Consider the following 55,042-nt stretch of genomic DNA (forward strand, 5'->3'; position numbering starts at 1 on the left):
TTCAGGTACAGCGCGAGGTCGAGCTGCTGCTCGAAGCTCAGCGAATCGACGTAGTACGTGGACCCGACGAGCCCGAACTCCTCCGCGCTCCAGAAGCCGAAGCGCACAGCGTTGTTCACCTTCGGCTTCGCGCCCAGCTGCAGCGCGGTCTCGAGCAGGGCCGCGGAGCCCGTGCCGTTGTCGTTGATGCCGGGGCCCGCCGGGACGCTGTCGAGGTGCGAGCCGAGCATCACGACGTTGTCCTTGCGGCCGGTTTTCGTCTCGGCGATCACGTTGTAGCTGGTGCGCGCTTCCTGGAAGGTGCGCAGCTCCAGCTGCACGGTGGCGCCGTCCTTCGCGGCGAGCGCCTGGCCGTCGGCCTGCGACAGGCCGCCGGTGGGGATACGCGCGTCGGCGGGGGTGCCGAGTGTCCCGTTGAGCGGGCCGGGTTCGTTGTTGGAGATGAGCGCGCCGATCGCCCCCGCGTCGGCCGCGGCCTGCTGCTTCTGCGCGAACGGGCACGCGCCGCGCGGCACGAGCACGATCTTGCCGGTCACGCCGGTGTAGTCGCTCGCTTCGCAGCCCGGGGTGGCGTCGGCGGGAACGACAGCCAGGGGCGCGGTGATGCCGCCGACCGGCGTCGACGGCGTGTACTCCATCGCGATCACGGGCACGCCGGCGCCGTCGACGGTGAGCGTCTCGGCGAGGGTTTCGTTGTAGGTGAAGGGAAACTCCTGCCGCGTGACGCTGAAGCCCGCGGCTTCGAGCTTGCCCGCGATGTACTCGGCGGATTTCTTGTGCCCGTCGGTGCTCGCGGCTCGGGTGCCGCCGTTGGCGTCGGCGATGCGCTGCAGCGCGATCAGGTGGCGGTTGACGCCGTCGAGGGTCACCTTCTTCGTCAGCTGCTTGGCGAGATCGTCGCTCTTCGCGGCCACGGCCGGGGTGGTGCCCAGTGCCAGAGTCGCGCAGGCCGCCAGGATCACCGGCGGGATGAGTCTTTTACGAGTTAATGACATGGTTGCTCACCTTTGTGCCCGGTGTCCGGAACGTCAATGCGGCATTCGGCGGAGACTGCGACGTGGGCGATACAGTCGGGCGCATGTACGCGATCACGATCCGCGAACCCGGCGGTCCCGAAGTTCTCGAGTGGACCGAAGTCCCCGACCCCAGCCCCGGCCCCGGTGAAGTGCTGCTCGACGTGGCCGCCGGCGCGGTCAACCGGGCGGACCTGCTGCAGCGCCAGGGCAACTACCCGCCACCGCCCGGGTCGAGCGAGACCATCGGCCTCGAGTGCTCCGGCACGATCGCGGAGCTGGGCGAGGGCGTCGAAGGCTGGCAGGTCGGCGACGAGGTGTGCGCGCTGCTCGCGGGCGGTGGCTACGCCGAGCGCGTGGTCGTGCCCGCCGGCCAGCTCCTGCCCGTGCCCGGTGAGGTCGAGCTGCTCGCGGCGGCCGGGCTGCCGGAAGTCGCGTGCACGGTGTGGGCCAACGTCGTGATGCACGCGAAGCTCGCCGAAGGCCAGACGCTGCTGGTCCACGGCGGCGCGGGCGGCATCGGCACCCACGCGATCCAGGTCGGCAAGGCGCTGGGCGCGACCGTCGCCGTCACCGCCGGTTCGCCCGAGCGACTGGAACGCTGCCGCCAGCTCGGCGCCGACATCACGATCAACTACAAGGAGCAGGACTTCGTCGAGGTCCTGCGGGCCGAGGCCAAGGGCGCCGACGTCATCCTCGACAACATGGGCGCGAAGTACCTGCAGCGCAACGTCGACGCACTGCGCACCGACGGCCGGCTCGTGATCATCGGCATGCAGGGCGGGATCAAGGGCGAGCTGAACATCGGCAGCCTGCTGGGCAAGCGCGCGAGCGTGTTCGCCGCCGGGTTGCGGTTCCGCCCGCTGGACCAGAAGGCCGCGATCGTCGCCGACGTGCGTGAACGCCTGTGGCCGCTGGTGGAGAACGGGTCCGTGAAGCCGATCATCGGCCAGGTCGTGCCGATGGCCGAGGCCGCTTCCGCGCACCGGATGCTGGAAGACGGCGACGTGTTCGGGAAGATCCTGCTGACCGCGAAGTCCTGAGCCGGGGAGCTGCGCTGGTCGTCAGCGCAGCTCTTCCAGGACGCGCACGAGCTGGTTGATCTCGAAGACGTTGGAGTAGTGCGCGAGCCCGATGCGCACCGCGCCACCCACCTCGCCGACGCCGAGCGACGCGAACACGCCGGCCGATCCGTCGTCGGCGAAGGCGCATAGGCCTTGCGACGCCAGGTACTCCGCGACTTCCGGCGATTTCTTGCCCTGCACGGCGAACGCGAGCGCGGGGATGCGGCGCATCGCGTCGCCGATCACCATCACGTGCCGCAGCGAGCGGAGCTCCGTGGACAGCTGCGCGAGCAGGCCAGCGTGGTACGACTTGGCGGAGCCGAGGGACGTCACGAGTCTTTCGCGGCGCGAGCCGGACGCGGCGTCGTCGAGGCCGGCGAGGTAGTCGATCGAGGCGACGAGTCCGGCCAGCAGCGGGTACGCGTGGGGGCCGAGCTCGAGGCGCGCGGCGCCGCGGGCGGCCGGGTCGAGCGAGGCGGACGGGATGCGTTCGAGCATCTCGGGATCGCGGAACACGAGCGCGCCCACCGACGGGCCGCCCCACGCCTGTGCGGAGACGACCATGACGTCGGCGCCCAGCTCGGCGAGGTCGAGGGGCACGAAGGGGGCCGCGTACGTCGCGTCCACCACCACGAGCGCGCCGACGCGCTTGGCGAACTCGATCACCGTCGGAACGTCGGGTCGCGTGCCGACCGAGCCGGACGCGAGCGTGACCGTGACGGCTTTGGTGCGGGCGGACACGAGGTTCTCGTACTGCCACGCGGGCAGCTCGCACGTCTCGATGTCGATCTCACCCCAGCGCACGACCGCGCCCACACGCTTCGCGGCGCGCTGCCACGGCGCGAGGTTCGCCTCTTCGTCGAGCCGGGACACGACGACCTCGTCGCCGATCGTCCAGCGCTCCGCCAGCGCGTCGACGAGGCGCCTCAGCATCACCGGCGCACTCGGCCCGAGCACGACGGCAGCCGGGTCCGCCCCGACCAGATCTGCCACTGCTCGCCTGGCCGCGGTGACAATGCTCTCCGCACGCTGTGAGGCCGGAAACGCTCCCCCCGGCCCGGACACCGGGGCACGCATGGCCGTCGAAACGGCCGAAGCGACCTGTTCCGGGACCAGCATTCCGGCGGCGCCGTCGAAGTGAATCCAGCCGTCACCCAGCGCGGGGAACAACCCACGGATACGAGCGACGTCGAACGCCATGGTGACACCGTACGGACGTGCGGTTTAGCGGTTACCGCGGGGTTGGGTCCGGGGCCGCGGATGGCGCTAGGCTCGGACACGACCGCCAGCGATTCTGATTGGGATGGAGCCCATGAGCGAGCCGAACTTCCGGCAGACTTCCGACGCCGAGTCGACCCCCCACGTGGTGGTCGTCGGCCCCGACGGGGTCCCGGTCGGCTCCACCGTGCCTGACGGCGATGCCGACGAGGCCGTCGGTGAGCTGATCGAAGAGCCCGCCAAGGTGATGCGCATCGGGACGATGATCAAGCAGCTACTGGAGGAAGTCCGCGCGGCCCCGCTGGACGACGCCAGCCGAAACCGGGTGCGCGAGATCCACCAGAACTCGGTGCGCGAGCTGCAGGAGGCCCTGGCGCCCGAGCTGCGCGAGGAACTGGAGCGCCTGGTGCACCCCTTCGCGGACGACTCGACTCCGTCGGACGCCGAGCTGCGGATCGCGCAGGCCCAGCTGGTGGGGTGGCTGGAGGGGCTGTTCCACGGCATCCAGACGGCCCTGTTCGCCCAGCAGATGGCGGCGCGGGTGCAGCTGGAGCAGATGCGCCGGGGGTTACCGGCGGGGTCGTCGGGTGCGGTGATGCCGGGTGGTCCTGGTGCTGAGGGGCAGAGGCCTGGGATCAGTGGGACTGGGCAGTATTTGTGAGGTTTTGAGGGTCTTGAGGTCTTGCTCGACGCGCTGAGGCGTTGGTGATGAGGGGATCGTTCGTGCGCTGGGTGGCGTGTGAACGGTCCCTTCTTGCTGTTTTGGGGTGAGTGGGCTTTTCGCGGTTGGTCGGGTTGGCTGGGTTGGTTGGTCGGGTTGGTTGTGGTCGCGAGCGATCCCTTCGTGCCCTCGCTCGCGCGCGACCGGTCCTCTCGCACCACTGCCGGAGCGCGACCGGTCCCCTCATGCCGCGCGGGCGGCCGCGACCGGTCCCCTCGCGCCGCCAACTCGGTGCGAACGCTCCCTTCGCACCGCCGATTGAGTGCGAACGGTCCGGTCGCGCCGTCGACTGAGTGCGAACGGTCCGGTCGCGCCGTCGACCAAGCGCGAAGGGGCCGGTCATACCGGTGGGCGCGAACGGTCCCAGCGCGCCGCCGCATAGCCGCGAACGGTCCCCCCGCTCCGCTGCCGGAGCACGAACGGTCCTCTCATCCCGTGGGCGGCCGCGAACGGTCCGCCCGAACCGGCGCCGCAGCGCGAACGGTCCTTTCGTGCCGGGACCGAGCGCGAACGGTCCTTCCACGCCCAGCCGCCCGCACGAACGGTCTCCTCGCCGCCGCGCCACCCGGACATGAACCGTCCCCTCGCGCCGCCAGGTGGGCGCGAACGGTCCAGTCGCGCTGGCAATCGAGCACGAGGGGACCGTTCCCGCCGGCGAGCGCGAGTGGTCCCCTCGTGCCGCCACCTGACCGCGAAAGGTCCAGTCGTGCCGCCACCTGACCGCGAAAGGTCCAGTCGTGCCGCGGCGTGACCGCCAACGGTCCCCTCACGCCGCGGCACCGGTGCGAACCGTCCCTTCGCGCCGCCGAGTAGGTGCGAACGGTCCAGTCGCGCTGGCGACCGAGCACGAAGGGACCGTTCACGCCGGCGAGCACGAACGGTCCCGTCGCGCCGCCTCGTGAACGCGAAAGGTCCCCTCGCGCCGCGGCACGGACGCGAACGGTCCCCTCGCGTCGTCGACTGAGCGCGAAGGGACCGTTCACACCCCCAAGTTCACAAGCTCCCGAAGAACTTCCGGATGTCACCGCTCAGCGCGTCCGGTTGTTCGAGGGCCGGGAAGTGGCCGCCGGCCGGGAACTCGGACCAGTGGGCGATGTTGTCGGTGCGTTCGGCGAGGGGGCGGAGGGGCAGGCCGATGTCGTCGGGAAACACCGCGACGCCGGTGGGGACCGTGGAAACGGGGAGGGGCGCGCCCCACGGACCCTCCAACGCGGCGTAGATGCGGGCGGACGAGTTGGCCGTGGCGGTGAACCAGTAGACGGCGACGTCGGTGAGGAGGTCGTCGCGGTCGATGAGGTCGTGGGTGGTGTTGGAGAAGGAGCGGAACTTTTCCGCGATCCACGCGAGTTGGCCGGCGGGTGAGTCGGTGAGGCCGTACGCAAGCGTTTGCGGCTTGGTCGACTGGATGATCGCGTAGCCGGTTCCGGTGTGTTGGAAGGCGCGGGACTTCTCCAACGACCGTTCGGCCAGCGAGAGTTCGGCGCCGGTCAAGCCCTCCAAGTCCGACTCCGAGCGGGCGACGGCGGTGGGCAGCATGGTGACGTGCACCCCGAGCACCCGCGAAGGGAACTGCACGCCGAGCTCGCGGGAGATCAACGCGCCCCAGTCGCCGCCGTGGGTGCCGAAGCGGTCGTAGCCGAGGGTGGTCATCAGCGAAGCCCAGGCGCGCGCCCCGCGGGCCGGGCCCCAGGCGCGGTCGCGCGTCGGTCCGGAGAAGCCGAAGCCGGGGATCGACGGGACGACCACGTGGAACGCGTCGCGGGGGTCCCCGCCGTACGCGCGCGGGTCGGCGAGCGGTCCGATCACGTCGAGGAACTCCACGATCGACCCGGGCCAGCCGTGCGTCAGCAGCAGCGGCGTGGCCCCCTCCTCGGGCGAGCGGACGTGGAGGAAGTGCACGTTCTCGCCGTCGATGGTGGTGGTGAACTGCGGGAACGCGTTGATCCGCTCCTCGGCCGCCCGCCAGTCGAACCGCAGGCGCCAGTGCTCGGCCAGGTCCTTCACCTCGTCCACCGGAATCCCCAGCTCCCACCCGACGCCCTCGGGCTGGTCCGGCCAGCGCGTCCGGGCGAGCCGTTCGTGCAGGTCGTCGAGGTCGGCTTGCGGGACGTTGACGCGGAACGGGGTGAGAGTCATGCCGAAAACGCTAAAACCCCTTGAGGACAGGTTCGGTCCTCAATCACCCACGCGCTCGACGGAAAACCCGGGCAGCAGGACGTCTTCCCGGCCCAGCGGCGCAGTGGTGATCCGCCCGCCGGCCCATTCGATCCACAGCGCGCCGAAGCCGCGCGGGAACTCCCACCACTCGCCATTGTCGAAGATGAGCACGGTCCACTCCTCGGGCGAGCCGGCGGTCCGCCAGAAGTAGTCGTCGTACCCCCAGGGCAGCAGGCCGCCCGGTTCGGGGAACAGTGGGTACGGCACGGCGTCGGGAACCTGGCTGCGCCCGTAGGCGAACGGCTCGAGCACCGGCTTCGCGCCCTCGACGAGTTTCGCCCACTCGCTCACGGCCAGCGGGTGCCGGATGGTGATCAGCTTGTCCAGGTACAGGGCCGGATAGGTGTCGGCGTAGGCGCGGTAGTCGGCGGGCAGCGCGGTACCCAAGGCGGCTTCCACCGCCGCCCAGTCGATGTCCTGCGGCGAGGCGTGCTCAGTGCCGAAAACGCCTGAGAAATCCGTCGAATCCCCCTCAGCTCGAAGCGATGACATCCAGGACCCGGTCCGCGCCGAGTCCATCCACAGTGGACGCGGCGGCCGAGGACAAAGAGGACCGCAAGCCGGCGTCCGACAGCAGCGAACCCAGTGCGGAAACCACGGCAGGCAGCCGATCCGCCAGAGAACCGGCGTCGCCCAGGCCCACTGCCAGGCCGAGGTCCACGGCGGCCCGGTAGCCGGGCGCCTGGTTGTCCACGAGCTGCACCGCCGCCGTCGGGATGCCGAGGCAGCAGAGTTCCAGGAAGGTGACGCCGGTGGCGCTGATGGCGACGTCGGTGGTGGCAAGGAGGTCGATCAGGCCCGGGTGCGGGGCCGCGACTCGGATGGACTGGCCATCCGACAGAACCGGCAAAGTCGGCTCGCCGCGGACGAGAGCGTCGGCGGAGAAGGGCAGCCCAGTGGCGGCGAGGGCGCGGAGCAGCAGGCTGACCGTCCCCGACCATTCGGCGCCGCCGCCCAAGACGACCGTGACATGGGGCGAGGGGGAAGCAACAGCGGAGCGGCGGGCCCGAGCAGCCAAGACCCCCGAGCGCAACGCCGTGTATTCGACGCCCCGCAGCAGCACGCCCGAACCATCCGAAGGGCGGGGCGAAGGCGTGAACCCGGCGTCCACCACAACATCCGCGGGCCGGCGACCGAAGGTGTCGTCCTCAAGGGACACGAGCAGCGCGTCCGCGGCGTTGACCTCGGCGCGCACGTCGCCCAGCGCGTAGTGGTCCACGAGGACCGCGTCGAAGCCGGCGGCCAAGGAAGCCCAGTCAGAAACCGGCAAAACCGGCACCGAAAGCGCGTCGAAACGGGAGGCGAGCCACTCAGCGTTGTCGGTCGTGCCCGCGAAAGAGACGTCCCAGCCGCGAGCGACGGCGCGCTCGGCGTACGCCACGACGCGCGCGATGTGGCCCGCGCCGATCACCGCGGACGCGTCGGCGCGGAGCAGGAGCTTCACTGGCCGAGCTTCTTCTGCTCGACGTGCGCGTTCAAAGCCACCAGATCCGGCCGGGAGCGCAGCAGCGAAACCACCGAACGCCAGGACGCGGGCTGATCACCCAGAACCGAAACAACGGCCGAGAGAAGCTCCCAGTCCTCCGGGGTGTCGAGGGTGACGCGCAGGTCGTCGGCGGCCGGGCTCACCACAATGCCCGTGCACGAGTACCGCGAGGGCTGCCGGTAGATCGCCGACGTCACGTGCTCGCGGTCCGGGCCCTCGGCAATCTCGACCTGCTCGGCGAGCACCGAGGCCCGCACCAACTCCGCGTCGAAGCCCCGCGGCAGCGTCCGCACGAGCGTCGTGCTCACGTAGTCCAGCGACGGTTCCGCGCGCCAAACCGCCGCCAGCCGGCCGATCAAAGCGGGGTCGAGCAGCGGGCAGTCGGCGGTGAGCCGGACCACGGCGTCGGCCGGGTAGGCGGCCAGGGACACGCCGAAGCGCGCCACGACGTCATCCAGCGGCCCGCGCGCGACCAGAGCCCCGCAGCGCACGGCCTCCTCGGCGACCGCGTCGTCGTCGGCCGCGTCCGAGGTGGCGACGACGACCTGGTCCACACCGGGAGCGGCCGCCGCCGCGCGGACGACCCAGCCGAGGACACTGCGCCCGGCCAGGGGCCGCAGCACCTTGCCCGGCAGGCGCGTCGAGGAGGACCGGGCCTGGATCACGGCGTTGACGCCGAGGCCTTCACGCATGGGTGACATGATGGCCTGCGGCAACGCGCCAGAACCAAGAACCCCAACCGCGGAGGTCGTCGATGTCCGAGCTGGATGGCTCCAGCATCCTGCTCACCGGCGGGACCGGCTCATTTGGCAAGGCGTTCATCACCTACGCCCTGGCGGAGTTGAACCCCAGCCGCCTGGTCGTGCTCTCCCGCGATGAGCTGAAGCAGTACGAAGCGCGACAACTGTTCAACGACGACCCGCGGCTGCGCTGGTTCATCGGTGACGTCCGCGACCGCCGCCGCCTCGAGCGCGCCATGCACGGCGTCGACTACGTCGTGCACGCCGCGGCGCTCAAGCAGGTGGACACGGGTGAGTACAACCCGTTCGAGTTCGTCCAGACCAACGTGATGGGCTCGCAGAACGTCATCGAGGCCGCGATCGACACCGGCGTGAAGAAGGTCGTCGCGCTGTCGACCGACAAGGCGTCGAGCCCGATCAACCTCTACGGCGCCACCAAGCTGTGCGCCGACCGCATGTTCATCAGCGGCAACCACTACGCGGCCGCGCACGTCACGCGGTTCTCCGTGGTGCGCTACGGCAACGTGATGGGCTCGCGCGGCAGCGTGATCCCGTTCTTCCGCAAGCTCGCCGAGCAGGGCGAGTCGCTGCCGATCACGCACAAGGACATGACGCGGTTCTGGATCACGCTGCCGCAGGCCGTGCAGTTCGTGGTGGACTCGTTCGACCAGATGCACGGCGGTGAGCTGTACGTGCCGCGGATCCCGAGCATGCGGCTCGTCGACCTCGCGCAGGCCATCGCGCCGGGTTCGCCGATGCACGAGGTGGGCGTGCGCCCGGGCGAGAAGCTGCACGAGGAGATGATCGCGCCCGACGACGCGCGCCGGACCGTTCAGCTGCCGGACCGGTACGTCGTGCAGCCGCACCTGGCGGGCTGGGGCTACGAGGCGCCCGCCGACGGCAAGCCGATGCCCGAAGGGTTCGCGTACCGCTCGGACACCAACGACCTGTGGCTCGAAGCGGACGAACTTCGCAAGCTGGTCGAGCAGTATGGCTGAGTCCGACGCCGCCTCCGCGGGAAAGAGCACGTCGGCGGAGTTTCTCCCGTACGGCCGCCAGTCCGTGACCGACGAGGACATCGCCGCCGTCACCGAGGTCCTGCGCGGCGACTGGCTCACGACCGGTCCCGCCGTCGCGCGGTTCGAGGCCGACCTCGCTCTGCACACCGGCGGGACCCCGGCCGTTGTCGTCACTTCGGGCACGGCGGCGCTGCACGTCGCGTACGCGGCCGCCGCGATCAAGCCTGGTGACGAGGTCGTGGCGTCGCCGATGACGTTCGTCGCCACCGCCGCCACCGCCGCGCTGCACGGCGCGAAGGTGGTCTTCGCCGACGTCGAGCCGGACACCGGCAACCTAGCCGTCGAGGCCGCGGCGGCTCTCGTGACCGACCGCACGAAGGTCGTGGCCGCCGTCGACTACGCCGGCCACCCCGCCGAGCTCGACGCGCTGGCCGAGGTCGCGCACAACGCGGGCGCACTGCTGCTGGAAGACGCGGCGCACTCCGTGGGCGGCAGCTGGCAGGGCCGCCCGGTCGGCTCGCTCGCCGACCTGACCACGTTCTCGTTCTTCCCGACCAAGAACCTCACGACGGCCGAAGGTGGCGCCGTCGTGACCGCGTCGCCGGAGCTGCTCGGCCGCGCCCAGGCCTTCCGCAACCACGGCCTCGTGCGCGACAAGGCCCTGCAGCGCTACCCGGACGAGGGTGGCTGGCACCAGGAGGTGCACGAGTTCGGCCTGAACTACCGCCTGCCCGACGTCCTGTGCGCCCTGGGCAGCAGCCAGCTCACCCGCTTGGCCGAGTTCAAGAAGCGCCGCGCCGAGATCCACGCGCGCTACAACGGGGCTCTGGCCGACGTCGGCGGAGTCCTCACCCCGCCCTCGCGGCCCGGCGCCGACCCCGTCTGGCACCTCTACCCGCTGCGCGTCCTCGACGGCCGCCGCCGCGCGCTGTTCGACCACCTGCGCGGGCTGGGCATCGGCGTGCAGGTCAACTACATCCCCGCCTACTGGCACCCGGTCTTCGAGGACCTCGGCTACCGCCGCGGCCTGTGCCCGAACGCCGAGGCGTACTACGAGCAGGAGCTGTCGCTGCCGCTCTTCCCGTCCCTGACGGACGCGGATGTGGGCCGGGTTGTGGACGGGGTGCGGAGCTTCTTCGGGGTCTGACCCTCACCGCGCACCACCACCGCGTGCCACACCAGCACCAACGGCACCACCACCAGCTCCAGCACGATCGCCGCGCGGAACACCGGGTGGGGCGCGCCCACCCGCCGAGCCGAGATCAGCCGCGGGACCCCGCCAACGGCCGCGGTGCCGAGGACAACGCGGGTGGTCGCCGCGCGTTTTTCCGGGTGACGGAGCGACCACCAGAGCGCGAGGCCCGCCGCGGTCCAGAACGTGTTGACGAAGCGGTATTCGCTGTCGACGCTGGGCGCGGCGGGGGCGCCGCCCGGGGCGCGTTCGGGGCCGCCCAAAATCCCGATCAGGCCGCTGGCGACGGGGATCGCCCCGAGGACGCCGAGGACGGTCAGCAACGCCTTGCGCGACTTCGCTCGTGCCATGCGGCCGAGACTAGATCAGGTCCCAGGTCAAAGCCGTGCCTTTTGCGGCGTCGACGCGGAAGGTGCGGCCCAGCACCGTCGTGATCTCGGCCGGCGCCAGGCCCCCGGCCGGGCGGATGGACCGGACGTTCGACGAGGTCACCTCGTCGCCCGCGCGAACGTCTGCCACGACGTACAACGAGCGGCGCAGGCGAAGGCCTTCCTGCTCACTCTCGCGCGGGCCGATCACCGGGCGGCCGAGGGCCTCCCACGCGCGGTGGCTCTCGGTCACCAGCGCGGCCAGCTCGGCGGGCTCCAGCGAGAACTCCGAGTCCACACCACCGTCGGCGCGAGCGAGCGTCACGTGCTTCTCGATCGCCACCGCGCCCAGCGCGACGGCGGCCAGCGGCGCGCCGATGCCCGGCGTGTGGTCGGACAGGCCGACGAGCGTGCCCGTGACGCCGGCGAGCACCGGCAGGCCGCGCAGGTTGCTTTCGGACGGCGAGGCCGGGTAGCTGGCGGTGCAGCCGAGAACGATGAGCTGGTCGTTGCCGGCGTCGCGGGCGGTGCGGACGGCGGCGTCGATCTCCGCGATGCTCGCCATGCCCGTCGAGATGACGAGCGGCTTGCCGGTGCGGGCGCACAAGTCAACCAGCGGCAGGTCGACGATCTCGGAAGACGCGATCTTGTACGCGGGCACCTCGAGCGATTCCAGCAGCTCCACGGCCGTCGGGTCGAACGGGCTGGAGAACGCCTCCAGGCCGCGCGCGCGGGCGCGCTCGAAAATGGGTTCGTGCCATTCCCACGGGGTGTGGGCCTTTTCGTACAGCTTGTACAGGTTTTCCCCGCCCCACAAGGAATGCCCGTCGCCGATGCGGAAGGCGGGGCCGTCGACGTCGATCGTGATCGTGTCGGGGCGGTAGGTCTGGAGCTTCACCGCCTGCGCGCCGGCATCGGCGATGGTATCGACGATCGCGAGAGCGCGGTCGAGGTCGCCGTTGTGGTTGCCGGACATCTCGGCGATGACGAACGGCGGCCGGTCCGGGCCGAGCGTGTGGGCGCCGATGCGGACTTCGGACATGGGTGGCGTCCTCCCGGTGGTGCGCGTGCGGGTCACCCCCGAGTCTTGCGCAGCCACCGGAAGCCGTTCTCGGCGGGCGCCGACTCGACGTACCCGGCGCGCTCGAACAACGCCGCCGAAGCCGCGTTGTCCTGGTGCACGGCGGCGAGGATCGCACTCACCGCCTCACGCTCGATGAGCACGCGTTCGCCGAGCGTGAGCACAGCGAGGGAAAGTCCCCGCCCACGGCTCGCCGGAGCAAGCGTGATGCTGACTTCCCACTCCCCCGGTCGTTCCCGGTCGAACCGCACGGTGCCCACGGGCCCGTCGTCGTCGGAAACGACCAGCAGGAGCCGATCCGGCGAAGCCAGCACGCCGCGCAGCCACCGCAAGTGGTCAGCTAGCTCGATCACACCACTTGACCGCGACGCCTCCCGCGTGCGCAGGTCGTTTCGCCAGGCCAGCAGCAGCTCGGCGTCGGCCTCGGTGGCCTCGCGAGCCGCGAGCGGGCTCACTGGGCCGACGGCGCCAGGCGGTTGTCCTCGAGGCGGCGCAGCCGGTCCTCGTACCGCGCGATGCCGGCGAGCCGGACGCGGATCTGCGCGTGCTGGCGCTGGATCTCCTCGATCAGCGACCGCGACTCGGCGATCTCGGCGCTGTCGGCGCGCGGCACGAGTGCCATCGACTCCCGCAGCGTCTCGAGCTGCGCCTCCTGCGCGGCGATGTGGGGGATGATCCGGTCGAGCTCGGCGCGGGTCCAGAGCAGGTCGCCGCGGGCGTGCTCGAGGCCCGACTCCGCGGCGTCGAGCCGGCGCCGGTGGTCGGCGGTCGCGTGCTCGAGGTCGTTGACGCGGTGGTTCAGGTCGCGAACGGTCTCGCGCATCCGCTCTTCGATGCGGAAGTCGATGAGCCGGGCGATCCGGTTGAACAGGCCGGAGCGGAGTTTCTGGACTGCCATGGGGACGGTTCCTTCGGGATTCGGAAAACTGGGTCAGCGCAGCAGAACGGTGTCGCCGGTCCGGGTCCACGTGTCCAGCAGCCTGCCCTCGGCGGCGATCTGATGCTCGGGACCCACGATGCAGGAATCGCCGGCAGCGTGCTCCCACGAAGTCTGGTTCGGGTTGTCGATGAAGGAGAACCCGGTGAGGACCAGCTGCGCGTCGGGGAACGACGTGCGCGCGATCCACGCCGCGAGCGTGCCCGTGGTCGACCAGGTCGACTCGGTGCGCGTCGGCAGGCCGAGCGCGTCGGACAACGGCAACACGACCTCACGGTTGGGCACCGGCACGAACCCCAGGTCAGCGGGCCACCAGCCCGGCAGCGCCTCCGGTTCCCAGTGCAGCCGGCCCGGCTCCACCAGCAGGTACAGCCTGCTGCGGTAGTCCCGGAAAACGTGGCGAGTGGCCCGCACGGCGCGGTTGAAGACCACGGCGTGGACCTTGCGCCCGGTCACCTCCGGGCCTTCCGGCTCGTCGACGACGAAACCGTTGACGCGGATCACGAGATCGCAGTCGTCCACGGCCTTGGCCCGAGCCGAGTCCGGGTCCAGGGGCTGGTTGCCGACGACCGCGACCGACTTGGGGTCGGGACGATCGGCGTACGCCGCGAGGAGATCGACCATCAGGCTCGCCGCACCGAGAGCAGCAGTCATGGAGTAAGAAACTACCAGGACACACCGCGTGTCCGGTGCGGCATCGACAGGTCCGGCGCACGCCTGGGCCGGGGCGTCCCGAGGACGAGACCTCCGATCGGTACCCTCGTCCACGTGCATGCCACCAGCACGGTTCACGTAGCCGAACCCGAGGTCTCGATGCCGTTACCACCTGCGTCGGACCGCAAGACGTTCTCCAGGGCGATCGCCGACATCAAGGAGGGTCTCGCAGCTCGCCAGCTGTGGACCCACCTGGGCTGGCAGGACATCAAACAGCGCTACCGCCGGTCGGTGATCGGCCCCTTCTGGATCACGATCAGCCAGGCGGTCATCGCGCTGGGGCTGGGCCTGCTGTACTCACAGCTGTTCAACCTGCCCATCCAGGTGTTCCTGCCCTACATCTCCACCGGGTTCATCATCTGGGGCTTCATCCAGGGCTGCCTGTCCGAGGGCATGGAGACGTTCATCGCGAACGAGGGGATGATCAAGCAGCTCCCCGCGCCGCTGAGCGTCTACGTGCTGCGCACCGTGTGGCGCCAGACGCTGCTGCTGGCGCACAACATGATCGTGTACTTCGTGCTGCTGATCATCTTCTTCGGCGCGCTCGACGACAAGTACTCGCTCGGCACCAAGACCGGCGCGTGCGTCCCGGACAAGTTCTGCCACCCGGGCCTGAGCTGGAACATCTTCCTCGCCATTCCAGGCTTCCTGCTGCTGGGACTCACCGCGTGCTGGGCCGCGCTGCTGCTCGGGATCATCTCGACGCGCTTCCGCGACATCCCGCAGGTGATCAACTCCCTGATCCAGCTGCTGTTCTACGCAACGCCGATCGTCTGGCCGGTCGACCAGCTCGAGGCCGGTGGCGCGCGCGACAGCGTGTCCTGGGCGTTGCCGTTCATCAAGGCGAACCCGCTGTACCACTACATGCAGGTGACCCGGGCCCCACTACTCGGGGAAGCCGTGAGCTGGACCAGCTGGGCCGTCGTCGGCGGGCTCACGATCGTCGGCTGGGCGCTCGCGCTCGTCGCCATGCGCAATTACCGCTCTCGCGTCTCGTATTGGGTGTGACACATGGTCAGCATTGACGTTCACAACGCGTACGTCGACTTCCCGATCTTCGACGCCAAGACGCGGTCGATGAAGAAGCGCGTGCTGGGCAAGGTCGGCGGCAAGATCGGCACGGACCAGAAGGTGCCGATCATCGAGGCGCTGCACGACGTGACCCTGAAGCTGCGCGACGGCGACCGCGTGGGCCTGGTCGGCCACAACGGCGCCGGCAAGTCCACGCTGCTGCGCCTGCTCGCCGGCATCTACGAGCCCACCCGCGGTGCGGCCCGGATCACCGGCAAGATCGCCCCGGTCTTCGACCTCGGCATCGGCATGGACCCGGAGATCTCCGGCGTCGAGAACATCATCATCCGCGGCCTCTTCCTCGGCATGACCGCCAAGGAGATGGAGAAGCGGGTCGACGACATCGCGGAGTTCACCGAGCTCGGCGACTACCTGCAGATGCCGCTGCGCACGTACTCCACAGGCATGCGCGTGCGCCTGGCGCTGGGTGTCGTCACCTCGATCGACCCCGAGATCCTGATCCTCGACGAGGGCATCGGCGCGGTCGACGCGGCGTTCCTCAACAAGGCCCGCGACCGCCTCAAGGACCTGGTGAAGCGCTCCGGCATCCTGGTCTTCGCGAGCCACTCCGATGAGTTCCTCTTCGAGCTCTGCGACTCCGCGATCTGGATGGACGAGGGCAAGGTCAAGCAGCAGGGTTCGCTGCGCGAGGTCCTCACCGGCTACAAGGGCCGCGACCCGTTCGAGAACATGAGCCAGGAAGGCCTGGAGCGGCTCGGCATCGAGCCCGTGGGCACGAAGAACGGCGGGGAATGATGACCAGCGAGACCCAGCAGCTGCCCGAGGGCGCCGTCGTCGGCGTGGTGGTGACGCGCCACCGTCGTGAGCTGCTCGCGGACTCGCTGAAGATCATCGCCGCGCAGACGCGGCCGGTCGACCACCTCGTGGTGGTCGACAACGGTCCGGACCAGTCGGCGCGGGACGTCGTCGAGGCGTACCCGCTGCCCTACACGTACCTGCCTTCGCACCGGAACCTCGGCGGCGCGGGCGGGTTCGCGCTCGGCATGCTCCACGCACTCGCCCTCGGCGCCGAGTGGGTCTGGCTCGCCGACGACGACGGCCGTCCCGCCGACGAGCACGTGCTGCAGATCCTGTTGGAGGAAGCGGAAAAGCGCGGCCTCGCGGAGATCTCGCCGGTGGTGGCGAACATCAACGCGCCGGCCAAGCTCGCGTTCCCGTTGCGGCGCGGGCTCACGTGGAAGCGCTCGTCGGCGGAGCTGGGCACGGACTTCCTGCCGGGCATCGCGTCGCTCATGAACGGCGCGTTGTTCCGCGCGTCCACTTTGGACGTCACGGGTGTGCCGGACCTGCGCCTGTTCTTCCGCGGCGACGAGGTGGAGCTGCACCGCCGGCTCGTGCGCTCGGGCCTGCCGTTCGGCACGTCGCTGCGCACGACCTACCTGCACCCCGACGGCTCGGACGAGTTCAAACCCATGCTGGGCGGGAGGTTCCACGCGCAGGACCCCGAGAACGAGGTCAAGCGCTACTACACCTACCGCAACCGCGGCTACCTGCTCTCGCAGCCGGGCATGCGCAAGATCGGCGCGTTGGAAGTGATCCGCTTCGGCCTGTACTTCGTGGGCGTGAAGCGCGATCCGAAGGCGTTCCTGCAGTGGCTGAAGCTGGTGCGGCAAGGCCGGGCGGAGAAGTTCTACCGCTACTGAGACTCAGTACGAAAAGGGCCCCTCGAACGCGAGGGGCCCTTTTCGTACAGCCAGAGCTACTCCCCGATCACCGGCGGAGCGGCACGCAGGTCGGCGCCGTACTCGTCGTCTTCGTCCACATGGGAGAAGAAGCGCGCGCCGTCCGCTTCGTCCTCTTCGTAGCGAGCGGCACCGCCACCCATCCCCATGCCCATGCCGGCCCGCGCGGGCGCGCCGCTGAGGCCACCCGCACCGCCCGGCGCGGCGCCTTCGCCCGGGCCGAAGCCGCCGCCGCGGCTGAACTTGGACTGGTACTCCTCGTCGGCGCCGAAGCCGCCGCCACCACCAGCGCCCATGCCGCCGCCCATCGGCATCGCGCCCATGGGCATCCCGCCGGCGCCCGAAGCACCCGCGGCACCGGCCTGCTGCTGGCCCGCCGCGGGCTCGAAGCTCGACGCCGTGGTGGCGGCGTTCGGGGCGGGCGGCACGTGGCCGGAGCCCGTGATCTGGCTCGGCGCGGCCGAAACCTGGCCGCCGGAGTCGGAACCACCGCCGCCGTGGTGGTCGGTGGAGGTCGCGGCCGCGGGGAGGACGGCCGAGGCCGTGGTCACGCTGCCCGTGCCGAACTTCGGCGGGTCCGCGAACACCGGTTGCTTCGACGCGGCCGAGTACAGCGAGTGGTCGTAGTCCGACATCGTTTGCGCGGCCTGCTCGTGAGCCGACTGGCTGGCCTGCTGCTTCTTCAGCGACTGGTCGACGGTGTCGCCGAGGTCGAACGGGCCGGCCGACGTCCAGTGCGCCATCTCGTCGGTCCAGTCGAACGGGATCGGCTCGGTCATCGCATTGCGCGCGTTCTGCGCGGCCGTGCCCTGGTCGTCGACGGTCTGCGCGGCGAGCTTCGCGTTCTGCGCCGTGGCGTCGGCCCACGAGCCAAGCGTGGCGAAGTAGGCCTGCGCGCTGTCGGCCGCGCTGCCCTCCCACGAGCCCTTGGACTTGTTGACGGCCTCGGTCAGCTGCGTCGCGAAGTCGTCGAAGGCCTTGGTGACCTCGGTGTAGGCCGCGGAGACGTCGGCGACCTGCTTCACGTCGAGGTTCGTGGTCACGAACTGCTGGAGCTGCTCGTGGGTGTGGCCGAGGTAGTCGGCGTCGGACGGCTCGAGCCCCGGCTGCGGCGCGGTCATGCGAGGTCCCCCGTCTTGTGGGCGGCGTGCGCGTCGACGGCGCTGTCCTCACCGGTGCGGTAGACGCCGCCGGCGCGGGCCAGCGCCTCGTCGGCCTGCGTCAGCACGTCGCGGAACTGCCCCAGCGCCGACCGGACGGACCCGACGTCCTGCGACGCGGCCTTGAGGTCGTGGGCCGCCACCGCGTGCCCGTACGGGTGGCTCCCGAGCTGCGGGGCCTGGTCCAGCGCGGCCGTGGAACCGGTCAGCCGGTCCACGCGCGTCAGCATGTCGGACAGCGCCTGGCGCAGGCCCTCGAGCGCTTCACCGGAGATGGTGAAGCTGCCCGACTTCGCGGCGTTCACGAGTTTCGTCGTCTCGGCCGCCGCGGCAGCGACGGCCTTCGGGTCCAGGCCGGCGACCTGTCCCGGCTCCACCAAGGTCATGACCCGAAGTCTACTGACGACGACGGCCGCGGTCAGGCGTTTGCGGAATACGCCTCCAGCTGCGTGAACAGCTGCTGGGCGAGGCGGTTGTTGTCGGCCGGCGCGTAGGTGAGCCAGCGTTGCCCGTCGTCGGCGACGCGGGTGCTGAGCAGGTAGCGGCCGAACTCCGTGTCGAACCAGACGAGCGGCGGCTGCGCGCCGATCGTGAACTGCCCGACCCGCAGCCGCGGCTTTTCGAAGATCCGCTCGACGGACCTGAGCTGCGGGTTTCGCGGGGCGTTCGACGCGGCGAACGGGTCGTACCCGTCCCGGCGGGGCTGCTTCGCCGGGCGCGTGATCGTCACGGACTGGCCGGGCGCAGCGGCCCCGGGCGGCAGCAGGTCGACCAGCGCCGGCACGAGACCGGTCGGGCGGATCTGCTCGAAGACCAACATGCCGTCGTCCTGCCTCACCAGCACGGCCTGGTCGCCGGTGGACGCGACGCGCGCGAACAGCTGCCCGTCGTCCAGCTGCGCTGTCGCGGTGACGACGAGGCGGCTTCGGGCGAACGTGGTGAGCGCCAGCTCCAGATCGTCGTCGAGGTAACCGCGGTGCACCAGGCCCCGGTTGTCGAGGTCGCGCAGCACGGCGTCGCGCACGCCCGCGCGTTCCTGGCCGGTGATGCCGATGTGCGCCACCGAAAACGGCGCCGGCGTGCGGCCGAGACCCTGCCGCTCCAGCAGCAGGTCCACCGCCGCGGGTGACAACGTGAACGAGTACGGCATCGTCCGTCCCTAGGTCGGGTTTCCGCGACGAAACGCTAGCCGACGCCTCGCAGGCGCCTTACTCGGACCGGTGAAGTGCTCTGCTGTGCGCGAACCCGCTTGCCGCCGGTGATCGGGCGCTGGTGGCATGGGGCCATGGCTGATCCGAAACTCGCGCTCGTCCTGCACCTGACCTCCGGCGGCGAACCGCTGATCTTCCCCATCACGAACGACGAATCCGCCGGCGTGGAGGAGAAGATCCCTGACCTGCTCAAGCACGGCGGGGTCCACTCCGTGCGGACGCGCGACGGCAACACCGTGTCGGTGAACTTCGCCCACGTCGCCGCCGCGTACGTCGACGATCTGAGCCGGAAGGGGAAGTTCGGGCTGTCGGCCTAGCCGCCGCTCTGGGGGAAGTGCCACATCCAGGTCAGGGTCAAAACGGCCCTGACCTGCGCTTATTTCGCCCGTGAGCCAGCAGGGTGCCACGCGGTGCCACCTCGGCACACATCTGAGCCACTTTGGCATTGCGATGGTGCCATTCGTGTGCCATAGTTGTGCCATGGACTTGACCACGTACGTCAGCAACCTCGGGCGAGAGTTCGCCACACTGGCCGAAGCCGGTGGCGAGGAGTCGCGTGAGCTGGTCGAGCGGCTGACCGGGTCGCTCGAGTCGGCGATCCGGATGACGCTGCTGGACGCGCTGTCGGCCGCCGCCGACGAGATCACCCGCGACCTGGCTCCGGGCTCCGTGGAGCTGCGCCTGCGTGGCCGCGATCCGCAGTTCGTCGTGACCACGCCGCCGGCCGAGCCGCTCGAGCTCGCGGCCGAAGACACGACCACGGCCGCCGCTCCGGAGAGCGAGCTGCTCATCTCCGAAGACGGTCCCGCCGCACGCATCAATGTGCGCCTGCCCGAACAGCTCAAGGCCGCCGTCGAGGAGGCCGCGGGCAAGGAGGGGCGCTCCGTCAACGCCTGGCTCGTCCGGGCGGCCGCCACGGCCTTGCAGCGCACCGACCGCGACCAGCGCGTCGAGCCGCCGAGCAGCGGCAAGCGAACGAAGCAGAGCTTCACCGGCTGGGTCCGCTAGCACCTTTTCGCACCACTTCACCTCACGTCCCTGACCTGCGGGGACGGTTCACCGACACAAGTTGTGGAGACAGCCATGCCTGAATTCGAAACCCCCGACCCGATCTCCGTCACCGTCGACCTGAGCGTCGGCGACGTGCAGATCACCGCGAGCGAGCGTCAGACCACCGTCGTCGACGTCCGCCCGAGCGACGAGAACGACGAGTCCGATGTGAAGGCCGCGCAGCAGGTCCGAGTCGACTACACCAACGGCACGCTCACGGTCACCGGCCCGAAGCGCACGTTCGACTTCTCCCGCAAGACCCGCGCGGTCGACGTGACCATCGAGCTGCCCGCCGGGTCCGCGGTCAACGCCGAGCTACAGGCGGGCGACTTCCGCACCGCCGGCGTCCTCGGCCAGAGCCGGTTCAAGACTTCGGCCGGCAACGCGCGGGTCGACCGCACCGGGCCGCTGCACCTGTCCACTTCGGCCGGTCACGTGACCGTCGACGGCGTCGCGGGCAACGCCGAGATCTCCACCGGCACCGGCAAGATCCGGATCGGCGAGATCGAGGGCACCGCGGTGGTCAAGAACTCCAACGGCGAGACCACGATCGCCTCCGTCGGCGGCGACGCGCGGGTGCGGTCGGCCAACGGCGACATCACCGTCGAGCACGCGGGCGCCGGGGTCGACGCGAAGACGTCGGCCGGTCTCATCCGCCTCGGCGAGATCGTGCGCGGCGCGGTGACGCTCGAAACCTCCATGGGGGACCTGGAAATCGGCGTCGCCGAGGGCACCGCGGCCTGGCTTTCCGTGACGACCGGGTTCGGCCACGTGCGCAACCTGATGGAGAACGCCACCCGTCCCGAGGAAGCCGACGAGACCGTCGAGGTGCGCGGCCGCACCTCGTACGGCGACGTGATCATCCGCCGCGCCTGACTTTTTCTTTCCAGCGAAGGGGAAACCATGACCAGCAACCACTCCCGGCCGGCGATCGCCGCAACCGGACTGCGCAAGTCCTACGGCGACCACGTCGTGCTCGACGGGCTCGACCTCACCGTTGAAGAGGGCACGGTGTTCTCGCTCCTCGGCGCGAACGGCGCCGGCAAGACCACCGCCGTGAAGATCCTGTCCACGCTGATCAACGCCGACGCCGGCGACGTGCGGGTGGCCGGGTACGACCTCGTCCGCGAACCCGACGCGGTGCGTGCCGCGATCGGCGTCACCGGCCAGTTCTCCGCCGTGGACAACCTGCTCACCGGTGAGGAGAACCTGCTGCTGATGGCGGATCTCAACCACCTCGGCCGGGCCGACCGGCGCCGCCGCACCGCGCAGCTGCTGGAGCAGTTCGACCTCACCGAGGCGGGCAAGAAGCCGGCGTCGACGTACTCCGGCGGTATGCGGCGTCGGCTCGACCTGGCGATGACGCTCGTCGGCAGCCCGCGGCTGATCTTCCTCGACGAGCCGACCACCGGTCTCGACCCGCGCAGCCGCCGCAACATGTGGCAGATCGTCCGCGGCCTGGTGGCCGACGGCGTCACGATCTTCCTGACCACGCAGTACCTCGACGAGGCCGACGAGCTGGCCGACCGCATCGCGGTGCTCGACCACGGCCGGATCGTCGCCGAGGGCACCTCCGACGAGCTCAAGCGCCGCATCCCCGGTGGCCACGTGCGCCTGCGCTTCGCCGACCCGCGCGGCCTCGACACGGCCATGATCACGCTCGACGACGCGGCGCGCGACAACGACTCGCTCACCTTGCGCGTGCCCAGCGACGGCAGCCTGCGCTCGCTCAAGGCCCTCATCGGGCGGCTCGACGACCAGGCCATCGAGGTCGACGAGCTGTCCGTGCACACCCCCGACCTCGACGACGTCTTCCTCGCCCTCACCGGCAACCCCGCGACCGAGAACACCACCCACGAGAAGGTGACGACCCGATGAGCACTCTCACCGCGCCGGCCCCCGCCGGCCTCAAGTTCCAGCCGCTGCGCGACTCGGCGACGATGCTGCGCCGCAACCTCAAGCACATGCTGCGCTACCCGTCGATGACGCTGATGCTCGTCGGGATGCCCGTGGTCTTCCTGCTGCTGTTCGTCTACGTCTTCGGCGGCACGATGGGCGCCGGGCTCGGCGGAGGTGGCGGCCGCGAGGCGTACGTGAACTACGTGGCGCCGGCGATCATCCTGATGACCGTGACGGCCACCGTCCAGGGCACGGCGATCTCGGTCGCCATGGACATGACCGAAGGCGTGATCGCGCGGTTCCGGACCATGCACATCGCCCGAGTCTCGGTGCTGACCGGGCACGTGCTGGGCAGCGTGATCCAGGCGGCGTGCACCCTGGCGATCGTGATCGGCGTGGCTCTGCTGGTCGGTTTCCGGCCCTCGGCCGGGCTCGGCGGGTGGCTGGCCACGGCCGGGTTCCTGCTGGTGGTGACGTTTGCGCTCGTGTGGCTGTCGGTCGCGCTCGGCCAGGTGAGCAAGAGCGTCGAGACGGCGAGCAACCTGCCGATGCCGCTGATCCTGCTGCCCTTCCTCGGCAGCGGCTTCGTGCCCACCGACTCCATGCCGGCCGGGCTGCGCTGGTTCGCCGAGTACCAGCCGTTCACGCCGATCATCGAGACCCTGCGCGGCCTGCTGATGGACAAGCCGCTCGGCAGCAACGTGTGGTTCGCCCTCGGCTGGTGCGCCGTGATGGCGCTGGGTGGCTACCTGTGGTCGAAGCGCCTGTTCAACCGCGAATACACCCACTGACCGGCAGTCGAGAGAGAGGCCCGAGATGACGCACCTGCCCGAACTTCCGGTCGACCGTCCCGCCGGCTGCCCCTTCGACCCGCCCGCGCAGCTGGGCCCGATCCGCGAGCGGCACCCGGTGGTCCGCCTGACCTACCCCGACGGCCACGAGGGCTGGCTCGTCACCGGCTACGCGCAGGTCCGCGCGGTGCTGGCCGACCAGCGCTTCAGCTCCCGCTACGAGCTCGCGCACTACCCGATGCCCGGTCTGGAAGGCATCGAGGTGCCGGCCGCGGCGCCCGGCGACCTGACCGGCGTCGACGACCCGGAGCACTCCCGCTACCGCAAGCTCCTGACCGGCCGGTTCACCGTCCGGCGGATGCGGCAGCTGACCGAACGCGTCGAGCAGGTCACCGCCGAGCACCTGGACGCGATGGCCCGGCAGGGTCCCGTGGTGGACCTGGTCCAGGCCTTCGCGCACCCCGTGCCCGCCGTGATGATCTGCGAGCTGCTGGGGGTGCCCTACGCCGACCGCGAGTCCTTCCAGGGCCACGCCGCCGCGGTGTCCGATGTGGACGCCGCCCCCGAGGAACGCTTCGCCGCGTACGGCAAGCTGCAGGAGTACGTCGGCCGGCTGGTCCCGGCGAAACGCGCCGAGCCGACCGACGACATCCTCAGCGAGCTGACCACCAGCGACCTCACCGACGAGGAGCTGGCCGGCCTCGCCACCTTCCTGCTGGGGGCCGGTCTCGACACGACCGCGAACATGCTGGCGCTGGGCACTTTCGCCCTGCTTCAACACCCCGAGCAGCTCGACGCGTTGCGCGCCGACCCGGACCTCGCCGACAAGGCGGTCGAGGAGCTGCTGCGGTACCTGAGCATCACGCACACCGGGGTGCGGGCGGCACTGGAGGACGTCGAGCTCGACGGGCAGCTGATCAAGGCGGGCGAGTCGGTCACTTTCTCCGTGCAGGCCGGCAATCGCGATCCGGAGCGGTTCGCCGATCCCGACACGCTAGACCTCAGCCGGGGCGTGCCCGGGCACCTGACGTTCGGGCACGGCATCCACCAGTGCCTCGGCCAGCAGCTGGCCCGGGTCGAGATGCGCGTCGCGCTGCCGGCGCTGGTCCGCCGGTTCCCGACGCTGCGGCTGGCCGTCGCGCCCGAGGACGTGGCGCTGCGGCCCGGGCACCAGAACATCTACGGCGTGCAGCGGCTCCCGGTGACCTGGGACCAGGGCTAGCGACGCGCCAGGGCCAGCAGGCCGTCGCGGATTTCCGGACGGCTGGCGGCCACCAGCAGGAACGTCGCTTCCCGCACCAGCCGACCTGCGTGCTCGCCGGCGAGCACGGAGCGGCTGCCGGTAGCGGCCACGAGGGCCCCGGCGCTGCGGTAGGCCAGCTCAGCGCCCGCCGCGCGGGCGGCGGGCAGCGATGCGGGGTCGGTGAGGCCCGAGTCGAGGCGGATGCGGATCTGTTCCTGTTCGGCCCGCAGGGCAGTGGCCGTTCCGTTCTGGCCCAGGTCGTCGAGCAGGCGGGCACAGCGTTCGGCCAGGCCGAGGGGGGCGCAGCCGTTGAGCCGCGACGCGAAGGTGTTCCCCGCGATGAAGTCGGCGTGTGAGACCTCGGCGAGCACGCGTTCGGCGGGCACCAAGTAGTCGTCCAGTCCGATGCGGACGGTCGAGGTGCCTTGCGCGGCAATCAAGTGCAGCGGACTGACGTCGAGTCCGTGTCCGGCCACCGGAGCGACCACGGTGGTGACGACGGTGTCCTCCGGCGTTCGACCCGAGAGCATCAGCAAGTCGATCCCACCCCAGCCGCTCACGAACGGTGCCTCGCCGTCGAAGCGGAAACCGTCGCTGACCCGCCTGGCCCGGGTGCGCGGCGGTGTCGGGATCACGCCCGCGTAGGCAACTCCGGCCCGGACGGTGCCTTTGACCAGGTCAGCGAGGTATTCGGAGCGCAACGCCTCGTTGGCCGAACCGGACAGGCCGGCGACGAGACCGTGGTGCTGGATCCAGGTGAACGTGGTACTCAGGCACCCGCCGGCCAGCGTCTCGATCACCTCGACGAGCTCGGCCAGACCCGCGCCGGGACCACCGGCGTCGGGGGGCGCGGCAAGGCCGTAGAGGCCGGACTCGGCCAGCGCGTCGAAGTGCGACCGCGGCACCTCGCCACGCAGGTCGACCTGCGCAGCGGCGGGGAACAGCACGTCATCGGCGAGTGCCCGCGCTCGGGCGACGAGGTTCGACACAAGAGTTAGGCTACCCTAATTCGACGGAAAACAAGCCGCCGAATGCACCGAAAGCCACCACGGAGGCGACCGTGGTGGCTTTCGGTGTTCAGACCATCAGAGCTCGTACAGACGCTTCCAGTTCTCCCGCGAGGTGAGCTCCGGCATCGCGCGCTTGTACTGCTCCTGCACGCCCGCGCCTTCCTTGCGGAGCCGCTGGATCGTCTTCGCACCGCGCCGGGCGAGGTCGAACATCTTCACCTTGTCGTACGTGCGCACGCGCACGCCTTCCTGCGAAGCGTCCGTGACCACGGCCGTGTCGAACAGCGCGATGTGCCACCAGTGCGCCTCGTCGATCGGCACCGCGCCGAGGCCGAAGCGGCTGCGGCCGAGCACGCGGTCGATCACGCGCTTGATCAGCACCAGGCGCTGCATGCTGGGCCGCGGCGCGCTGTTGATGATGCCGATGTCGTTGGACGCGATGCCCGGGACGTCGGTGGCCTTGTGCCGCTTGGTCTCCGGGTACTCCCCGCGGATCCGGCGGATCTCCTTCATCGCGGCGACACCGCCGTCACGCAGGACCTCCGGGCCCTCGAGGAAGTCCTCGACGGCCTTGATCAGCGTGGCCGACAGGCCGTACTGCATACCCAGCAGGTAGCGCACGAGCTGCGCCAGCAGCACGCGCGACAGCAGGTTCAGGTTGAACGGCGAGTGCAGCGCGGCGGTGATGATCGAGTTGCGCAGGTTGAAGTACCGGTGCCACTCGTCCCAGTCCTTCCAGTGGAAGTCCGCGTGCCACACGCCGGCGCCCGGCAGCGTCACCGTCGGGAAGCCGTACTCACGGGCACGGTAGGAGTACTCCGCGTCGTCCCACTGGAAGAAGAACGGCATCGGGTAACCGATGGCCTTCACGACCTCGTAGGGGATCAGGCACGACCACCAGCCGTTGTACCCGGCGTCGAGGCGGCGCTCCTGGCGGTTGGGCTTGAGGGTCTCCTCGTCGACGCCCAGCAGGTCGGCCGTGGACAGCGAGTGCGTGACCGGCTGGCCCGGCTCCAGCGTGTTCAGGCGCGCGTACTCGGCGCCGACGTGCAGCTGGTTCGGGTGCAGCAGGTTGAGCATCTGGCCGCCGACGATGATCGGGTTGGCCGCGCGGTTGGAGAACGCCGTCATGCGCACGACGAGGTCCGGCTCCAGGAGCACGTCGTCGTCCATGAACAGCACGTTGGCGTGCTCGGTGGCGGTGTGGCCGGCCACCTCGTACAGGCCGCGGGTGAAGCCGCCGGCGCCGCCGAGGTTCGGCTGCTTGATGTAGTGCAGCTTGTCGCCGAGGTCCTTCGCGACCTGCTCGAAGCCATCGCGCGACTCGACGAGGTCGGTGCCCTGGTCGGCGACGTAGATGGCGTCGAGCGTGTGCAGCGACGACACGTCGGCGGCGAGCGCCTGCAGGTTCTTGAGGCAGTCGTCCGCGCGGTTCATCGTGCAGATCGTGACCGCGGTCGGGCGGATCTTCTCCGGCGCGTCGACCGTCCAGCGGACCTGCTCGACGCGCAGCGTCTGGCCGCCCTCGGTCTCGAGGTCGAGCCACAGCGCGCCGCCGTCGTAGAACTTGTCGAGGCTCGCGGTCATCGTGACCTTGCGGGCCTTGGCGCCGGAGACCTGCTCGGCGTTGACCACGCGGGCGTCGCCCTGGAGGTCGGACGCGCCGACCGAGAGCAGGCCGTCGCCGCTGACCACGGCTTCCACGGTGACCGAGGTGACCGTGGTCCAGCGCTGCCAGTAGCTGGCCGGGAAGCGGCCGAAGTAGGTGTTGCCGGTGACCTTCGACGACGGTTCGACAGTGAGCGCGTCGCGGTCACGCACCGCGGAGCCCCATTCGAGCTCGGCGTAGAGGTCCTTGCTGACGATCGGCGCCGGGCCGGCGTACAGCCCGCGCTGGGCCGTCAGCCTCCCTTCGGGCGCGTGCTCCGCGAACCGGGTCTCGCCTTCGGGGGCCGCCTCCGCGACCGGGGCTGCTTTACCGGGCATCGAACTCAGTTCTCCTTTACCGGCCGCTCACGAAACACGACCCACTTGAGCATGACGAAATTGATCACGGTCGCCGTCGCCTGTGACACGACCCAGCCGAACGTGGCCTTCCACGTCGACTCCGGGAGCAGGTGCAGCATCCACTGGTTCACACCGACCGCCACGAGGAAGGTCACGGCGTAGAGCAGGATGAAGCTGCCGACCTGCGTGCCGCCATCGCGACGGCCGCCGGCGAACGTGAACCGGCGATTCAGGAAGAACGCCGTGGTCGTACCCACGACGAAGCTGATCGCGCGAGCGATGTCGACCCACGGCACCGCGTCCATGCCGATAGCCCTGAGCAGCGAGTATGTACCCAGATCGAGCAGCGCGCAGAACCCGCCGATCAGCCCGAAGCGGATGAGCTGACCGAGCAGACCGGGGCCCACCGGTGTTGTCACCGTCGTCTCACTCTGCGGTTCCGTAGCCACCACTGGAATACCTTCTCGGCTCGATGCGTCGTCGTCTCGGGAAGCCCTGTCCGTGTCGACTTTGACGCGCGGACGCTTGTGCCTTGATGCGCAAAGTGTAGAAGCGAGCGCTTCAGGGTCACGTTCCGGGCGTCGTTCGGCGTGGCTACTCCTACCCGTGCCCCCACCACCACCCTCAACGGAGGCGCTCCGCACCAGTGTGTTTACTGGATGGGTGACCCAGACACCCGACACACAGCGACGCACGCTCACCGGCTGGGGACGCACCGCCGGGACCGTCGCCGACGTCCTGAGCACGCCTGATGTCGAGACCATCGCGGCCGCCGTCGCGTCGGCCGGCCCTCGCGGGGTCATCGCGCGCGGCCTCGGCCGCTCCTACGGCGACCCGGCGCAGAACGCCGGCGGCCTGGTGGTCGACATGACCGCGCTCGACCGCATCCACTCGATCGACCCCGACTCCGGCCTGGTCGACCTCGACGCCGGCGTGAGCCTCGACAAGCTCATGCGCGAGGCGCTCCCCCACGGCCTCTGGGTGCCGGTGCTGCCGGGCACGCGCCAGGTCACGATCGGCGGCGCGATCGCCAACGACATCCACGGCAAGAACCACCACTCGGCCGGCAGCTTCGGCAACCACGTGGTGTCGATGGACCTGCTCACGGCCGACGGTCGCGTCCGCGCCCTCACGCCGGACGGCGACGAGGCGGAACTGTTCTGGGCGACAGTGGCCGGCATCGGCCTCACCGGCATCATCACGCGCGCCACCGTGCGGATGAAAAAGACGGAGTCGGCATATTTCTACGTGGACGCCGACCGCACGTCGAGCCTCGACGAGACCCTCGCGCTGTTCACCGACGGTTCGGACCTCAACTACGACTACTCGATGTCGGTCCCGGACCTGATCTCGTCGGACTCGCGGCTCGGCCGGGCCACGTTCTCGCGCGGCTCGCTCGCCACGCTGGACCAGCTGCCCGCGAAGCTGCGCAGCGAACCGCTGAAGTTCGACGCGCCGAAGCTCGCGACGCTGCCCGACGTGTTCCCCAACGGCCTGGGCAACAAGCTCACCTTCGGCCTGATCAACGAGCTGTGGCAGAAGACCGTGCCCAAGAAGGGCGTGCGCGGCAAGGTCCAGAACCTGACGCAGTTCTACCACCCGCTGGACATGATCTCGGAGTGGAACCGCGCGTACGGCTCCAAGGGCTTCCTGCAGTACCAGTTCTCGGTGCCGTTCGGCGCGGAAGACCAGCTCAAGGCCATCTGCCGGCGGATCGCGACGTCGGGGCACTACTCGTTCCTCAACGTGTTCAAGCGCATGGGCGACGCCAACCCGGCGCCGATGTCGTGGCCCTCGCCCGGCTGGATGCTGAGCGTGGACTTCCCGATCAAGACCGGCCTGAGCCGGTTCTGCCTCGAGCTCGACGACGAGGTGCTCGCCGCGGGCGGCCGCCTGTACACCGCGAAGGACTCGCGGACCGGCGCCGAGACGTTCGCGAAGATGTACCCGCGGCTCGAGGAGTGGCGCAAGGTCCGCGCCGCCGTTGACCCCGAAGGCGTTTTCGCCTCTGACATGAGCCGGAGGCTCGCACTGTGATCGACGCCGTTGGCAACCCCCAGTCCCTGCTGCTGCTCGGCGGCACGTCCGACATCGCGCTGGCCATCGCGGAGAAGTACCTCGCGGAGAAGCCGCTGCGGGTCGTGCTGGCCGCGCGTCCGTCGCCCCGGCTCGACGCCGCGGCACAGCGCCTGAAGGATCGCGGCGCCGAGGTGTCCACTGTGGACTTCGACGCCAAGGACACGGCTTCGCACCCCGCCGTGCTCGACCGCGCGTTCGCCGGCGGCGACATCGACGTGGCCGTGGTCGCGTTCGGCCTGCTGGGCGACCCCGAGGAGGTCTGGCAGGACCACGCCAAGGCCGTGGAGCTGGCGACGGTGAACTACGCGGCCGCCGTGTCGGTGGGCGTGGCGCTGTCGGAGAAGCTCAAGGGCCAGGGCCACGGCACGATCATCGCGCTGTCCTCGGTGGCCGGTGAGCGCGTGCGGCGCTCGAACTTCGTGTACGGCTCCACCAAGGCCGGCTTCGACGGCTTCTACCTGGGCCTCGGCGAGGCGCTCGCCGACCACGGCGTGAAGGTCACCGTCGTCCGCCCGGGTCACGTCAAGACCAAGATGACGGCCGGGCTGAAGGACGCTCCCCTGGCCCAGACCGCCGAGCAGGTGGCCGACATCGCCGTGGCCGCGGCGCGCACTGGCAAGGACTTGGTGTGGGCGCCGGCGCAGTTCCGGCTGGTGATGTCGGTGCTGCGGCACGTGCCGCGTCCGATTTTCCGGAAACTGCCGATCTGACCGGGAACGCCCGAGGCGGGACCTTCGTCGCATATGGTGCACGAAGGTCTTTCACCTTTCTGGGGTTCCACCATGCCGGGCCAGGCAGCGCGGCTCGACGCCGTGCTCCAGCGGTTCCAGGAGCAGGCGGCCCGCGCCGCCGAACTCAAGGACCAGATCGCGAACCTGCGCGGGCACGCCCGCAACGCCGACGGGTCGGTGACGGTCACCGTCGCCCCGTCGGGTGCCGTGCTCGGGCTGCAGCTGAGCCCGCAGGCGATGCGGCGCTCGCACACCGCGTTGCAGCAGGAGATCCTCGGCGCCATCCGCTCGGCGACGCAGCAGGCCGCGGCGGCGCTGAACCAGACCGTGGAGCCCGTGCTGGGTGAGCGGGCGGAGCAGTTCCGCGAGGCGTTCAACGCGCACGTCGAGCCGCTCGGGCCGAGTGCGCCGCCGCCCGCCAGCTCGCTGGCCGCGCCTGGGCAACCCGGGCAGCCTGGCCAGCCGCCACAAATGCCACAACCGCCGCAGAACGCTCGGAACGAGACGAACCCGCGAGCCGTCGAAGACGACGACTTCGGGGGTCCCGTTCTTCGGCGGGAGTGATCGTGACCAGTGGGTTCAAGATCGAGCCGGCGGCGCTCAACGCGCACGCGAGCGGCTCGAAGGAAGCGGCCGGGCACTTCGGCAGCCTCGCGCAGCTGCTGCAGCAGGCACGCGTGAGCGACGACTGCTTCGGCCCGCTCGGCGAGCTGATGGCGTACAAGTACTTCGACTCGTTGCAGGAGTGCCAGGACCTCGCCGACCAGGCGAAAACGTTCCTGGAGGCGATCGCGGACAAGACCACGCTGGCCGCGCAGGCGTACCAGGGCCACGAGGACGCGACCACCGACGCCGTGACCGGGCTCGGCAAGGAGCTCGCCGACGGCGGCAGCGGCGCGGGGTCGCTGTCGGACGTGAACCACGCGGGCGACGCGGGCCGCAAGAGCTACCTGGAGCAGAACGGCGGCTACGGCAGCTCGTGGCTGTCGACGTCGACCGAGGTTTCTTCTGCGAGCAGCCCACCGGACGTGGCGATCGCGGCCGTGCACACGCGCATGGAGCAGATCCAGCTGGTGACGAGCCCCGGGAAGTCGCTGATCGACAACGGGCTCGGGTTCCTCATCGGCATCGTGATCAGCCCGCTCGTGGAGTTCGTGCTGGAGCCGGCGATCGGCGACCCCGAGCAGATGCGCAGCACCGCGCAGGGCTGGGCGCAGGTGGCGCAGTGGCTCGACGGCGCCGGCGAGCACGAGCGCAAGCGCGCGGACCTCACGAAGGAGCCGTGGGAAGGCTCCGGCGGCGACGCGTTCCGCACGCAGATGGGCGAGTTCTCCGAGGGCGCGGCGGCGTTCGCGGACGAGGTGCGCGGCCTGCAGCAGATCCTGGAGCTGGCGGCGGACCTGTTCGACGCGTTCGTGGAGATCGTGATCGACATCCTGCAAGAGCTGGTGATGGGCCTGATCATCGAGTGGCTCGCGGCCCTGGCGGCTTCGTGGATCACGGCCGGCGCGTCGGTGGGGGCCGCGGGTGCCGCGACCACGGGCGAGGTCGCGGTGACCGGCGGGCGGCTCGGGATGAAGGTCAAGCAGCTGCTGGGCAAGCTTCGGCCGCTCATCGAGGAACTCGAGAAGATCCTGCAGAAGCTGCGCACGGGGCCGTTGAAGAAGGTCGTGGAGCGCGTGGAAGGCCTGCGCAACGGCAACTTCCTCGAGAAACGCGTGGCGGACCTGATCGACAAGAACCCGCTCGCGAAGATCCTCACGAAGGCCGACTCCGCAACGGGCATGTCGCGAACGACCAACCACTTCGCGAACGTCCGGCGGATGCTCGACGACGACGGCAACGTGATCGGCGATGCTCTGACCGAAGGCAGCGACGCGCTGACCCACAACCTGACCGAGACCGGCTTGCGGCTGGCCGGCATGAGCGGCACATCGAGTGTCGGCAAGGCGGCGTGGCGCGGGGCCAAGGGCAACATCCTCGAGCAGGGCATCGAGCAGGGTGTGAAGTACGGGTACATCCAGTCGCAGACCGACAGTGCCGAAGAGCGCCGCGAGGCGACCGACCGAGGGTTCTCACTCGAAGAATGAATCTCGCCGATCCCCTGGGTGCCGCCACGCAGGCGCGGCCACACCTGCATTCCCATGAACGTTTGTTGTGGGCTGCCTTCGGTGGTGTCATCGGGTACGACGTCCGTGGTCTCGACGAGTTCGGCAATCCCGCGAAGAGTCTCATGCGCAAAGTCGGCTCGGGGCTGGCGGATTTCGCCGGCGGGGTGGTGGACGCGGCGTTGTCCGGTGACGAGGACAGCGGCAGCGGCGGGACCGGCCCCAAGCCGAAACCCGCCGTGATCGTTTTCGGTGACCGGTCCGGGCTTCTCGCCGAGCAGCTGGTGAGAGGTGCGCGGCCCGCGTTGTGGGTGCTGACCAACTCGCGATTGCTGCTGTTGCGGGTCGTGGTGGCGCCGGAGCCCGTCGAGGAGCCGGAGAAGTCGTTGCTGGGCAAGGCGATGGGCTTCGGACGGGGGATGGCGAAGTTCGGCAAGGACGTGGCGGAGATCGTCACGGACCGGCGCAAGACGTACGGCGCCAACCGCGAGGGTGAGCCGGTGGCGGTGCGGGAGTTCGAGGTGGCGGCGTCGCTGCCGCGTGAGCAGATCGCGGGGTTCGCCGTGGCTTCGCGCGGCCGTGAACCGGGCCTGCGGATGTCGCTTGTGGACGGTTCCGGGCTCGACCTGCGGTTCGGCGTGGCCGAGCCCGAGGCGTTCGACTGGCTGCTGGCCCGCACGAACGGAGCCGCGTGATGCGCGCGCAGGAGCTGAAGCAGGCGGGCGAGGTCGACGAGATCATCGAGCGCGACTACGCGAAGGTGTGGCTGCGCAAGAAGGAACGGCTGCTGCTGGGCTGTCCGCCGGCGCACGGCCACGTCGTCGCGTGGGTCGGCGGCGCGCTGCACCTGCCGTACACGCCGGCGCGCGAGCCGGTGAAGGTCACGACGGCGCCGGGCCGCTGGCCGACGCCCGCCGGGCTGCCCGACGAGGACTGGACCGACGACCCGTCGCTGGCCTACCGCGTGGAAGCCGCGGCGCGTACGGCCGTGGCCGTGCGGATCGCCGACCACCTGGCGTTCTCCGCCGGCGCCGCGCGCCTGACCTGGACGGATCGGCGGCTCGCGCTCGTGTACCCGACGAAGTTCGTGGCCGAGCCGGACACGAAGGACTTCTTCGTGACGGCCGAGGAGTTCCCGGCCGACGTCGTGGCGCGGCTCGACGCCGTGACCCCCGGCCGCAGCTTCCCACCCGAGCCGGGGATCCGGTTCACCTTCGCCGACGGCTCCACGCTGACCCAGCGTGACCTGCTGGCGCCGATGAAGGTGCGAAGAGCCCTCTCGCGCCGCTACGGTGCCGATCGCTACTAAATCCGACCACAGTCACGGCCGAATGGCTTCGTGGCAACGGTTACGTGCCGCGTGGGGGTCGGCCTACTTTTGGCCGGACCAGTAACGGGCATCAACCGATCGGTGGATGCCGGGTGACCGGACCGACGATGGTTCCGGCCCGCGTTCCCCCGAAGACTCGGACGTATGGGTAAAGACTTCCGTTCGTCCGCGTTCGCCCTGCTCATCGACATCGGCGCACCCGTCGGGGGCTACTACCTGCTGAGGGCGTTCGGCGTGGTGCCCGTGTGGGCGCTGCTGCTGAGCGGCCTGCCTCCGGCGTTGCGCGTGCTCTACACGGCCGTCACGCGGCGGCGAGTGGACGGGATGGGCTTGTTCGTGCTGGCGATCGTCGCCGTGAGCGTGGTGACGACGCTGCTCACCGGCGACGCGCGGCTGCTGCTGGTGCGCAACGCGTGGTTCAGTTCGCTCGCCGGCGTCTGGCTGCTGGCGAGCCTGGTCATCGGCCGCCGGCCGGTCACCTACGAGGCCGCCCGCACGCTGCTGCCGGGCAAGGGCGCGCAGCTCGACGACGCGTGGGAGCAGCGGCCGTCGTTCCGGCGTCTGTGGCGGGTGCTCGCCGTGGTCTGGGGCGTCGGCGGACTGGTGCACAGCGGCGTGAGCATCGCCATGGCGTACACGCTGCCCATCGACGACGTGCCCGCGTTGGACACGGTGGTGTCGATCGCGTTCTTCGTGCTCCTGCAGGTGGTGACGCAGGTGCTGCTCGTGCGCGAGGGTTCGATGCGCACGGTGTGGCAGCGGCCGGCGACCGTGCGCTGACCGGTCACTGCCCGCGCGCCGGCGCCAGGTAGAGGTGCTGCGTGCCGGCGCGGGGTGAGTCGATGGTCCAGGCCGCCAGCGCCGTCGGCGGAGGCGCGCGCGGCGTCGTTTCGAGCACCAGTTCCGGGGTCGTGGGCGCGACGCCGTGGTCGAAGTGGTGGAAGTTGGCTTCGATCAGGGCCCGGCCGAGCTCGTTGCTGCGCAGCTTCGTCTCGGTGATCGCGGGGTCGACGGCACCGCGGTCGGAGAACTCGCCGACGAGGTGACAATCGCATGCGTACGCGAGCGCACCCGTTTCGCCGGGGCTCTCCACGGCGCGCCCCTTCGCCAGCGTGGCCAGCTGCGTGCCGATCTCGCGGTACTCATCCGTCGCGGCGAGGTTGCCCGTGATCGGCGCGAACCGTCGCGGCAGACCGGGCGCCACATACACGCCGACCGCGGCGGCGAGCACCAGCCCCGCCGCGGCCGCCACCGGGACGCGGTGCGGCGTCACGCAGATCCACGCCGCGAGAAACACCGTCGCACCAACGATCGCGGGCGCGTACGACCACGGATCAGGCGACGCGACGACCACCGAGTGCACGATCCCGGCCCCCGCGAGTACGGCGAACGGCCGAGTGGCTTCGTCCCGGCGGACCAGCGCCACGATGGCCGCGAGCGGCACCGGCAGAAACGAAATCAGCGTGGCGGCCGGGAAGTCGAGCCACGGCACCGTCGGCTGCTGAAAGACGACGGTGTCCGGCACCGCCGACCCGAGCACGAACCAGCTGAACGCAAACCACGGCACCGCAACGACAAGGGCCGCGAACGTCGTCCGCCAGACGCCCTCCCAGAACCTCGGCCGCGCCACGAACACCACCAGCGCGACCACCAGCAGATCGACCCGCACGAGCAGCAAGGCCCCGGCGGCAAACCCGAGCGCGGCGGGCCGCCGTTCCGTCGCGAACACCAGCATCCACACCGCACCGGCCGCCGCAGGCAACACCTCCAGCCCGACCGCTGACACGAGCAGCGGGTTGAGCAGCAAGGCGGCGAAGGCGAGCAGCACGAACTGGCGCGGGAGGCCGGTTTTTTCGGCGAGCCTGTTGAGTCCTGTCGCGAGCAGCACCTGCGCGGCCACGAACACCACGCCGGCCCCCACCACCGCGTCGCGCACAACGACCGTCACGGCGGCCACAGCGGCTACGTGCAGCGGCGAGGTGGCCGTGTTGGCCGTGCCTTGCTCGACGAGGCCCCAGTGGCCGTGCAGGGCGAGATTGCGGGCGTAGGACAGCGTGACGTATGCGTCGTCGACCAAATGTCGGCTGGCCAGCAGGAACACGGCGGCTGACACGGCCGCGACACCGAGCGGCAGCCACCTGTCGATGGCCGGCCGGACGACGGTGTCGCTTCGCATCACGCGACACCGTACACAACCGCCGTGATCTTTCTGTGACCTACTCTGGTCCCTTCAGGCCGCGCACGAGCCAGCGCGGGACCGAGCGATCAGATCCCGTCACCAGTCCCTGTTCCGGTTCCTGTTCCGTTGCTGGTTCCAGTTCCACCGGGGCCACCAGGCCCACCCTGGCCGAACCCAGGCCCACCACGGAAATCTCGGTACCCGCCACCACCACCGCCATCGCGGAAGTGCGACATCCCCGGCCGCCCGTCGTGCTGAGTCGCGGCCATGACGCCGCCGACGATCCCGCCGCCGACGAGCAGCCCCAGGACGCCGACACCGACCAGCTGGGTCACCCGGTTGCCCACGAACCGGCGGAACCCGCCGGGCCGGCGAGCCGGCTGCGGTGCGCCCCACGCACCAGGCGGAGGCTGCTGACCGTACGGCTGCTGCGGCATTCCAGGCTGCTGCATGCCGGGCTGCTGCGCGCCGGGCTGCTGCACACCCGGCTGCTGCATTCCAGGCTGCTGCATTCCAGGCTGTGGAGCTTCTGCCTGCTGCTGTCCCGGCGGGACCTGCTGCGGCCCCGGCGCCTGCTGCCCGCCGGCGCCAACCCCCTGCTGCTGGTTCTCCGCCGTCACGTGCGTGTCATCCCCAGAACCACCAGCAGCAGCCGCACCACCGACACCGGGCTGCGAACTCTCCGCCGTCGCATCCTGCGGCAAACCACCATCACCGGACTGCTCCGGCGGGACCTGGTCACTCATCTTCGGCTCCTCCGGCTGAAGTGGGAACGAGCGGCCTGCTCGCCCCCACGTCCGAGGATGACCGGTATTTCTGTGCGCAGCCTGAAGCTCAGCTGTCTAAATTCCAGCGCAATTCACAGGTAAACGACTCACAGGTAGAACGACAGGAACAACGTCACAACCCACGTCAACCCGAGCACCTGCAACACCCGGTCCCGCAAGGCGATCTCATCCGGCGCCCCGGCGTTGCCACCATCGACGTCCACCGCGTACCGCAGCACAGCGATCACGAACGGCACCATAGACACGACAGCCCACAGCGAATCGTGCTCCGCCTGCCGGATCTCGAACGCCCACAGGCAGTAGGACATGATCAGAATGGCCGCCGACGTCGCCCACACGAACCGCAGGTAACTCGCCGAGTACTTCTTCAGCGACGACCGGATCTTCGCGCCCGTGCGTTCGAACAGCATGATCTCCGCGTAGCGCTTGCCCGCCACCATGAACAGCGAGCCGAACGCCGTGACCAGCAGGAACCACTGCGACATGGCGATCCCGCCGGCGACACCACCGGCGATCGAGCGCATCAGGAAGCCCGAGCCGACGATCGCGAGGTCCACCACCGGCTGGTGCTTGAGCCCGAAGCAGTACCCGAGCTGCACGGCTTCGTACACGCCGAGCACCACGGCCAGCTCCCAGCTCGCGGTGAAGGACACCGCGAGACCGGCCAGGAAGAACACCACCGCGGCGGCGTAAGCCACCGGCACCGGCACGATCCCGGCCGCGATGGGCCGGTTGCGCTTCGTCGGGTGGGCGCGGTCGGCGTCGACGTCGACGGCGTCGTTGATGAGGTAGACCGACGAGGCCGTCAGCGAGAAGGCCACGAACGCGATCAGCGCGTCGATGACCAGCTCGGTGCGGTTGGTCGCCTTCGAGAACGCGAAGAACGGTGCGGCGAACACCAGCACGTTCTTCACCCACTGCTTCGGGCGCGCAGTCTTGATCACGCCCAGCACCAGCGCCACGGGGTTCGTGCCGGCCGAAGCGGCAGCCGGGGTCGCCGGCTCCGAAACGGCGGTCGAGGAGGCGGCCGCGTCAGCGGCAGCTTCCTCCGTCTCGACCTTCACGGCTTCGTCCGCCTTCGCGGATTCAGCCGGGTCGGTCGAGTTCTCGGCACGCTCGTCGGTCGTTTCGCTCATCGTCTCTTCAGCTTCCGTCGGATCAGACCACCGACGAGGCCTCCCAGGGCCGCACCGGCCAGTACGTCGGTCGGATAGTGGACGCCGAGCAGCAGCCGCGAGGCCAGCATCGGCGGTACGAGGGCGGGGACCAGGTTACGCCCGGTGAGTCCGGAGTAGAGCACTGCCGCGGCCGTCGTGGACGTCGCGTGCGAAGACGGGAAGCTCAGCTTGCTCGGCGTGCCGACCAGGACCTCGACGCTCGGGTGGTCCGGACGACGCCGCCTGACCACGCGTTTCACGGCGATCGAGGCGGCGTGCGCGCCGACGACGCCGGCGGACGCGACGAGCCAGTCCTTGCGCCGTGGCTTGTCCACCGCGGCGCCGATCAGGCCGAGCGCGAACCAGCCCGCGCTGTGCTCGCCGAACAGCGACATCCCGCGCGCGACCTGCACCGTGCCCGGCTTCTTCAGGAAGCGCTGGGCCTGGGACAACACGGCGACCTCACCACTCGGTTCGGCCGCCGGCGTCACGACGGGAGTCCCGGCCTCGGCCGGAACAGCACGCTGCTCAAGCATCGATCGACCCGTCGAGGGGCTTGCCCTCGGTGAGGTGCGGCGCGATCTTGTTGTCGAACATCGACAGCGCCGAGCCGATCGCCATGTGCATATCGAGGTACTTGTACGTGCCAAGGCGGCCGCCGAACAGCACGTTCTTCTCGCGGGCCTCGGCCTTGGCCAGTTCGCGGTAGCTCTCGAGCTTCTCGCGGTTCTCCGGCGTGTTGATCGGGTAGTACGGCTCGTCGTCTTCCGTCGCGAAGCGCGAGAACTCGCGGAAGATGACCGTCTTGTCCTTCGGGTAGTCCCGCTCCGGGTGGAAGTGGCGGAACTCGATGATGCGGGTGTAGGGCACTTCCTGGTCGTTGTAGTTCACGACCGGGGCGCCCTGGAAGTCACCGGTCTCCGCTACCTCGGACTCGAAGTCGACGGTGCGCCAGGTGAACCGGCCCGCCGAGTAGTCGAAGTAGCGGTCCAGCGGCCCGGTGTAGACGGTCGGCGTGCCCGCGGGGATCTGGTCGCGCACGTCGAAGTAGTCGACGTTCAGCCGGATCTCGATGTTCTCGTGCTCGGCCATCTTCTCGAGCCACGCGGTGTACCCGTCGACGGGCAGGCCCTCGTAGGTGTCGTTGAAATACCGGTTGTCGAACGTGTACCGGACCGGCAGGCGCGTGATGATGTTCGCGCCCAGGTTCTTGGGGTCGTTCTCCCACTGCTTCGCGGTGTACCCGCGGATGAAGGCCTCGTACAGCGGACGGCCGACCAGCGAGATGGCCTTTTCCTCGAGGTTCTCGGCGGCGTCGGTCTGGAACTCGGACGCCTGCTTGGCGATGAGCTCACGGGCCTCGTCCGGGGTGTGGGACTTGCCGAAGAACTGGTTGATCAGGGCCAGGTTCATCGGGAACGAGTAGACCTGGTCCTTGACCTTGGCGAACACCCGGTGCTGGTAGCCGGTGAACTCGGTGAAGCGGTTGACGTACTCCCACACGCGCTTGTTCGAAGTGTGGAACAGGTGCGCACCGTACTTGTGCACCTCGATACCGGTCTCGGGCTCGGCCTCGGAGTAGGCGTTGCCGCCGAGGTGGCTCCGGCGCTCGAGCACCAGAACCTTCTTGCCGAGCTCGGCCGCGGCCCGCTCGGCGACGGTCAGCCCGAAGAAACCGGACCCGACGACGACGAGGTCGTAGCCGGCGAACTCGTGTTCAGTAATCTTGGCGGGGTTCGTGTGCTCGCTCACGGGCGCCCAGGGTACGCAGTCCTGACACCGTGGCCCGAACCGACCTCGGCATACCGCCGGCCGTAACGCACCGACACACGTGAGAAGCATGCCTGCACCGGACACCTTGGGAAGCTACTTGGTAGCGGTCGTCACCTACCTGACCGTGCTGGCGATACCCGGCGGCCTGGTGGGCTGGGCGGCCGGAGTGCGCGGCTGGGCGCTGGCCGGCCTCGCGCCGCTGGTCAGCTACGCCATAGCGGGTCTGGCCGGACCATGGCTCGCCGACGCCGGGCTCCCGTACAACGTCGGATCCGCCGCCCTGTGCACCGTGGGTCTGGCGGCCCTCATGTACGGCGTCCGGCGGCTGCTGATGGCCCGCGGCTGGCTGCGGCCGGGGGCGGAGGAGCCGCCGATCGAGTGGAGCAAACGGGCGCACTGGGCCGTGGCCGGGTGCCTGGTCGTGGCCGTGGGCCTGTCGATCGCCGTGGTGCTCTCGGCGCGCGGCGGCACGACGGCCGTCTTCCAGCGCTGGGACACCGTGTTCCACGCGAACGGCATCCGCTACATCGCCGACACCGGCGACGGCTCGCTCACCGGTATGGGCACCATCAACTGGTACCCCGACGGCTCGTTCTACCCGAACGCGTACCACCTGGTCGGCGCGCTGGTCTACCAGATCTCGGGCACGAGCGTCCCGGTCACGCTCAACGCCATCACCATGCCGGTCGCAGGCCTGTTCGCGCTGTCGATGGTGGCGCTGATCCGCCAGCTCGGCGGGCGCGCGGTGTACGCGGGCTGCACGGCGCTGGTCGCGGCGGCCGCCACGACGGGTGCGTACGAGTCGGTGTCGAGCGGGCTGCTGCCGTACGCGCTGGGCATCGTGCTCACGCCGCTGGCCGTGGTGGCGCTGCAGCGGTTCCTGGTGCGCCCGGGCGTCGACACGGGCCTGATCCTGGCGTTGACGGCCGACGGGCTGCTCGCGGCGCACTCGAGCGCGCTGTTCGGCGCGGTGCTGTTCGCGTTGCCGCTGGTGGTGCAGCGCTGGTACCGGTCGCTGCGGCGCAAGCGCGTGGACGGCGTGGCTCTCGAGACGCCGGCGTGGCGCGTGATCCTGGGCGACGTGCTGCGGATGCTGCCGGTCCTGGTGGTCAGCGGCGTGCTGGCGGCGCCGCAGATCCTGGGCGCGATCGGGTTCACCTCCGGCGCGTACCCGTACTACTCGTGGAACTCGAACCTGCCGATCCCGCTCGCGCTGAAGCTGCTCGTGACGTTCCAGCAGGTGCTCAGCCGGCCGCAGATCTGGCTGACGGTGCTGCTCGCGCTGGGCACGCTCACGTTTTTCACACTGCGGCGGATGCGCTGGGTGCTGCTCTCGGCGATCGGGCTTTCGGGATTCTTCGTGCTGGTCACCTGCTACGGCTACCTGCCGTGGGTGGTGTCGCTGTCACGGCCGTGGTGGAACGACCGGTACCGGCTGATGGCGCTGGCCGCGATCCCGCTGTGCCTGCTCGCGGGCCACGGCATGGCGGAGCTGCAGCGGTGGATCGCGCGGCTGGCCCGCAGCGGCTCGTGGGTGCGCTCGCGGCCGCAGGTGCTGGCTCGGCTCGGCCTGGTGACGGCCGTGGTCGTGGTGGCCGCGATGGCCGTGCTGACCGGCGGGTTCTACCGCAACGCGAACGCGACGGCCGTCTCGTACCTGTACTACAACGGGCCCGAGGGCGAGGTGACGCCGCCGGTGAGCGCGGACGAGATCGCCGCCATGGAGCACCTCGGCACGATGGGGATCCCCGCGCAGGAGAAGGTGCTCAACGACCGCATGGACGGCACCGCGTGGATGTACGCGATCGCCGGCGTGCACCCGGTGGCCGGCCACTACGACGGCGGCGGCCACGTCGATCCGGACGCCGTGTACCTGGCCCTGCACTTCCGCGACTACGACACGGACCCGCGCGTGCGCGACGCCGTGCGGCGGCTGGACGTGCACCACGTGCTGGTGGGCAGCGGCACGATCCGCAAGGACACGCCGATCGCGCCCGGGCTGCAGAGGCTGGACGGGCTCGATTTCCTGCGGGTCGACTACCGGAATCCCGGTGCGGTGATCTACACGATCGTGAAGTGATTTTGTGAGCCTCGTGGCCGCGGCTGCCCCGGCCGCGGCCACGAGGACCTCCCATTCCCCAGCACCCCCGGGGTGCTCACGGGTGAGAAGAGCGGCCCGGTGAAGGGCCGTCTCCCCCTCTTCTCACCTGCTTGACGCCCGGGTCGGGAAATCGGTTTCCCGGCGGGGATGAAGTCACCTGAACGGCCTAGCTGTCCTTGAGCGTGGGCAGCACGTTCTCCACGACCTGCTCCAGCACGGACTCGTGGCCCTCGTACGGGCCGCTCGAACGCGGCCAGTGCGCGATGACGTCGGTGAAGCCCAGCTCGCGCGAGCGTTCGACGGCTTCGCTGAACGCGGCGACGCTGCTCAGCGAGAAGACCGGCGCCGCGTCGAGGCTCAGGTAGCGGTGCACGGAGTCGCGCTCGCGGCCGACGGCGTCGAGACGCTCGTCGAACACGCGGCTGAGCTCGGCGATGCCCTGCCACCACTCGTCGGTGGTCGCGCCGCCGCGGCCGGTGGTGGCCCAGCCGGCGCCGAAGCGGGCGGCCAGCGTCATCGTGCGCGGTCCGTTGGCCGCGACGACGAACGGCAGCCGCGGGCGCTGCACGGTGCCGGGGAGGTTGCGGGCGCCGTGGGCCTGGTAGTACTCGCCCTCGAAGTCGAAGCGGTCGGTCATCAGCAGGCCGTCGAGCGATTCGACGAACTCCGTGAAGCGGTCGGCGCGCTGCTTCGGCGTGAAGTCGGGCGCGCCGAGCACCTGCACGTCGTAGTTCTTCGCGTCCACGCCCGCGCCGACGCCCAGCACGAACCGGCCGTCGGACACGTCGTCGAGGGTGATCAGCTCGCGCGCGAACGGCACCGGGTGCCGCGCCACGGGCGACGCGACGAACGTGCCCAGGCGGATGGTGGACGTGACCATGGCGGCGGCCGTGAGGGTGGGCACGGCCGAGAACCACGGGCCGTCGACCAGGGATCTCCAACCCAGGTGGTCGTAGGTCCACGCGTGGTCGAAGCCGTACTCCTCGGCGGCCCGCCACTTGGGCTCGGCCGCCCACCAACGATCTTCCGGAAGGATCACGATGCCTGCTCGCACGAGGGTGGACGGTATCGGCAACCACCGACATTCGCTCGAACGGGCGGTGCCCGTGCCCGGTTCGGGGACAATGGGCCAGTGGAGAAACCCCGCTTGATCGCGTCCGACGTCGACGGCACCCTGCTCGGCCCCACCGAGGTCCTTTCCGCCCGCACCATCGAGGTCGTGCGACGGGTACGCGCCGACGGCGTCCCGTTCGTCCTGTGCACCGGCCGGCCGCCGCGGTGGATCCCGCCGATCGCGGGGCCGTTGGGGCTGACGGGGTATGCGGTTTGTGCGAACGGCGCGGTGCTGCTGGATATCGCTTCTTCGGAGGTGGTGGCGGTGCACGGGCTGCTTTCGCCTGTGCTGCTGAACGATCTGGCCTCGGCGCTGGACAAGGCGCTGCCTGGGTGCCGGCTGGCGACGGAGCGGATCAGCACGGATGTCCGGAGTTTCGTGATCGAGCCGGAGTACCGGAACCCGTGGGGCGACGGCGAGGGCCGGACGGCTCCGCGCGCCGAGGTACTGGGGCACTCGGCGATCAAGCTGCTGATCAGCCACCGGGGCCTGGGGTCGGAGGAAATGGCGAGGGCGGCGCGGGCGGTGCTGGACGGGGCGGTCGACATCACCTACTCGTCTTCGGGCGGGCTGATCGAGCTGTCGGCGCACGGGGTCACGAAGGCGACGGGGTTGGCGGATGTGGCTGAGCGGTTTTCGGTGCCGGCCGGGCGGGTGATCGCTTTCGGCGACATGCCGAACGACGTGGAGATGCTGCAGTGGGCCGGGCACGGGGTGGCGATGGCGAACGGTCACCGCGCAGTGCTGGACGTGGCGGACGAGGTGACGGGGCCGGCTGCGGAGGATGGGGTGGCGCAGGTTTTGGAGCGGTGGTTTTAGGCGGTCTTGCCACTCGGAGTGGGATCTCGGTGGGATCTTGCCGCTGGCTTCGGTACTTGCCTGTGGTGACGGCGACTTGCCACTTGGCGATCTGTCTTGCCAGCGGGCTGGACGAGTTGCCGCTGACCAGCGCACTTGCCATGGCACGGAGTTCGCCACTCGAGGCCTGACTTGCCACTTCACCGGCTAGTTGCCGCTTGCCGCTCCCACTTGCCAATCGACACGGCGACTTGCCAGCGGCAGTGGCAAGTCAGTCCCGGGTGGCGGGGCGGGCGTCCAAAGCTGCGGCGTCTTCCGGGGTAGGGGCGGTGCCGCCGAGGTGGGCCGGGAGCCACCAGCGTTCGGAGGGCGTGGGGGATTCCGGGTAGTCCGCCTGGGCGCGGTCGAGGAGCTCCGACAGGCGGGAGCGCAGTTCGGCGGTCCCCGCTTCGCAGTCGTCCGCGAGCCCCGGGTGCATCGGGTGCATCGGGGCGCCGAGCAGGATCGAGATGGGCACGTGGCGCCGCGTGAGGTCCTTCGGGTGCCCCTTCGTCCACAGGCGCTGCGTGCCCCACAGTGCCATCGGCACGATGGGTACCCCGGCCTCCGCGGCCATGCGCACAGCGCCCGTCTTCAAGGCCTTCACCGTGAACGACCGGCTGATCGTCGCTTCAGGAAACACGCCGACGACCTCCCCTGCACGCAGCCGCGCGACGGCCTCCTCGTACGAAGCCTGGCCGGCAGACCTGTCGACGGGGATGTGGTGCATGCCCCGCATCAACGGTCCCGCCACTCGGTTCGCGAAGATCTCGTGCTTGGCCATGAACCGCACCAGCCGTTTGGCCGGCCGGGCGCCCAGGCCGCAATAGATGAAGTCCAGGTAGCTGACGTGCGTGCACGCGATCACCGCCCCGCCGCGCGCCGGCACGTGCTGCGCGCCCTCGATGCGGATGCGGTTGTCCAGCACCCGGAACATCGTCCGCGCGGCAACCAGCACGGGCGGGTACACGAAGTCGGCCATACCGCGAGGCTACGGGACCGTAGGTTTTTCGCGGCTACTCAAAGTGATCGTCGGCACGAAACGCGTCATTCGGGAACTTTCGCCACCGCCGGGCAACAACCGAGCACCACCGCCACCAGCGTGCAGAACAACGCGACGACCTGGTGCTTCACGTTCTCGATCCCGTCGCCCAACGCGGCCACGGCGAACTGGCCCACCGCAGTCGTCAGGAGGAGCGCGAGGGCGACGCCCAGCGCGGCCCGCCGATGTCGCCACGCGCGCCAGCCGACGAGGAGCCACACGGGCAGCAAGGCGAACAAGCCCAGGGGCGCCAGCAACCCCGTCAGGCCAGACCACAGTGGCACCCGGTACTCCTGCGCTGCCGGCGGCAAGCCGGCCGAAGCGTCGAAGGAGGCCAGGTACGGAGGGCGCGCCGTGAGCAGATCGCCGGCCGCGCGGTTCAAAATGCCCAGGGTGCGGTCCGGGTGCGTGACGAACCACTCCACGACGTCGCGCCGGCTCAAGCGGTCGCGGTACTGCGCGTACTGCGGGTCCAACGTCACGGGATGCGGGTGCCACCAGCCGTTGCCCGCGTATTGCCCAAACGACGGCGGCAGGCCGAGAGCCGCCAGATCCGCGGCCGTGTCGTGGTGGCCGTCGATGATGTTCAGGAACACCGTGTTCACCATGTTGATGTCGCGCGAGTCGTCGCCGGGTCGGGCAGACGCCGTGCCGTCGGGAGCGACAGCCGGGGCGACGGCCGTCTGAGCCCACCAGGTCCCGCCGGCCAGAGCGAGAACCACGAGAACCCCCGGCACCCAACGAGAACGCGTCACCAGCAGCACCGCGATGACCAGCAACGGCAAGACCATCAACGTCTGCACCTTGGCGTTCACCGCCATCAACCCGCCGACGACGGTCACCGCGGCGCCGACCCAAAGCCACCGTCGCCCCATCAGCAGCAGGCCGCCGACGGCCAGCAAAATGCCGAGAAAAGCCGTCCCCTCGCCCAAAGTCGAAGAGAAATAGCCGAAAAACGCCGAATCCGCCACCATCAGCAGCAAACCGACGGCCACGGGCAAGCGCACCCGCGGCCCGTACGGCAACCCGGCCACCACCACGGCCACCGCTGCCGCGGCGACAACCGAAGAAATCACGCCGAGCGCGACCAGGCTCAGCTCCGACCGCGACCCGAACCCCACCGCCAGCCGCGCGAGCCAGCTCTGGCTCAGCTGGTACGTCGGGTCGCAGCCGCCGGGTGTGGCCTCGTACACCAGGTGGACGTACTGCTCCGGCTTGCTGGTCCACGTGATGCCGGCGCCGCACAGGACGCGGAAGCCGTCGCCGTTGTCGGACATGGACACGGGGCGCGGCACGAGAAAGCGCACCAGCAACACGGCCAGGGACACGCCGAAGACCCCGAACCCGAGGGCCGTGGACCGGCGCGCCACCGTCATCCCGGGCACGATACGTACTGGAAGTCCGGTGCTCGATCGAGGTAGTCGATGAGCAGGCTGGCCTCGTCTGCGCGCGGGTACACGGAGATCCAGAACGGCGTGCCGGTGCGGCGGAACGTCGCGACGCGGTACCAGGCGCGGGTGTCGGCGGCGCAGTGCTGGCTCTTGGCGTAGCCGGATTCCTCGGGGACGGCCACCGTTGCGCGCATCAGGTTGGTGCCCACCAGCAGCCGCGAGCCCGCGCGGCTGGCGATGGCGCCCGGCGCGCCGGCGCTCACCACGGAGCCGGGCGGCAGGTACGAAGCGAGCCAGTCGCCGACTTCCGCGAGCTGTGCACTGTCGGTGTGCCACGCCCGCACGCTCTTGAGCACGTCCGGGCTCACCACCGACACGAGCACCGCGAACCCGGTCAGCACGGCCGCCACCACCGGCACCAGATGCGACACCGTGCGCGGCTTCGGTGACGGGTTCGCGGCCGTCAGGACGCCGTACGCGCCCACCGCAGCGACGGCCAGCAGCGGCGGCACAGGCACGAGCAGCCGCCACGACGGGCCGGTGTCGCCGTCGAGCACGACCACGAAAACCGTGAAGCACAAGGCCAACGCGAACAGCAGCCACAGCGCCGCGCGCGGTTCGGCCGCGCGTTCGGGCGTGCGCAGTGCGAGCAACCCCACCACAGCGGCAACGGCAAGCACCAGGAAACCCAGGTGTGCCAGTGAAAATCCCGCGAGGTAACGCCAGTCGGGGCCGAGGACGCGCACGGCGGAGTCGGGCAGGAAGTGGTGGTAGTACGTGGCGCGCCAGGCCGTCCACGGCACGAGGAACACCAGCGCGCCCAGCACGTAGCCCGCCGGCGTCCACCAGTCGTGCCGGCCGCGCGCGGCGGCGAGCGCCAGCCACAGCCCCGCGACGACGGCGAGCACCAGACCTTCCGGCCGGGTCATCACCGCGCCGGCCACGAGAACCCCCGCCACCACGGACCGGCGGGCGACCAGCGCGTAGGCCACGGCCAGCACCAGCAGCACGAACATCGGCAGCTCGGTGCCCGACGGCCCGTACACGGCGAGGCCGCTCGCGCCGGCCGTCAGCACGGCCGCCGCGACACCGATCGCGGGCTGCGGTTCCGCGCCTTCCGGCAGCGCGAGGCGCACGATGCGATTGGTGAGGAAGTACGCGAGAAGAACGCACCCCAACACCGCGACAACACCCAGTACAACGGCCGACGTCGGGATATCCGCGCCGAATGCCGCGCGCGGCAACGCGATCACCACGAGCCACAGGAAATTCGCGTAACCCTCGGTCCGGTCACCGGGATTGAACACGGGCCCGTTGCCGTCGGCGATGTTCTGCGCATAACGGAAGGTGACGAGCGCGTCTTCGGTCACGGTGGCGAACAACAGCTGGTGCACCAGCGAAAACGCGAGCACGAGCACCAGCACGAACGCCCGCCACCCGGCGTCGGTGGCGATCCGGCGCCAGGTCGCGACGACGAGCGCGCCGAGCACCAGCCAGCCCCCCACGACCGCGTAGACCACGCGACCCCCTGCCTCCAGCCCCCGGCCGGTCCCCACCGGCCGCCACCCCGACGCCACCTGCTGTCACGGTGAATCCCCGCGACGAAACCTCACTTTCGGGTGAGCAATTGGCCGGAATACACAGCGTTGTCTGGCGGTTCCGGCCGTCACTTCACGCTGGTCCAGTCAATCGCTTCCCTACGCTTCTCGGACATAAGCCGTTCGGGTGTATATCGGGCCCGCTAATCTGTGACTCCGATTCCGATCCGCCACCCGGAGGTACCGAGCGGATCCGTCACAGCCGAGGAAGTCTGTTGCCGAGCGAACCCACGCTGCTGTCCGATGTGGCGAGTCTCGCCGTCCTGCTGCTCGTGGTCGGTCTGCCCGGGGTGCTCACCGGCCTGGCCGCGGGCCTGCGTGGCTGGGTGCTCGCCGGGCTCACCCCGCTGCTGAGCTACGCGATCGGCGGTCTCGCGGGGCCGTGGACCGCGGCGATGGGGCTTCCGTTCAACACGCTCACGTTCTGCGTGACCACTGTGGTCTTCGTGGCTGTCGCGTTCGGACTGAGGCGGCTGACGGTGCGGCGCTGGCCGCCGGTGGCGGAACCGCGGGTGTGGTCCGCGCGCGGGCAGTGGGGCGTGATCGGATGCCTGCTGCTGGCGACGGGGCTCGGGTTCTACGCCGCCGTGCGCGGCATGGGCCACCTCGGCGCGATCGCGCAGGGCGGTGACGCGCCGTACGCGGCCAACGGCGTCCGCTACATCGCGACCACCGGCGACGGCAGCCTGTTCGGCATGGGCACGCTCAACTGGTACGGCGACGCCCACCCGCCCTTCTACCCCAACGCGTACCACCTGCTCGCCGCGATCCAGTACTCGCTGACCGGCGAGTCGTCGATCCCGCTGACGCTCGACGTGAACACCGTCGTGCTGCCGGGTCTGCTGGCGCTGTCGCTGGTCGTGCTGGTGCGCGAGTTCCGCGGCCGCGCGGTGCTGGCCGGCGCGGTGGCGCTCGTGTCGGCGGCACCGGTGATGAGCACGTACGAGTCGATGAACCGCGGGCCGCTGTTCCCGTTCCTGCTGGGGCTGGCTTTGACGCCGCTGGCGGCCGTGGTGCTGCGGCGCTACCTGGAGCGCGTGGCGCCCGACACCGGATTCCTGCTGGTCGCGGCCGCGGTCGGGCTGCTGTGCATCCACTCGTCGACGCTGTTCGGCGCGATCCTGTTCGCCGGGCCGCTGCTGCTGCAACGCTGGTTCTCCCCGGGCCGACGCTGGCACCGCTTCGGCCACGACCTGCTCGCGCTGCTGCCGATCGCGGTGGCGTCGGTTCTGGTGGCGTGGCTGCAGCTGTTCGGCGCGCTCGGCCTGGCCAACGGCAGCCTGCCGTACCTGGGCTGGCCGAGCGAGTACCGCGCGAGCACCGCGATCGGCGCGTTGCTGGGCTTCCAGCACTGGGAACCGCATCCGCAGCTGTGGCTTTCGGCGGCGTTGCTGCTGGGCTTCATCTTCTTCCGGCGGCTCGGCGACCTGCGGTGGATCGGCGTGACGGCGCTGATCACCGGTCTCGCGTACGCCGCCGTGTCGTCGTCGAACTTGCCGCTGGTGATGGCGTTTTCGCGACCGTGGTGGGACGACCCGTACCGCTTCATTTCGATGGCGATCGTGCCGCTGTCGTTCATCGCGGGCCACGGCGTGGCGTCAGTGCAGCAGTGGCTCGGCGAGCACCTGCCGCCGCGCGTCCCGTCGGTGATCCTGGCGGTGCTCGTACTGCTGGGCTTCGTGGGCGCGACGAAGGGCCTGTACGCGGTATCGAACAGCGACCGCGTCGCCTCCGGCTACCGCTCCGCGAACCCCCGCGACCAGACCATCACGCCCGGCGAGGAAGCCGCGATGGTCCAGCTCGGCCACCTCGCGGCCCCGGGCGAGTGGGCGATGAACGACCGTCTCGACGGCACGGTCTGGACGTATGCCCTCACGGGCGTCCGCACCGTCGCCGCCCACGACGACGGCACATCTCCCCCTTCGGACGCGCTGTACCTGGCGTGGAACTTCCGCGAGTACGAGACGGACCCGGCGGTGCGCTCGGCAGTCCAGCGGCTCAACATCCACTGGGTGATCCAGGGCCGGCCGATGGCGCCGCCGAACCCGCCGTACGCGTCGCCGGGGCTGGTAGGGCTGGCCGGGTTGCCGTTCTTGGAGCAGGTGTACCGGAACTCGGACGCGGTGATTTACCGGTTGAAGGGCTGAGGCGGCGGGTTTTTCAGCCGGCTGAGGTCCGGACCGCAGCCGGCCGGCGACCAGCCGCGTCAGGCGGCGGCGACCATGCGGCGGTTCGTGGCCCAGGCCGCGCTCGCGGCGAAGCCCGCCGTGAGGAGGTCGGCGACCGTGAACATGACGCGCGACGCCACGGCGAAGGCAGTGGCCTGGCCGACGGTGAGGCCGCTGGCCGTGAGGACGGCGACCTGGGCCACCTCGCGGACGCCGATGCCGCTGGGCAGGATGAAGGCGAAGGTGCCCACGGTCATCGCGACGGCCATGGCGCCGACGCAGAGCACGAAGCCGTTGAAGCCCGGCGCGCCGACGGAGTTGGCCAGGAGCCACAGGTGGACGCCCTGCAGGACCCAGGCCAGCGTCGAAGCGCCGAAGGTCTTGAGGACCACGGCCCAGGTCAAGGGGCGTTCGAGGGGCGGGCGCCGCAAAATTTTCAGCACCAGTGAAGTGCCCCACGTCAGCACGCGCGGGTGGAGCAGCGCCAGGCCGACCGGGATGAGCACGAACAGCCACATCGCGCGCGGGCTGTTGCTGAACACCGCCGGCGCCGCCAGCAGCGACACGACCAGCGCCGACACGACGCCGACGCCCAGCTGGATCAGCGAACCCGTGAAAATGCGGGCCCGCGCGAGTCCCGCTTTGCGCCCCAGCTCCATCTGCAGCAGGTACGCCCACACGGAACCCGGCACGTACTTGCCGAGCGAGCCGACCAGGCAGATCTGCGCGCCACGGATGTAGCCGATGGGTTTGCCGAGGTCGTCGACCAGAACCTGCCAGCCCCAGGTCGACACCATGATCGCCAGCACCAGCGCGGCCAGGCTGAGCACCGACGACTGCCAGGCCACATCGGACAGCGTGTGCCAGAACTCGGTCCAGTTGTCGGTGAGCGCCTTGGCCGCGAAGACCACCACGAGCACGATCGCGAGCCACCGCACCGCGTCGAGGATCTTCGCCTTGGTGGACTTCTTCGGCTGCGCAGGAGCCGGAGAGTCCTCCTCAGGCGTTCGAACGGTCGTCACTGACCAGTCTCCTCACAACGCAACACAGACGCATCACCCCTGGTCAGGTCTGCACCGTGACCAGACGGCTGAACTCGGCAAGCAGATCGTAACCGTCCCAGACGCCCGCAAAGGTCAAGGCAGAGCCGAACGGCACCACCCGATCGACACCGCGCCCGGCCAGCTCCGTCACGAACTCAAGCAGCTCGTCGCGGGTAAATCCGAACTGGGCCACGGTCTGGTCCTTGCGCAGAACCAGCGGCACGAGTTCACCCAACGAGGCGAGGTGCGCGTTGGCGAAAGTGCCGGCGCCGAGCCATTCGCGGGGCATCACGGTGGCGTCGGTGAGCTCCAGCGTCGCCAGGGAATTTCCGTCGAAAGAGATCGCCGACACGAGCCCGTCGACGGCCGCGCCGTAGGCCGACACGCGCTTCTGCACGGCCATCGCCGGCTCGGTCACGTGCTGCTTGGCCTCGAGCACCGATGCCAGCAGCGCCCGGAACTCTTCGCCCGCCACGCGCGCACCGTCGGCGTCGCCGACCCAGAACACCGCCCGCGGCGACGAGCACGCGGCCTGGTCGAACCAGTACGAGTCGTTGTAGAAGCCCTCGGCCGCCGCCCGCCGCTGCTCCGGCGTGGCCTCCTGCCAGCCGCGCACCGACGCGACCGCGAACGACGAGCGGTCCGGGAACGTGAGGTCGCGCGCGTGCGGCGCCAGCGGGTACTTGCGCAGCGCGGCGACGGAACCGTCGCCGCCCCAGATCACGCGCAGGTCGGCGGCCAGCGACAGGGCGCCGCTGACCTCGTCGCTGCGGTCGTAGGTGACCATGCGCTGGGTCGCGCGGATGGTCACCGCGGTCGCCGGCGACACGTCGTCCAGCGCCGCGTTCAACGCCTCCAGCACGGCCTCCGCCGCCCCCGCCGAGCGCGACGACACGCGCACGACGTTCGGGTTGCCCGCCAGCGCCGAAAGGGCCCACGAATACACGAAGATCGTGTCGACGTTGGCCGGCGGCACGTGAAACACGAGACCGCGCGGGAACCGCAGCGAGTCGCCGGAGGTTTCCAAAGTGGACAGTGCTTTCGCGAGCTCTCCCTTGCGCAGGAAGAAACCCAGCGACGCCAGCTCCGGGTAACGCCGCGCGAGGGCGGGCGCGAGGAGCTTGCGCGCGAACTTCGTGACGAACTCGACCACGCGCGGGTCGCCGACGGTCAGCCGGCCACCCGGCGGTTCGGCGCGCACCTCGGCCAGCAGCGAACCAACCTCAACCGGCTCCGCAACAGGGAACCGCTGCTCCAGAGACATCATGCGGCCGCCCCCGAGAACGTGTCCGAACAACCCCGCGCCTCGGCCTTCGGCAGCCGCCCCAGCACGGAGAAGTGCTTGCCGGGCCAGTCTCCGTCGTCGATGCCGTTGTAAACACCGAGGTCTTCGGTCAGCAGCACGTGCCCCGGGTACGAGCGCGGCAGCGTCGAGACGACCTCGATCACACCCGGCTTGCCCACCGGCTGCTCGCGCCACGTCTCCGGGTCACGGATCACGACGTCGGCGAAATCCGGGCAGTGGAGGGAGTTCCCCGACGGTCCTTCGAGGAACACGGTGCCGATCTGCTCGATCATCCCGTAGTAGTTGTGGATCCGCGTGAGGCCGGTGTCCTCTTTGAACCGAAGGCGGAACTCGGTGTTGTCCACGGCGCGGTCGATCAGCTTCTTCCAGCCGCCGGAGTGGATCAGGATGCCGTTGGAGAGATCAAGCCCGTGGTCGCGCGCCACCTCGTACAGGTAGAGCCACACCATGAAGGTGAACCCGAAGATCAGGAACGGCTTGTCCCCGTACTCGGCGAGGAACTTCTTCACGGCCTCGACGTCGGGCTGGTCGTTCTCGTCGAGCACGTACGTGTGCTTGCGGCCGAAGTTGGCCATGCCCAGCACGCCGGCGCCGCGCGCGGAGAACGAACGGCGGTTCTTGATGATGCCGATGGTGTCGACCAGCAGCATCGGGAGCCGCTCGCCGCCGAGGACTTCCTGCAGCGTCGCGCCGAGCTGCTTGGTCTGCGCGCCCGCCGCGTCCTTGTCCAGGTAGATGCGCGACGCGCCGGCGCCGGTGGTGCCCGAAGACGTGAGCGTCTTGAACACCTCGGCGTCGGGGATGGACTTGAGGTCGTGGGTCTTGAACATGCGCACCGGCAGCCACGGCAGGTCCGCGATCGTGGCGAACTGCGCGTTCGGCGCGATTCCGAGCGACGTCAGGATCCGGTCGTAGCCCTCGGAGCTCGCGCGGTGGTGCGCGGTCAGCTCCGCCAGCTCGGGAAGCAGCTGCGCCTCCCGCTCGGCCTGCGAGCGCGTGAACACACTCATACCCGTCCTTCCAACGACCGGTAGTCGATCTTCCCGCTGGCCAGCAGCGGCACCGTGTCGATCGGCCGCACGTCGAACCCGCTGGTGTGCAGGTGCAGCCGCTCCGACAACGCGCGCGACGCGTCCTTGCAGATCGCCTTGGCGCCGTCGCCCTCGGGCAGCTCGGCCCACAGCACGACCTTGTCGCCCGCCGGCACGGCCGCCACCACGTCGATGCCCACCGCGGCCTGGCGCACGGCGAGCTCCAGGTCGTCGAGGCTCACGCGATTGCCGAACACCTTGCCGATGCGCTTGAGCCGCCCGGTGATGAACAGGTACCCCTCTTCGTCGAGGTACCCGAGGTCACCTGTGGCGAGCAGCCCGCCGCACTCGTCGCCCGCGGCCAGGCCGGCCTCGTCGTCGGCGTAGCCCATCATCACGTTGGGTCCACGGTAGACGACCTCACCGACGATCTTGGGGTGCTTGGTCTCGATCCCGTCGTCGCGGCGGACGGAGAACGCGCCGCCGGGAAGCGCGGGGCCGGCGGAGCCGATCTTGTCGGCGAGGCGCTCGGCGGGCACGGTGGTCATGCGCGGCGAGGCCTCGGTCTGGCCGTACATCACGTACATCCGGCCGCCGACCGCGCGCATCTTGTCGTTGAACTCGACCACGAGCTCGTCGCGCAGCTTGCCGCCGGCCTGCGTGAGCGTGCGCAGCGTCGGGTACTTCTCGGGGTCGAACTTGAGGCGCCGCAACATTTCGTAGTGGTACGGCACGCCGGACAGCGACGTGATGCCGTATTCGTTCACCGCGTCCCAGAATCCGCGGCCGAGCACGCCCGACGCTTCGATCACCACGGTCGCGCCACGCACGAGGTGCGAATTCAGCACCGAAAGGCCGTAGCTGTAGTGCAACGGCAGGCAGGTGGGGGCGATCTCGTCGGCGTCGACGCTCAGCACTTCGGCGATCGCCTCGGCGTTGGCGAGCAAACCGGTGCGCGAGAGGCGGACGAGCTTGGGGTTGCCAGTGGAACCACTCGTCGGCAGCAGCACGGCGAGCTCGGGGTGCGGCTTCACGCCGTCAGCCGACTCGCGCACCCAGTTCTCGCCGGACGCCGTGTAGCCCTCGGGCACCGGGGCGTCCGGCGCGGCCAGCACGGCGGCGGGCCGGAACCGCGTGATCAGGCCCGCGAGCACGTCGGCGTCGAGCGCCGGGTCGATCAGCGCCACCGCGCGGTGGGCCTCGACGGCGCCGAGGTACCGCAGCACGCTCACCAGGTCGACGGACATCCGCGCGAACAGCACACCCGCGGGCAGCTCACCGAGCGCGGCCGCGACGCGCGCGACCTCCGCGTCCAGCTCGTCGCCCGCCAGCGTGCGGCCCCCGGCCGCGTCGACCAGCCGGGCACCCGCACCCCACAGCGTCACAGCACCAAGCCTCCGTCGATCCCCAGCACCTGTCCGGTGATGAACGCGGCGTCGTCGCTCACCAGGAACCGGATCGCCTTCGCCACGTCCTCGGCGGTCCCGAGCCGGCCCAGCGGCGTCTTCGCGACGTTGTCCGCCTTCGCGTCCTCGGACAGCCCCGAGGTGAGGTCCGTCTCGATCACGCCGGGCGCCACCGCGTTCACGCGGATACCCGAGCGGCCGAGCTCCTTCGCGGCCGAGCGCGCGATGTTGGCCACCGCCGCCTTCGACGCCGCGTACACGGTCTGACCTGCGCTTCCGTACTGTCCCACCACGGAGGCGAGCACCACGATCGCGCCGGATTTTTTACGCATCATGGCCCGCGCCGCGGCCTGCACAGTGTGCAGCGTGCCGGCGACGTTGGTGGCCAGCGTGGTGTCGACGAGCTCCTCGCGGATCATGCCGAGGAGCGCGTCCTCCATGATCCCGGCGTTGGCGACCACGACGTCGAGCCTGCCGTGCTCCTTCGCGACCCCGCGGACGACCGTCGACACGGCCTTGGCGTCGGTGACGTCGAGCGCGAGGCCGGCGGCGGCACCGACGGCTTCCGCGGCTTCCTTCGCGCGGGCCTCGTCGCGGCCGGTCAGGACCACCGTGGCGCCGGCCTCGACCAGGGCGCGCGCGGTGGCCAGGCCGATCCCGCGCGTACCTCCGGTCACCAGCGCGACGCGCCCGGTGAGATCAGTCATTCTTCGACTTCAGCTCGGTCACCATGTCCACGGCGACCTTGAAGCTCGACATGTCGATGACCTGGTCGGTGTCGAACTCGACGTCGAACTCGTCCTCGATGGCCGCGACCAGCGCCATGTGGCCGACCGAGTCCCACGCCTCGATGTCGCGGTACTTCAGGTTCTCGACGTCCACGTCACCGTCGAGGTCGAGCGCCTCTACGAAGACCTCGCGCAGCTTGGGGGCGACTTCCGGCAT

General features: G+C 70.1%; 56 protein-coding genes (1 of these 56 only partly in view). 24 read left to right on the forward strand and 32 right to left on the reverse strand.

What is annotated here, in order from left to right; all coding sequences use genetic code 11:
- Positions 1 to 995, reverse strand: partial view of a M28 family metallopeptidase gene (locus AB0H62_RS05460; protein WP_220245649.1) — the 5' portion only. The gene continues 502 nt to the left of window position 1, outside the view; only the first 995 of its 1,497 coding nucleotides appear in the window; its start codon is at positions 993 to 995; its stop codon lies off the left edge, out of view.
- Positions 996 to 1,078: 83 nt separating this feature from the next.
- On the opposite strand from AB0H62_RS05460, the gene AB0H62_RS05465 reads away from it, so the two are divergent.
- Positions 1,079 to 2,056, forward strand: a complete 978-nt coding sequence (locus AB0H62_RS05465) for an NAD(P)H-quinone oxidoreductase (protein WP_360584276.1) — start codon at positions 1,079 to 1,081, stop codon at positions 2,054 to 2,056.
- Between the two features lie 21 nt (positions 2,057 to 2,077).
- On the opposite strand, the gene AB0H62_RS05470 is transcribed toward AB0H62_RS05465, so the two are convergent.
- Positions 2,078 to 3,277 carry a cysteine desulfurase-like protein gene (locus AB0H62_RS05470; protein ID WP_220245647.1) on the reverse strand — a complete coding sequence of 400 codons (1,200 nt, stop codon included), beginning with the start codon at positions 3,275 to 3,277 and terminating at the stop codon, positions 2,078 to 2,080.
- Positions 3,278 to 3,380: 103 nt separating this feature from the next.
- Here AB0H62_RS05470 and AB0H62_RS05475 point away from each other — a divergent pair, with 103 nt between their 5' ends.
- Positions 3,381 to 3,956, forward strand: coding sequence for a bacterial proteasome activator family protein (locus AB0H62_RS05475; RefSeq protein WP_220245646.1), 576 nt, complete (start codon positions 3,381 to 3,383; stop codon positions 3,954 to 3,956).
- Positions 3,957 to 5,009: 1,053 nt separating this feature from the next.
- Here the strand turns inward: AB0H62_RS05475 and AB0H62_RS05480 are convergent.
- The 4 genes from AB0H62_RS05480 to AB0H62_RS05495 all read right to left on the reverse strand — a co-directional run bounded on the left by AB0H62_RS05480 (position 5,010) and on the right by AB0H62_RS05495 (position 8,411).
- Positions 5,010 to 6,152, reverse strand: a complete 1,143-nt coding sequence (locus AB0H62_RS05480; RefSeq protein WP_360584279.1) for an epoxide hydrolase family protein — start codon at positions 6,150 to 6,152, stop codon at positions 5,010 to 5,012.
- A gap of 39 nt (positions 6,153 to 6,191) precedes the next feature.
- The gene (locus AB0H62_RS05485; protein WP_360584281.1) at positions 6,192 to 6,620 is read right to left on the reverse strand and encodes a hypothetical protein; all 429 of its coding nucleotides are present in this window, start codon (positions 6,618 to 6,620) and stop codon (positions 6,192 to 6,194) included.
- 85 nt (positions 6,621 to 6,705) lie between these two features.
- A complete protein-coding gene (locus AB0H62_RS05490) occupies positions 6,706 to 7,677 on the reverse strand; it encodes a spore coat protein (RefSeq protein WP_360584283.1) in 972 nt (323 codons plus the stop codon).
- Complete coding sequence (locus AB0H62_RS05495) at positions 7,674 to 8,411, reverse strand: NTP transferase domain-containing protein (protein ID WP_220245642.1); 738 nt, start codon at positions 8,409 to 8,411, stop codon at positions 7,674 to 7,676. The genes AB0H62_RS05490 and AB0H62_RS05495 overlap by 4 nt, the downstream gene beginning before the upstream one ends.
- 62 nt (positions 8,412 to 8,473) lie before the next feature.
- On the opposite strand from AB0H62_RS05495, the gene pseB reads away from it, so the two are divergent.
- Entirely contained in the window at positions 8,474 to 9,457 is a 984-nt protein-coding gene (pseB, locus tag AB0H62_RS05500; RefSeq protein WP_220245641.1) for a UDP-N-acetylglucosamine 4,6-dehydratase (inverting), read from the forward strand.
- A complete protein-coding gene (locus AB0H62_RS05505; RefSeq protein ID WP_360584286.1) occupies positions 9,450 to 10,625 on the forward strand; it encodes an aminotransferase class V-fold PLP-dependent enzyme in 1,176 nt (391 codons plus the stop codon). Before pseB ends, AB0H62_RS05505 begins: the two co-directional genes overlap by 8 nt.
- Here the strand turns inward: AB0H62_RS05505 and AB0H62_RS05510 are convergent.
- Genes AB0H62_RS05510 through AB0H62_RS05530 form a run of 5 tightly spaced genes read right to left on the reverse strand, consistent with a single transcriptional unit; the run spans position 10,529 to position 13,680 of the window.
- Positions 10,529 to 11,020 carry a DUF4345 domain-containing protein gene (locus tag AB0H62_RS05510; RefSeq protein ID WP_360584288.1) on the reverse strand — a complete coding sequence of 164 codons (492 nt, stop codon included), beginning with the start codon at positions 11,018 to 11,020 and terminating at the stop codon, positions 10,529 to 10,531. The two genes, AB0H62_RS05505 and AB0H62_RS05510, sit on opposite strands and share 97 nt — an antisense overlap.
- A 10-nt stretch (positions 11,021 to 11,030) precedes the next feature.
- A complete protein-coding gene (gene pseI / locus AB0H62_RS05515) occupies positions 11,031 to 12,080 on the reverse strand; it encodes a pseudaminic acid synthase (RefSeq protein ID WP_360584290.1) in 1,050 nt (349 codons plus the stop codon).
- A 32-nt stretch (positions 12,081 to 12,112) separates the two neighbouring features.
- A complete protein-coding gene (locus AB0H62_RS05520; RefSeq protein WP_360584292.1) occupies positions 12,113 to 12,574 on the reverse strand; it encodes a GNAT family N-acetyltransferase in 462 nt (153 codons plus the stop codon).
- On the reverse strand, positions 12,571 to 13,017 hold the full coding sequence (locus tag AB0H62_RS05525; RefSeq protein WP_220245636.1) for a hypothetical protein: 447 nt from the start codon (positions 13,015 to 13,017) through the stop codon (positions 12,571 to 12,573). The genes AB0H62_RS05520 and AB0H62_RS05525 overlap by 4 nt, the downstream gene beginning before the upstream one ends.
- 33 nt (positions 13,018 to 13,050) lie before the next feature.
- Positions 13,051 to 13,680, reverse strand: coding sequence for a hypothetical protein (locus AB0H62_RS05530; RefSeq protein ID WP_220247290.1), 630 nt, complete (start codon positions 13,678 to 13,680; stop codon positions 13,051 to 13,053).
- A gap of 144 nt (positions 13,681 to 13,824) precedes the next feature.
- Between AB0H62_RS05530 and AB0H62_RS05535 the strand changes: the two genes are divergently transcribed.
- From AB0H62_RS05535 to AB0H62_RS05545, 3 genes are read left to right on the forward strand one after another with little or no spacing between them, the layout of a single operon-like run.
- Positions 13,825 to 14,778: an ABC transporter permease gene (locus AB0H62_RS05535; protein WP_360584294.1), complete on the forward strand. Its 954-nt coding sequence runs from the start codon at positions 13,825 to 13,827 to the stop codon at positions 14,776 to 14,778.
- Positions 14,779 to 14,781: 3 nt separating this feature from the next.
- Positions 14,782 to 15,597 (forward strand): ABC transporter ATP-binding protein, encoded by an 816-nt coding sequence (locus tag AB0H62_RS05540; RefSeq protein WP_360584296.1) that lies wholly within the window; start codon positions 14,782 to 14,784, stop codon positions 15,595 to 15,597.
- Entirely contained in the window at positions 15,597 to 16,505 is a 909-nt protein-coding gene (locus tag AB0H62_RS05545) for a glycosyltransferase family 2 protein (protein WP_220245633.1), read from the forward strand. Before AB0H62_RS05540 ends, AB0H62_RS05545 begins: the two co-directional genes overlap by 1 nt.
- Before the next feature lie 56 nt (positions 16,506 to 16,561).
- Here AB0H62_RS05545 and AB0H62_RS05550 read toward each other — a convergent pair whose 3' ends face one another.
- From AB0H62_RS05550 to AB0H62_RS05560, 3 genes are read right to left on the reverse strand one after another with little or no spacing between them, the layout of a single operon-like run.
- On the reverse strand, positions 16,562 to 17,665 hold the full coding sequence (locus AB0H62_RS05550) for a hypothetical protein (protein WP_360584299.1): 1,104 nt from the start codon (positions 17,663 to 17,665) through the stop codon (positions 16,562 to 16,564).
- Positions 17,662 to 18,090: a hypothetical protein gene (locus AB0H62_RS05555; RefSeq protein WP_360584301.1), complete on the reverse strand. Its 429-nt coding sequence runs from the start codon at positions 18,088 to 18,090 to the stop codon at positions 17,662 to 17,664. The genes AB0H62_RS05550 and AB0H62_RS05555 overlap by 4 nt, the downstream gene beginning before the upstream one ends.
- Positions 18,091 to 18,122: 32 nt before the next feature.
- Complete coding sequence (locus tag AB0H62_RS05560) at positions 18,123 to 18,854, reverse strand: ESX secretion-associated protein EspG (RefSeq protein ID WP_360584303.1); 732 nt, start codon at positions 18,852 to 18,854, stop codon at positions 18,123 to 18,125.
- A gap of 135 nt (positions 18,855 to 18,989) precedes the next feature.
- Between AB0H62_RS05560 and AB0H62_RS05565 the strand changes: the two genes are divergently transcribed.
- The 6 genes from AB0H62_RS05565 to AB0H62_RS05590 all read left to right on the forward strand — a co-directional run bounded on the left by AB0H62_RS05565 (position 18,990) and on the right by AB0H62_RS05590 (position 23,877).
- Positions 18,990 to 19,232 (forward strand): hypothetical protein, encoded by a 243-nt coding sequence (locus tag AB0H62_RS05565; protein ID WP_220245629.1) that lies wholly within the window; start codon positions 18,990 to 18,992, stop codon positions 19,230 to 19,232.
- A 163-nt stretch (positions 19,233 to 19,395) separates the two neighbouring features.
- A complete protein-coding gene (locus AB0H62_RS05570; protein ID WP_360584306.1) occupies positions 19,396 to 19,923 on the forward strand; it encodes a ribbon-helix-helix protein, CopG family in 528 nt (175 codons plus the stop codon).
- A gap of 75 nt (positions 19,924 to 19,998) precedes the next feature.
- The gene (locus AB0H62_RS05575; protein WP_220245627.1) at positions 19,999 to 20,841 is read left to right on the forward strand and encodes a DUF4097 family beta strand repeat-containing protein; all 843 of its coding nucleotides are present in this window, start codon (positions 19,999 to 20,001) and stop codon (positions 20,839 to 20,841) included.
- 27 nt (positions 20,842 to 20,868) lie between these two features.
- Positions 20,869 to 21,843: an ATP-binding cassette domain-containing protein gene (locus AB0H62_RS05580; RefSeq protein ID WP_360584308.1), complete on the forward strand. Its 975-nt coding sequence runs from the start codon at positions 20,869 to 20,871 to the stop codon at positions 21,841 to 21,843.
- Positions 21,840 to 22,655, forward strand: a complete 816-nt coding sequence (locus AB0H62_RS05585) for an ABC transporter permease (protein WP_360584310.1) — start codon at positions 21,840 to 21,842, stop codon at positions 22,653 to 22,655. The genes AB0H62_RS05580 and AB0H62_RS05585 overlap by 4 nt, the downstream gene beginning before the upstream one ends.
- A gap of 25 nt (positions 22,656 to 22,680) precedes the next feature.
- Entirely contained in the window at positions 22,681 to 23,877 is a 1,197-nt protein-coding gene (locus tag AB0H62_RS05590; protein ID WP_360584312.1) for a cytochrome P450, read from the forward strand.
- Here AB0H62_RS05590 and AB0H62_RS05595 read toward each other — a convergent pair.
- From AB0H62_RS05595 to AB0H62_RS05605, 3 genes are all read right to left on the reverse strand, one after another.
- Entirely contained in the window at positions 23,874 to 24,887 is a 1,014-nt protein-coding gene (locus AB0H62_RS05595; protein ID WP_360584314.1) for an acyl-CoA dehydrogenase family protein, read from the reverse strand. The two genes, AB0H62_RS05590 and AB0H62_RS05595, sit on opposite strands and share 4 nt — an antisense overlap.
- A gap of 96 nt (positions 24,888 to 24,983) precedes the next feature.
- Positions 24,984 to 26,894 (reverse strand): glycosyltransferase, encoded by a 1,911-nt coding sequence (locus AB0H62_RS05600; RefSeq protein WP_220245622.1) that lies wholly within the window; start codon positions 26,892 to 26,894, stop codon positions 24,984 to 24,986.
- Between the two features lie 5 nt (positions 26,895 to 26,899).
- The gene (locus tag AB0H62_RS05605; RefSeq protein WP_220245621.1) at positions 26,900 to 27,367 is read right to left on the reverse strand and encodes a GtrA family protein; all 468 of its coding nucleotides are present in this window, start codon (positions 27,365 to 27,367) and stop codon (positions 26,900 to 26,902) included.
- A 211-nt stretch (positions 27,368 to 27,578) separates the two neighbouring features.
- Between AB0H62_RS05605 and AB0H62_RS05610 the strand changes: the two genes are divergently transcribed.
- From AB0H62_RS05610 to AB0H62_RS05640, 7 genes are all read left to right on the forward strand, one after another.
- Positions 27,579 to 28,952: an FAD-binding oxidoreductase gene (locus AB0H62_RS05610; protein ID WP_220245620.1), complete on the forward strand. Its 1,374-nt coding sequence runs from the start codon at positions 27,579 to 27,581 to the stop codon at positions 28,950 to 28,952.
- Positions 28,949 to 29,704 (forward strand): decaprenylphospho-beta-D-erythro-pentofuranosid-2-ulose 2-reductase, encoded by a 756-nt coding sequence (locus tag AB0H62_RS05615; RefSeq protein ID WP_220245619.1) that lies wholly within the window; start codon positions 28,949 to 28,951, stop codon positions 29,702 to 29,704. Before AB0H62_RS05610 ends, AB0H62_RS05615 begins: the two co-directional genes overlap by 4 nt.
- A 72-nt stretch (positions 29,705 to 29,776) precedes the next feature.
- Positions 29,777 to 30,289, forward strand: coding sequence for a YbaB/EbfC family nucleoid-associated protein (locus tag AB0H62_RS05620; protein ID WP_220245618.1), 513 nt, complete (start codon positions 29,777 to 29,779; stop codon positions 30,287 to 30,289).
- Positions 30,290 to 30,291: 2 nt separating this feature from the next.
- Positions 30,292 to 31,815: a WXG100 family type VII secretion target gene (locus AB0H62_RS05625; protein WP_220245617.1), complete on the forward strand. Its 1,524-nt coding sequence runs from the start codon at positions 30,292 to 30,294 to the stop codon at positions 31,813 to 31,815.
- Positions 31,812 to 32,528, forward strand: a complete 717-nt coding sequence (locus tag AB0H62_RS05630) for a hypothetical protein (protein ID WP_220245616.1) — start codon at positions 31,812 to 31,814, stop codon at positions 32,526 to 32,528. Before AB0H62_RS05625 ends, AB0H62_RS05630 begins: the two co-directional genes overlap by 4 nt.
- Positions 32,528 to 33,142 carry a hypothetical protein gene (locus tag AB0H62_RS05635; RefSeq protein WP_360584318.1) on the forward strand — a complete coding sequence of 205 codons (615 nt, stop codon included), beginning with the start codon at positions 32,528 to 32,530 and terminating at the stop codon, positions 33,140 to 33,142. Before AB0H62_RS05630 ends, AB0H62_RS05635 begins: the two co-directional genes overlap by 1 nt.
- A gap of 165 nt (positions 33,143 to 33,307) precedes the next feature.
- On the forward strand, positions 33,308 to 33,943 hold the full coding sequence (locus AB0H62_RS05640; protein ID WP_360584320.1) for a VC0807 family protein: 636 nt from the start codon (positions 33,308 to 33,310) through the stop codon (positions 33,941 to 33,943).
- A 4-nt stretch (positions 33,944 to 33,947) separates the two neighbouring features.
- On the opposite strand, the gene AB0H62_RS05645 is transcribed toward AB0H62_RS05640, so the two are convergent.
- Positions 33,948 to 35,339, reverse strand: coding sequence for a hypothetical protein (locus AB0H62_RS05645; protein ID WP_360584322.1), 1,392 nt, complete (start codon positions 35,337 to 35,339; stop codon positions 33,948 to 33,950).
- A 40-nt stretch (positions 35,340 to 35,379) separates the two neighbouring features.
- Positions 35,380 to 35,562: a hypothetical protein gene (locus tag AB0H62_RS05650; RefSeq protein ID WP_360584324.1), complete on the reverse strand. Its 183-nt coding sequence runs from the start codon at positions 35,560 to 35,562 to the stop codon at positions 35,380 to 35,382.
- 7 nt (positions 35,563 to 35,569) lie between these two features.
- Between AB0H62_RS05650 and AB0H62_RS05655 the strand changes: the two genes are divergently transcribed.
- Entirely contained in the window at positions 35,570 to 36,211 is a 642-nt protein-coding gene (locus AB0H62_RS05655; RefSeq protein WP_360584326.1) for a hypothetical protein, read from the forward strand.
- A gap of 5 nt (positions 36,212 to 36,216) precedes the next feature.
- Here AB0H62_RS05655 and AB0H62_RS05660 read toward each other — a convergent pair whose 3' ends face one another.
- Genes AB0H62_RS05660 through glf form a run of 3 tightly spaced genes read right to left on the reverse strand, consistent with a single transcriptional unit; the run spans position 36,217 to position 39,039 of the window.
- On the reverse strand, positions 36,217 to 37,266 hold the full coding sequence (locus tag AB0H62_RS05660; RefSeq protein WP_220245613.1) for a decaprenyl-phosphate phosphoribosyltransferase: 1,050 nt from the start codon (positions 37,264 to 37,266) through the stop codon (positions 36,217 to 36,219).
- Positions 37,263 to 37,823 carry a phosphatase PAP2 family protein gene (locus AB0H62_RS05665; protein ID WP_255638583.1) on the reverse strand — a complete coding sequence of 187 codons (561 nt, stop codon included), beginning with the start codon at positions 37,821 to 37,823 and terminating at the stop codon, positions 37,263 to 37,265. The genes AB0H62_RS05660 and AB0H62_RS05665 overlap by 4 nt, the downstream gene beginning before the upstream one ends.
- The gene (glf, locus tag AB0H62_RS05670; RefSeq protein WP_220245612.1) at positions 37,816 to 39,039 is read right to left on the reverse strand and encodes a UDP-galactopyranose mutase; all 1,224 of its coding nucleotides are present in this window, start codon (positions 39,037 to 39,039) and stop codon (positions 37,816 to 37,818) included. Before glf ends, AB0H62_RS05665 begins: the two co-directional genes overlap by 8 nt.
- Before the next feature lie 88 nt (positions 39,040 to 39,127).
- On the opposite strand from glf, the gene AB0H62_RS05675 reads away from it, so the two are divergent.
- A complete protein-coding gene (locus tag AB0H62_RS05675) occupies positions 39,128 to 41,140 on the forward strand; it encodes a DUF6541 family protein (protein ID WP_220245611.1) in 2,013 nt (670 codons plus the stop codon).
- Positions 41,141 to 41,327: 187 nt separating this feature from the next.
- Here AB0H62_RS05675 and AB0H62_RS05680 read toward each other — a convergent pair whose 3' ends face one another.
- A complete protein-coding gene (locus AB0H62_RS05680; protein WP_360584330.1) occupies positions 41,328 to 42,215 on the reverse strand; it encodes an LLM class flavin-dependent oxidoreductase in 888 nt (295 codons plus the stop codon).
- A gap of 93 nt (positions 42,216 to 42,308) precedes the next feature.
- Here AB0H62_RS05680 and AB0H62_RS05685 point away from each other — a divergent pair, with 93 nt between their 5' ends.
- Positions 42,309 to 43,094, forward strand: coding sequence for an HAD family hydrolase (locus AB0H62_RS05685; RefSeq protein WP_220247287.1), 786 nt, complete (start codon positions 42,309 to 42,311; stop codon positions 43,092 to 43,094).
- A 250-nt stretch (positions 43,095 to 43,344) separates the two neighbouring features.
- Here the strand turns inward: AB0H62_RS05685 and AB0H62_RS05690 are convergent, their stop codons facing one another.
- From AB0H62_RS05690 to AB0H62_RS05700, 3 genes are all read right to left on the reverse strand, one after another.
- Complete coding sequence (locus tag AB0H62_RS05690; RefSeq protein ID WP_220245609.1) at positions 43,345 to 44,094, reverse strand: lysophospholipid acyltransferase family protein; 750 nt, start codon at positions 44,092 to 44,094, stop codon at positions 43,345 to 43,347.
- Between the two features lie 65 nt (positions 44,095 to 44,159).
- Positions 44,160 to 45,530, reverse strand: a complete 1,371-nt coding sequence (locus AB0H62_RS05695; protein ID WP_220245608.1) for a hypothetical protein — start codon at positions 45,528 to 45,530, stop codon at positions 44,160 to 44,162.
- Complete coding sequence (locus AB0H62_RS05700; protein WP_220247286.1) at positions 45,527 to 47,065, reverse strand: hypothetical protein; 1,539 nt, start codon at positions 47,063 to 47,065, stop codon at positions 45,527 to 45,529. Before AB0H62_RS05700 ends, AB0H62_RS05695 begins: the two co-directional genes overlap by 4 nt.
- Before the next feature lie 293 nt (positions 47,066 to 47,358).
- On the opposite strand from AB0H62_RS05700, the gene AB0H62_RS05705 reads away from it, so the two are divergent.
- Positions 47,359 to 49,290 carry a DUF6541 family protein gene (locus tag AB0H62_RS05705; RefSeq protein ID WP_220245607.1) on the forward strand — a complete coding sequence of 644 codons (1,932 nt, stop codon included), beginning with the start codon at positions 47,359 to 47,361 and terminating at the stop codon, positions 49,288 to 49,290.
- 59 nt (positions 49,291 to 49,349) lie between these two features.
- On the opposite strand, the gene AB0H62_RS05710 is transcribed toward AB0H62_RS05705, so the two are convergent.
- The 6 genes from AB0H62_RS05710 to AB0H62_RS05735 are packed head-to-tail and all read right to left on the reverse strand — an operon-like array spanning position 49,350 to position 55,042.
- Complete coding sequence (locus AB0H62_RS05710) at positions 49,350 to 50,333, reverse strand: lysylphosphatidylglycerol synthase transmembrane domain-containing protein (protein ID WP_266118261.1); 984 nt, start codon at positions 50,331 to 50,333, stop codon at positions 49,350 to 49,352.
- A gap of 43 nt (positions 50,334 to 50,376) precedes the next feature.
- Positions 50,377 to 51,621, reverse strand: a complete 1,245-nt coding sequence (locus tag AB0H62_RS05715) for an acyl-CoA reductase (RefSeq protein ID WP_360584333.1) — start codon at positions 51,619 to 51,621, stop codon at positions 50,377 to 50,379.
- Complete coding sequence (locus AB0H62_RS05720; protein WP_360584335.1) at positions 51,618 to 52,670, reverse strand: acyl-protein synthetase; 1,053 nt, start codon at positions 52,668 to 52,670, stop codon at positions 51,618 to 51,620. The genes AB0H62_RS05715 and AB0H62_RS05720 overlap by 4 nt, the downstream gene beginning before the upstream one ends.
- A complete protein-coding gene (locus tag AB0H62_RS05725; RefSeq protein WP_220245603.1) occupies positions 52,667 to 54,076 on the reverse strand; it encodes an AMP-binding protein in 1,410 nt (469 codons plus the stop codon). Before AB0H62_RS05725 ends, AB0H62_RS05720 begins: the two co-directional genes overlap by 4 nt.
- A complete protein-coding gene (locus AB0H62_RS05730) occupies positions 54,073 to 54,804 on the reverse strand; it encodes a glucose 1-dehydrogenase (protein WP_360584337.1) in 732 nt (243 codons plus the stop codon). The genes AB0H62_RS05725 and AB0H62_RS05730 overlap by 4 nt, the downstream gene beginning before the upstream one ends.
- A complete protein-coding gene (locus AB0H62_RS05735) occupies positions 54,797 to 55,042 on the reverse strand; it encodes an acyl carrier protein (protein ID WP_266118260.1) in 246 nt (81 codons plus the stop codon). Before AB0H62_RS05735 ends, AB0H62_RS05730 begins: the two co-directional genes overlap by 8 nt.

It is taken from the genome of Amycolatopsis sp. NPDC050768, from assembly GCF_040654155.1.
GTDB lineage: Bacteria > Actinomycetota > Actinomycetes > Mycobacteriales > Pseudonocardiaceae > Amycolatopsis.

What these genes read in the sequence shown, in the direction of transcription:
- AB0H62_RS05620 (WP_220245618.1), top strand. Translation starts at nt 29,777, where the DNA reads ATGCCGGGCCAGGCAGCGCGGCTCGACGCCGTGCTCCAGCGGTTCCAG.
- AB0H62_RS05480 (WP_360584279.1), bottom strand. Translation starts at nt 6,152, where the DNA reads ATGACTCTCACCCCGTTCCGCGTCAACGTCCCGCAAGCCGACCTCGAC.
- AB0H62_RS05660 (WP_220245613.1), bottom strand. Translation starts at nt 37,266, where the DNA reads ATGAGCGAAACGACCGACGAGCGTGCCGAGAACTCGACCGACCCGGCT.
- AB0H62_RS05540 (WP_360584296.1), top strand. Translation starts at nt 14,782, where the DNA reads ATGGTCAGCATTGACGTTCACAACGCGTACGTCGACTTCCCGATCTTC.
- AB0H62_RS05475 (WP_220245646.1), top strand. Translation starts at nt 3,381, where the DNA reads ATGGAGCCCATGAGCGAGCCGAACTTCCGGCAGACTTCCGACGCCGAG.
- AB0H62_RS05565 (WP_220245629.1), top strand. Translation starts at nt 18,990, where the DNA reads ATGGCTGATCCGAAACTCGCGCTCGTCCTGCACCTGACCTCCGGCGGC.
- AB0H62_RS05575 (WP_220245627.1), top strand. Translation starts at nt 19,999, where the DNA reads ATGCCTGAATTCGAAACCCCCGACCCGATCTCCGTCACCGTCGACCTG.
- AB0H62_RS05560 (WP_360584303.1), bottom strand. Translation starts at nt 18,854, where the DNA reads ATGCCGTACTCGTTCACGTTGTCACCCGCGGCGGTGGACCTGCTGCTG.
- AB0H62_RS05640 (WP_360584320.1), top strand. Translation starts at nt 33,308, where the DNA reads ATGGGTAAAGACTTCCGTTCGTCCGCGTTCGCCCTGCTCATCGACATC.
- AB0H62_RS05470 (WP_220245647.1), bottom strand. Translation starts at nt 3,277, where the DNA reads ATGGCGTTCGACGTCGCTCGTATCCGTGGGTTGTTCCCCGCGCTGGGT.
- AB0H62_RS05580 (WP_360584308.1), top strand. Translation starts at nt 20,869, where the DNA reads ATGACCAGCAACCACTCCCGGCCGGCGATCGCCGCAACCGGACTGCGC.
- AB0H62_RS05630 (WP_220245616.1), top strand. Translation starts at nt 31,812, where the DNA reads ATGAATCTCGCCGATCCCCTGGGTGCCGCCACGCAGGCGCGGCCACAC.
- AB0H62_RS05635 (WP_360584318.1), top strand. Translation starts at nt 32,528, where the DNA reads ATGCGCGCGCAGGAGCTGAAGCAGGCGGGCGAGGTCGACGAGATCATC.
- AB0H62_RS05715 (WP_360584333.1), bottom strand. Translation starts at nt 51,621, where the DNA reads ATGATGTCTCTGGAGCAGCGGTTCCCTGTTGCGGAGCCGGTTGAGGTT.
- AB0H62_RS05695 (WP_220245608.1), bottom strand. Translation starts at nt 45,530, where the DNA reads ATGACGGTGGCGCGCCGGTCCACGGCCCTCGGGTTCGGGGTCTTCGGC.
- AB0H62_RS05530 (WP_220247290.1), bottom strand. Translation starts at nt 13,680, where the DNA reads ATGGTCGATCTCCTCGCGGCGTACGCCGATCGTCCCGACCCCAAGTCG.
- AB0H62_RS05550 (WP_360584299.1), bottom strand. Translation starts at nt 17,665, where the DNA reads ATGACCGCGCCGCAGCCGGGGCTCGAGCCGTCCGACGCCGACTACCTC.
- AB0H62_RS05600 (WP_220245622.1), bottom strand. Translation starts at nt 26,894, where the DNA reads ATGCCCGGTAAAGCAGCCCCGGTCGCGGAGGCGGCCCCCGAAGGCGAG.
- AB0H62_RS05730 (WP_360584337.1), bottom strand. Translation starts at nt 54,804, where the DNA reads ATGACTGATCTCACCGGGCGCGTCGCGCTGGTGACCGGAGGTACGCGC.
- AB0H62_RS05525 (WP_220245636.1), bottom strand. Translation starts at nt 13,017, where the DNA reads ATGGCAGTCCAGAAACTCCGCTCCGGCCTGTTCAACCGGATCGCCCGG.
- AB0H62_RS05675 (WP_220245611.1), top strand. Translation starts at nt 39,128, where the DNA reads ATGCCTGCACCGGACACCTTGGGAAGCTACTTGGTAGCGGTCGTCACC.
- AB0H62_RS05735 (WP_266118260.1), bottom strand. Translation starts at nt 55,042, where the DNA reads ATGCCGGAAGTCGCCCCCAAGCTGCGCGAGGTCTTCGTAGAGGCGCTC.
- AB0H62_RS05465 (WP_360584276.1), top strand. Translation starts at nt 1,079, where the DNA reads ATGTACGCGATCACGATCCGCGAACCCGGCGGTCCCGAAGTTCTCGAG.
- AB0H62_RS05720 (WP_360584335.1), bottom strand. Translation starts at nt 52,670, where the DNA reads ATGAGTGTGTTCACGCGCTCGCAGGCCGAGCGGGAGGCGCAGCTGCTT.
- AB0H62_RS05585 (WP_360584310.1), top strand. Translation starts at nt 21,840, where the DNA reads ATGAGCACTCTCACCGCGCCGGCCCCCGCCGGCCTCAAGTTCCAGCCG.
- AB0H62_RS05690 (WP_220245609.1), bottom strand. Translation starts at nt 44,094, where the DNA reads ATGGCCGACTTCGTGTACCCGCCCGTGCTGGTTGCCGCGCGGACGATG.
- AB0H62_RS05570 (WP_360584306.1), top strand. Translation starts at nt 19,396, where the DNA reads ATGGACTTGACCACGTACGTCAGCAACCTCGGGCGAGAGTTCGCCACA.
- AB0H62_RS05505 (WP_360584286.1), top strand. Translation starts at nt 9,450, where the DNA reads ATGGCTGAGTCCGACGCCGCCTCCGCGGGAAAGAGCACGTCGGCGGAG.
- AB0H62_RS05645 (WP_360584322.1), bottom strand. Translation starts at nt 35,339, where the DNA reads ATGCGAAGCGACACCGTCGTCCGGCCGGCCATCGACAGGTGGCTGCCG.
- pseB (WP_220245641.1), top strand. Translation starts at nt 8,474, where the DNA reads ATGTCCGAGCTGGATGGCTCCAGCATCCTGCTCACCGGCGGGACCGGC.
- AB0H62_RS05510 (WP_360584288.1), bottom strand. Translation starts at nt 11,020, where the DNA reads ATGGCACGAGCGAAGTCGCGCAAGGCGTTGCTGACCGTCCTCGGCGTC.
- AB0H62_RS05650 (WP_360584324.1), bottom strand. Translation starts at nt 35,562, where the DNA reads ATGGCGGTGGTGGTGGCGGGTACCGAGATTTCCGTGGTGGGCCTGGGT.
- AB0H62_RS05590 (WP_360584312.1), top strand. Translation starts at nt 22,681, where the DNA reads ATGACGCACCTGCCCGAACTTCCGGTCGACCGTCCCGCCGGCTGCCCC.
- AB0H62_RS05545 (WP_220245633.1), top strand. Translation starts at nt 15,597, where the DNA reads ATGACCAGCGAGACCCAGCAGCTGCCCGAGGGCGCCGTCGTCGGCGTG.
- pseI (WP_360584290.1), bottom strand. Translation starts at nt 12,080, where the DNA reads ATGTCCGAAGTCCGCATCGGCGCCCACACGCTCGGCCCGGACCGGCCG.
- AB0H62_RS05665 (WP_255638583.1), bottom strand. Translation starts at nt 37,823, where the DNA reads ATGCTTGAGCAGCGTGCTGTTCCGGCCGAGGCCGGGACTCCCGTCGTG.
- AB0H62_RS05555 (WP_360584301.1), bottom strand. Translation starts at nt 18,090, where the DNA reads ATGACCTTGGTGGAGCCGGGACAGGTCGCCGGCCTGGACCCGAAGGCC.
- AB0H62_RS05495 (WP_220245642.1), bottom strand. Translation starts at nt 8,411, where the DNA reads ATGCGTGAAGGCCTCGGCGTCAACGCCGTGATCCAGGCCCGGTCCTCC.